General features: G+C 68.4%; 41 protein-coding genes and 3 pseudogenes (2 of these 44 only partly in view). 25 read left to right on the top strand and 19 right to left on the bottom strand.

The genetic code is table 11. The features are described 5' to 3' along the window. From ACTJLF_RS08895 to ACTJLF_RS08885, 3 genes are all read right to left on the bottom strand, one after another. A protein-coding gene (locus ACTJLF_RS08895) for a dihydroxyacetone kinase subunit DhaK (protein WP_440882909.1) crosses the window boundary here: on the bottom strand, nt 1-221 show its beginning. Its footprint begins 778 nt before the window's first position; 221 of the gene's 999 nt are visible here — the first part of the coding sequence; the start codon lies at nt 219-221; the stop codon falls past the left edge of the window. Between the two features lie 154 nt (nt 222-375). After that, nucleotides 376-1,356, bottom strand: a complete 981-nt coding sequence (locus ACTJLF_RS08890; protein ID WP_240650095.1) for a Bug family tripartite tricarboxylate transporter substrate binding protein — start codon at nt 1,354-1,356, stop codon at nt 376-378. Between the two features lie 39 nt (nt 1,357-1,395). Next, nucleotides 1,396-2,286, bottom strand: coding sequence for a dihydrodipicolinate synthase family protein (locus tag ACTJLF_RS08885; protein WP_019655277.1), 891 nt, complete (start codon nt 2,284-2,286; stop codon nt 1,396-1,398). A 156-nt stretch (nt 2,287-2,442) separates the two neighbouring features. On the opposite strand from ACTJLF_RS08885, the gene ACTJLF_RS08880 reads away from it, so the two are divergent. Beyond that, a complete protein-coding gene (locus ACTJLF_RS08880) occupies nt 2,443-3,174 on the top strand; it encodes a GntR family transcriptional regulator (protein ID WP_126185184.1) in 732 nt (243 codons plus the stop codon). 55 nt (nt 3,175-3,229) lie between these two features. Here the strand turns inward: ACTJLF_RS08880 and ACTJLF_RS08875 are convergent, their stop codons facing one another. From ACTJLF_RS08875 to ACTJLF_RS08865, 3 genes are read right to left on the bottom strand one after another with little or no spacing between them, the layout of a single operon-like run. Beyond that, entirely contained in the window at nt 3,230-3,532 is a 303-nt protein-coding gene (locus ACTJLF_RS08875; protein ID WP_020723127.1) for a hypothetical protein, read from the bottom strand. 11 nt (nt 3,533-3,543) lie between these two features. Next, nucleotides 3,544-7,866: an OmpA family protein gene (locus ACTJLF_RS08870; RefSeq protein ID WP_440882908.1), complete on the bottom strand. Its 4,323-nt coding sequence runs from the start codon at nt 7,864-7,866 to the stop codon at nt 3,544-3,546. Further along, the gene (locus ACTJLF_RS08865) at nt 7,863-15,935 is read right to left on the bottom strand and encodes an SdrD B-like domain-containing protein (protein WP_440882907.1); all 8,073 of its coding nucleotides are present in this window, start codon (nt 15,933-15,935) and stop codon (nt 7,863-7,865) included. Before ACTJLF_RS08865 ends, ACTJLF_RS08870 begins: the two co-directional genes overlap by 4 nt. A 234-nt stretch (nt 15,936-16,169) precedes the next feature. Between ACTJLF_RS08865 and ACTJLF_RS08860 the strand changes: the two genes are divergently transcribed. Both ACTJLF_RS08860 and ACTJLF_RS08855 read left to right on the top strand, forming a co-directional pair. After that, nucleotides 16,170-17,006, top strand: a complete 837-nt coding sequence (locus ACTJLF_RS08860) for a helix-turn-helix domain-containing protein (protein ID WP_440882906.1) — start codon at nt 16,170-16,172, stop codon at nt 17,004-17,006. Between the two features lie 19 nt (nt 17,007-17,025). After that, nucleotides 17,026-19,386, top strand: a complete 2,361-nt coding sequence (locus ACTJLF_RS08855; RefSeq protein WP_440882905.1) for an ATP-binding protein — start codon at nt 17,026-17,028, stop codon at nt 19,384-19,386. A 121-nt stretch (nt 19,387-19,507) separates the two neighbouring features. On the opposite strand, the gene yjjJ is transcribed toward ACTJLF_RS08855, so the two are convergent. Then, nucleotides 19,508-20,893: a type II toxin-antitoxin system HipA family toxin YjjJ gene (gene yjjJ / locus ACTJLF_RS08850; RefSeq protein WP_440882904.1), complete on the bottom strand. Its 1,386-nt coding sequence runs from the start codon at nt 20,891-20,893 to the stop codon at nt 19,508-19,510. 21 nt (nt 20,894-20,914) lie between these two features. Between yjjJ and ACTJLF_RS08845 the strand changes: the two genes are divergently transcribed. After that, nucleotides 20,915-21,697: a hypothetical protein gene (locus ACTJLF_RS08845; RefSeq protein WP_440882903.1), complete on the top strand. Its 783-nt coding sequence runs from the start codon at nt 20,915-20,917 to the stop codon at nt 21,695-21,697. 22 nt (nt 21,698-21,719) lie between these two features. Here the strand turns inward: ACTJLF_RS08845 and ACTJLF_RS08840 are convergent, their stop codons facing one another. Both ACTJLF_RS08840 and ACTJLF_RS08835 read right to left on the bottom strand, forming a co-directional pair. After that, nucleotides 21,720-22,865 carry a sigma-54 interaction domain-containing protein gene (locus ACTJLF_RS08840; protein ID WP_019655286.1) on the bottom strand — a complete coding sequence of 382 codons (1,146 nt, stop codon included), beginning with the start codon at nt 22,863-22,865 and terminating at the stop codon, nt 21,720-21,722. Next, nucleotides 22,862-23,989, bottom strand: a complete 1,128-nt coding sequence (locus ACTJLF_RS08835) for an acyl-CoA dehydrogenase family protein (RefSeq protein ID WP_207902238.1) — start codon at nt 23,987-23,989, stop codon at nt 22,862-22,864. Before ACTJLF_RS08835 ends, ACTJLF_RS08840 begins: the two co-directional genes overlap by 4 nt. Before the next feature lie 309 nt (nt 23,990-24,298). On the opposite strand from ACTJLF_RS08835, the gene ssuD reads away from it, so the two are divergent. The 10 genes from ssuD to ACTJLF_RS08785 all read left to right on the top strand — a co-directional run bounded on the left by ssuD (nt 24,299) and on the right by ACTJLF_RS08785 (nt 35,305). Then, nucleotides 24,299-25,480 carry an FMNH2-dependent alkanesulfonate monooxygenase gene (ssuD, locus tag ACTJLF_RS08830; protein WP_126185159.1) on the top strand — a complete coding sequence of 394 codons (1,182 nt, stop codon included), beginning with the start codon at nt 24,299-24,301 and terminating at the stop codon, nt 25,478-25,480. Beyond that, nucleotides 25,477-26,667, top strand: coding sequence for an acyl-CoA dehydrogenase family protein (locus ACTJLF_RS08825; RefSeq protein ID WP_132752592.1), 1,191 nt, complete (start codon nt 25,477-25,479; stop codon nt 26,665-26,667). The genes ssuD and ACTJLF_RS08825 overlap by 4 nt, the downstream gene beginning before the upstream one ends. Before the next feature lie 347 nt (nt 26,668-27,014). Then, complete coding sequence (msuE, locus tag ACTJLF_RS08820) at nt 27,015-27,638, top strand: FMN reductase (protein WP_019655290.1); 624 nt, start codon at nt 27,015-27,017, stop codon at nt 27,636-27,638. A 45-nt stretch (nt 27,639-27,683) separates the two neighbouring features. Next, a complete protein-coding gene (gene sfnG, locus ACTJLF_RS08815; RefSeq protein WP_126185156.1) occupies nt 27,684-28,823 on the top strand; it encodes a dimethylsulfone monooxygenase SfnG in 1,140 nt (379 codons plus the stop codon). 11 nt (nt 28,824-28,834) lie between these two features. Further along, a complete protein-coding gene (locus tag ACTJLF_RS08810) occupies nt 28,835-29,719 on the top strand; it encodes an ABC transporter ATP-binding protein (RefSeq protein WP_132753224.1) in 885 nt (294 codons plus the stop codon). Between the two features lie 145 nt (nt 29,720-29,864). Further along, entirely contained in the window at nt 29,865-30,761 is an 897-nt protein-coding gene (locus ACTJLF_RS08805; RefSeq protein ID WP_132752591.1) for a branched-chain amino acid ABC transporter permease, read from the top strand. Nucleotides 30,762-30,764: 3 nt separating this feature from the next. Further along, entirely contained in the window at nt 30,765-31,778 is a 1,014-nt protein-coding gene (locus ACTJLF_RS08800; protein WP_019655293.1) for a branched-chain amino acid ABC transporter permease, read from the top strand. A gap of 50 nt (nt 31,779-31,828) precedes the next feature. After that, a complete protein-coding gene (locus ACTJLF_RS08795; protein ID WP_020723128.1) occupies nt 31,829-33,151 on the top strand; it encodes an ABC transporter substrate-binding protein in 1,323 nt (440 codons plus the stop codon). Between the two features lie 125 nt (nt 33,152-33,276). Next, a complete protein-coding gene (locus ACTJLF_RS08790) occupies nt 33,277-34,536 on the top strand; it encodes an SfnB family sulfur acquisition oxidoreductase (protein WP_132752590.1) in 1,260 nt (419 codons plus the stop codon). A 4-nt stretch (nt 34,537-34,540) separates the two neighbouring features. Beyond that, a complete protein-coding gene (locus tag ACTJLF_RS08785; protein WP_019655296.1) occupies nt 34,541-35,305 on the top strand; it encodes an ABC transporter ATP-binding protein in 765 nt (254 codons plus the stop codon). Between the two features lie 510 nt (nt 35,306-35,815). Here ACTJLF_RS08785 and ACTJLF_RS08780 read toward each other — a convergent pair. Further along, nucleotides 35,816-36,862 carry a sensor domain-containing diguanylate cyclase gene (locus ACTJLF_RS08780; RefSeq protein ID WP_126185100.1) on the bottom strand — a complete coding sequence of 349 codons (1,047 nt, stop codon included), beginning with the start codon at nt 36,860-36,862 and terminating at the stop codon, nt 35,816-35,818. A 517-nt stretch (nt 36,863-37,379) separates the two neighbouring features. Between ACTJLF_RS08780 and ACTJLF_RS08775 the strand changes: the two genes are divergently transcribed. Further along, nucleotides 37,380-39,992, top strand: coding sequence for an excinuclease ABC subunit A (locus ACTJLF_RS08775; RefSeq protein WP_440882902.1), 2,613 nt, complete (start codon nt 37,380-37,382; stop codon nt 39,990-39,992). A gap of 326 nt (nt 39,993-40,318) precedes the next feature. Continuing rightward, nucleotides 40,319-40,585 carry a hypothetical protein gene (locus tag ACTJLF_RS08770; RefSeq protein ID WP_132752588.1) on the top strand — a complete coding sequence of 89 codons (267 nt, stop codon included), beginning with the start codon at nt 40,319-40,321 and terminating at the stop codon, nt 40,583-40,585. A 212-nt stretch (nt 40,586-40,797) separates the two neighbouring features. Here ACTJLF_RS08770 and ACTJLF_RS08765 read toward each other — a convergent pair whose 3' ends face one another. The 3 genes and pseudogenes from ACTJLF_RS08765 to ACTJLF_RS08755 form a co-directional block, all read right to left on the bottom strand. Then, nucleotides 40,798-40,938, bottom strand: coding sequence for a hypothetical protein (locus ACTJLF_RS08765; protein ID WP_019655300.1), 141 nt, complete (start codon nt 40,936-40,938; stop codon nt 40,798-40,800). Nucleotides 40,939-41,173: 235 nt separating this feature from the next. After that, on the bottom strand, nt 41,174-41,317 hold the full coding sequence (locus ACTJLF_RS08760) for a hypothetical protein (RefSeq protein WP_440882901.1): 144 nt from the start codon (nt 41,315-41,317) through the stop codon (nt 41,174-41,176). 256 nt (nt 41,318-41,573) lie between these two features. Continuing rightward, a pseudogene (locus ACTJLF_RS08755) lies at nt 41,574-41,764 on the bottom strand (hypothetical protein); the annotation flags it as partial. Between the two features lie 93 nt (nt 41,765-41,857). Here ACTJLF_RS08755 and ACTJLF_RS08750 point away from each other — a divergent pair. Beyond that, nucleotides 41,858-42,208, top strand: a pseudogene (locus ACTJLF_RS08750) (IS21 family transposase); the annotation flags it as partial. A 62-nt stretch (nt 42,209-42,270) separates the two neighbouring features. On the opposite strand, the gene ACTJLF_RS08745 reads toward ACTJLF_RS08750, so the two are convergent. The 4 genes and pseudogenes from ACTJLF_RS08745 to ACTJLF_RS08730 all read right to left on the bottom strand — a co-directional run bounded on the left by ACTJLF_RS08745 (nt 42,271) and on the right by ACTJLF_RS08730 (nt 46,803). Beyond that, nucleotides 42,271-43,785, bottom strand: coding sequence for an efflux transporter outer membrane subunit (locus tag ACTJLF_RS08745; protein ID WP_440882900.1), 1,515 nt, complete (start codon nt 43,783-43,785; stop codon nt 42,271-42,273). Nucleotide 43,786: 1 nt separating this feature from the next. Continuing rightward, nucleotides 43,787-44,104 (bottom strand): FtsX-like permease family protein, encoded by a 318-nt coding sequence (locus ACTJLF_RS08740; RefSeq protein ID WP_405054330.1) that lies wholly within the window; start codon nt 44,102-44,104, stop codon nt 43,787-43,789. Between the two features lie 168 nt (nt 44,105-44,272). Continuing rightward, nucleotides 44,273-45,622 (bottom strand): annotated as a pseudogene (locus ACTJLF_RS08735) (ABC transporter permease); the annotation flags it as partial. A 110-nt stretch (nt 45,623-45,732) separates the two neighbouring features. Beyond that, nucleotides 45,733-46,803, bottom strand: coding sequence for an efflux RND transporter periplasmic adaptor subunit (locus tag ACTJLF_RS08730; protein WP_440882899.1), 1,071 nt, complete (start codon nt 46,801-46,803; stop codon nt 45,733-45,735). Nucleotides 46,804-47,290: 487 nt separating this feature from the next. Here ACTJLF_RS08730 and ACTJLF_RS08725 point away from each other — a divergent pair, with 487 nt between their 5' ends. The 3 genes from ACTJLF_RS08725 to ACTJLF_RS08715 are packed head-to-tail and all read left to right on the top strand — an operon-like array spanning nt 47,291 to nt 50,986. Further along, nucleotides 47,291-48,847 (top strand): ArnT family glycosyltransferase, encoded by a 1,557-nt coding sequence (locus ACTJLF_RS08725; RefSeq protein WP_440882898.1) that lies wholly within the window; start codon nt 47,291-47,293, stop codon nt 48,845-48,847. Then, nucleotides 48,834-50,012 carry a glycosyltransferase family 2 protein gene (locus tag ACTJLF_RS08720; RefSeq protein WP_440882897.1) on the top strand — a complete coding sequence of 393 codons (1,179 nt, stop codon included), beginning with the start codon at nt 48,834-48,836 and terminating at the stop codon, nt 50,010-50,012. The genes ACTJLF_RS08725 and ACTJLF_RS08720 overlap by 14 nt, the downstream gene beginning before the upstream one ends. A gap of 5 nt (nt 50,013-50,017) precedes the next feature. Continuing rightward, nucleotides 50,018-50,986 carry a ChbG/HpnK family deacetylase gene (locus ACTJLF_RS08715; RefSeq protein WP_440882896.1) on the top strand — a complete coding sequence of 323 codons (969 nt, stop codon included), beginning with the start codon at nt 50,018-50,020 and terminating at the stop codon, nt 50,984-50,986. A 116-nt stretch (nt 50,987-51,102) separates the two neighbouring features. Here ACTJLF_RS08715 and ACTJLF_RS08710 read toward each other — a convergent pair whose 3' ends face one another. Further along, nucleotides 51,103-51,375: a hypothetical protein gene (locus ACTJLF_RS08710; protein WP_440882895.1), complete on the bottom strand. Its 273-nt coding sequence runs from the start codon at nt 51,373-51,375 to the stop codon at nt 51,103-51,105. Between the two features lie 515 nt (nt 51,376-51,890). Between ACTJLF_RS08710 and ACTJLF_RS08705 the strand changes: the two genes are divergently transcribed. From ACTJLF_RS08705 to ACTJLF_RS08685, 5 genes are all read left to right on the top strand, one after another. Next, a complete protein-coding gene (locus ACTJLF_RS08705; protein ID WP_126186248.1) occupies nt 51,891-52,586 on the top strand; it encodes a response regulator in 696 nt (231 codons plus the stop codon). Further along, nucleotides 52,583-53,773: a sensor histidine kinase gene (locus ACTJLF_RS08700; protein ID WP_019655311.1), complete on the top strand. Its 1,191-nt coding sequence runs from the start codon at nt 52,583-52,585 to the stop codon at nt 53,771-53,773. The genes ACTJLF_RS08705 and ACTJLF_RS08700 overlap by 4 nt, the downstream gene beginning before the upstream one ends. 256 nt (nt 53,774-54,029) lie before the next feature. Continuing rightward, complete coding sequence (locus tag ACTJLF_RS08695) at nt 54,030-54,350, top strand: hypothetical protein (protein ID WP_440882894.1); 321 nt, start codon at nt 54,030-54,032, stop codon at nt 54,348-54,350. A gap of 142 nt (nt 54,351-54,492) precedes the next feature. Then, nucleotides 54,493-56,181: a cyclic peptide export ABC transporter gene (locus ACTJLF_RS08690; RefSeq protein WP_440882893.1), complete on the top strand. Its 1,689-nt coding sequence runs from the start codon at nt 54,493-54,495 to the stop codon at nt 56,179-56,181. 74 nt (nt 56,182-56,255) lie between these two features. Then, nucleotides 56,256-57,632: an aspartate aminotransferase family protein gene (locus tag ACTJLF_RS08685; RefSeq protein WP_440882892.1), complete on the top strand. Its 1,377-nt coding sequence runs from the start codon at nt 56,256-56,258 to the stop codon at nt 57,630-57,632. A 34-nt stretch (nt 57,633-57,666) separates the two neighbouring features. On the opposite strand, the gene ACTJLF_RS08680 is transcribed toward ACTJLF_RS08685, so the two are convergent. Next, nucleotides 57,667-57,671, bottom strand: partial view of an IclR family transcriptional regulator gene (locus ACTJLF_RS08680; protein WP_440882891.1) — the end only. Its footprint extends 736 nt past the window's final position; only the last 5 of its 741 coding nucleotides appear in the window; its start codon lies beyond the right edge, outside the window; the stop codon is at nt 57,667-57,669.

Raw genomic sequence — 57,671 nt, 5'->3', positions numbered from 1 at the left:
GCGCAGCTGTCCAGCAGGCCTTCGCCCACGTAGCCGAGGAAGACGGGCAGGTGGCCCGAACCGCCGCCGGTGACGATGCCGACCTTACCCGCGACGGCGCCGCCGCGCCTGGCCACCACGCGGCCGCCTTCGCCGCGCCGCGCCAGCTCCGGATGCGCCAGACAAAGTCCGTCGAGCATTTCGTCGACGTAGGCCTGAGGGTCGTTGAGGATCTTCTTCACGTTGCTGTCTGCCTTGCTCTATGGAGCGCCCCCTGCGTGCGGGCGCGTCCGTGCGCCGGTGGCGGCGGGGCCGCACCGTGCGAATGGATGAATCTGCGAGAGCCTCCGGCGCATTGGCGGGCATCCGGCCCGCGATGCGCAGGAAGCGCGGTCTTCAGTCGACCTTGAGGCGGCCGTCCCGCGTGGCCTGCGTGGCCAGCGCGTATTCGGCGTCGAGGATCCGCGCGAACTCCTGCGGCGTGCTCGAGAGCGCGACGCTGCCGAGTTCGCGTGCGCTCGCCACGGTCTGCGGGTCCTTCACGGCCTGCGCGAGCGCCGCGGCCAGCTTGTCCTGGATGTCCTTCGGTGTTCCCGCCGGTGCGAGCACGCCCACGTAGGTGGTGCCGTCGATGTCGCCGAACCCGAGCTCCGCGACCGTCTGGACGCCGGGCAGGGAAGGGTCCTGCGTCGGGCCCAGGACCGCCAGCGCCTGCAGCGCGCCGCCCTTGACGTGCTGCAGCGAACTGGTGACCTGGTCGAAATGCACGTCGACCTGGCCGCCGATGACGTCCACCAGCGCGGGGCCGGAGCCCTTGTAGCTGACCGTCGTGAACTTCGCCTTCAGCAGGCTCTCGAGCTGGAGCAGCGCGAGGTGGTTGGGCGTGCCGGGCCCGGAGTGCGCCGCCGTGACCTTGCCGTCGCCGGAGCGCGCATAGGCGGCGAACTCCTTGAAGTTCTTGAAGCGGGTCTCGTTCTTGCGCGCAAGCAGCACCATGGAACTCTTGTTGACCAGCCCCAGCGGCGCGAAGCTCGCACGGCTGTAGCTGGTCTTGACCATCTCCGGCACCGTGACGATGACGCCGGCCCCGCACAGCAGCAGCGTGTAGCCGTCGGCCGGCGAGCGTGAGACCTGCATCGCGCCGATCGAGCCGCCGGCGCCGGCGCGGTTGTCCACGATCACCGATTGGCCCAGCACCTTGCCGAGGGCGACGGCGACGGTGCGCGCCACGATGTCCGTGTTGCCGCCCGGCGCGAAGGGCACGACGAGCGTGATCGGCTTGGCCGGAAAGCCCTGTGCCCACGCGGCCGGCAGCAGCGTGGTTCCCAAGGCTGCAGCGGCGCCCATGCCGAGGATCTGCCGACGCTGGATTCTCATGTTCATGTCTCCTGTCTTTCTTGTTTGCGGGGGCCTGCTTCAGGCGTCGAAGCGCAGGACGTCTTCCATCGCGGCCTCGATCTTCCTGCGCTGCTCCTCGCCGGTGGCCGGCATCGGCGCGCGCGGCAGGCCGGCCTGGCAGCCCTGCAGCGTGATCGAGGTCTTGATGTTGGCAGGCAGGTTGTCGCCGACCAGCGCGTTCCAGAATGCCAGCATCGACTTGTGCATCTCCAGCGCCTTGACGTGGTCGCCGGCCTGGACCGTGTTCCACAGGTTCACGCAGACGCCGGGCAGGGCCGCGGGCGTGGCGGCGATGGTGCCGTGGGCGCCGAGCGCGAACGAGGAGTACAGCAGGGCATCGACGGCGGAGAACACCTTGCAGCCTTCGGGAACGCCGAGCAGCAGGTCGGCCATGAGCTTGAGGTCGCCCTGGCTCTGCTTGATGCCCTGCACGCCGGGCAGCTCCTTCATCAGGCGGATCATCTGGGCCGGGTTCAGGTAGTTCCAGGGCACCACGTTGTAGATCACCACCGGGGTGTCGACCGCCTCGGTCAGGGCCTTGAAATGATTGTGGGTGGCCTGCTCGTCCGGCTTGAAGAGATAGTGCACCGGCGTGACCTGCAGCGCGGCGACCGGCAGGTGCGCGATCGCCTTGGCGCGGTTGATCGCGTCGCGGGTGCTGTTGGAGATGATGCCGGCCACGATCGGCACCTGGCCTGCCACTTCGGCGGCGGTGATTTCCATGACGCGCTTGAACTCGTCGACGGTGAAGGTGTGGCCTTCGCCGGTGCTGCCGCCGGGGCACACGCCGTGGACCTTCTTGTCGAGATTGAAGCGGATGACCTTGCGGTAGGCCGCTTCGTCGATGCTGCCGTCGGCGGTGAAAGGGGTGACGAGGGGAGGGATGACGCCGGTGAGACCGAGACCCATGGAACTGCTCCGTTCTGAATGCCTGTGGATTGAAGACACGACTGCTGCCGCGCTGGAATCGAACTATACGCCGACTAACATGTTAGATGAATGTCAGTATTAACCCTAGATCGAGGACAATGCGCTCCAAGGCACCCAGCCCCTTACGATGACCCCATGAACATTCCCGCCGCAGCCTTGTCCGAGCCCACCACGAAGCCCTCGCCCGCAGGCGGCGAGGGCGAGCCGGTGAATCAGCGCAGCCGCGCCTACCAGGGCTTCCGCCAGCAGATCATCGATGCGCGGATCCGGCCCGGGCAGTTCGTCTCCCAGCGCGAGCTGATGGAGCTGCTGGAGATGCCGCTGGCGGCCGTTCGCGAGCTGGTGCCGCGGCTGGAGGCTGCCGGTCTGATCAAGACGGTGCCCAAGCGCGGACTGCAGATCGCCTCGGTCGACATGAAGCTGATCCGCAACGCATGGCAGGTGCGGGCCATGGTCGAGCGCGAGGCGGTGATCAACTTCGCCCGCGTGGCCAGCCCCGAAACGCTGGCCCGGCTGATCGAGAGCCATGAAGCCATCCTGGAGCGCGCGCTGCAGCCCCAGCCCGACGCGACGCTGGAGCGCGACGCGCAGGCCGTCGACTGGGGCCTGCACGATCTCATGGTCGACACGATCGGCAACGAGATCCTCTCGGAGATCTACCGCGTCAACAGCCTCCACGTCCGGCTGATCCGCTACGACGCGGATTCGATGCGGCCGGTGCAGGTCGTGCCCGCGATGCGCGAGCACCTGGAGTTCCTGCATGCGCTCGCGTCGCGGGACTTCGACGCAGCGCTCACCCACATGATGTCGCACATCGAGCAGTCCAAGCACCGTGTGCTGGCCGGCATGCTGCGCGTGGGCCAGTAGACGCGCGGTCTTCAGCTACCCCGGCCCCGGTCGCGGCCGGCGAAGCGGCGCTGCCTCAGCGCACGCCGGCGGCCAGCCGCACCTCGCTGCACAGCCGCGGGCCGTAGTCCTCGCAGCGCGTCTCCAGGCCGTAGGCCGCAGCGCGGCGCAGTGCGAAGGCGGTCACGTCGCGCATGTAGGTGCGTCCGGGCCTGCGGCCCGCGGCGGCGCGGGCCTCGAAGTCGGCCTGGAAGTCGCGCGCCCATTCCTCGAAGAGCCGGTAGCGCTCCGCGTGCGCGCCGAGGAAGCCCGTGCGCGCGAGCGCCTGCGCGATGTCGATCAGCGGCATGGTGAAGGGCATCTCCCTGGGTTCGCTCATGGCTCGCTCCTTCAGAACTTGCCCAGCACGTTCAGGAACCACCCCTTGCTGCGGTAGCTCATGTCGGTGAGGTTGTCGGAGTAGTCGGTGAAGTTGTAGCCGATGCCCACCTTCAGGTTCTCGTTGACGTGGTAGTAGGCGGCGGTGACCCAGCCGCTCTTGCGGTCCTTGAGTTCCCTGGCGCGCAGGGTGCGCCATTCGAGCATCCAGTCCCAGTTGCGCACCAGCTTCCAGTCGACGCGCAGCACGGCCAGCTCGGCCGAGCTCTTGAACCACGGCGCGGAACTGTCTCGGCTCGCGCGCAGTTCGCCGCGGCGCCAGGCGTACTTGCCGCCCAGAGTCCAGCGCTCGCTCAGGTCCCAGGTGGCGTCGATGGCGAAGACGTGGCTGCGCTGCTGGTAGTCGATGCCGGTGGTCGAGACCGTGCCGAGCGTGGAATCGACGCCGCCGGAGACCACCTGGCCGGGCGACGAGAGGTCGTACAGGTAGGTGTACTTGAACAGCAGGTTGAGCCGGTCGTTCAGCGCCGGGCGCAGCGCATAGCCCAGCATCGCCTCGGTGTACTTGGCCGCGGCCAGCGTGCCGGTGGTGCTGTCGCTGTCGGCCCAGTTGAACTTGACGATCCAGCGCGAGTCGTCGTCCACCTTCCAGCTGAAGGAGTTCTTCACCAGCCAGCTGGTGCGGGTCTCGGCGGTGGTGCGGTCCTTGCGGTATTCGAGGCCGCCGCTGTACTTCAGGCGCTCGCTCGAGTAGCCGCTGGTGAAGGCCACCGCCTGGCGGCGCGTCGCGCCGAGCGTCTCGGCGCCGACCCAGCCGTTCTCGAAGTTGACGCCGAAGGTCCAGTGCGTGTCGGGCGCGTACTGCACGCCGTAGGCATGCGTGAGGCCCGGCTGCGCGCCGGTGGCCTGGCGGTGCTCGGTGAAGAGCGTGAGGCCGTCGCCCACGCGCGAGCGCACGCCGGTCACCAGGCTGCCGCCGCGGCCGATGAGGTTCTCGTCGGTGCGGCCTGTGTCCGACACGTAGGTCATGTAGACGCTGGAGCGGTCGTCGTACTGGTAGTCGACGCCGGCCTTGCCCGCGAGGCCGCCATCGCCGGTGGAGAGCTCGCCGCGCAGCGCCAGCTTGTCGTTGACGCGGTAGCGCCCGCCGAAGCCCAGCCGGTCGTTCTCCAGCCGCGTGCCGGTGCGCCGCAGCGTCTTCTGCGCGAAGCCGTAGGCGCTCCAGCGGTCGGCGCCTGTGTATTCGAGCTGCACGGCCGCGTCGGCGCGCTCGCCCGATACCGCCTGCGTGGTCGGCAGCGACGGGCTGGTGATGAGCGCGTCGCCGGTCTTGTCGTCGTAGCGCAGGCCGAGGCCGAGCTTCCACTCGGGCGACAGCGCCAGCGAGTACTGCGCGTCGAGCACGCTGCTGTTGTAGCCGTTCTGTTCGTCGCGGCGGTCCGCCTTCAGGCGCAGTTCGCCGTTCTCCGCCTTCTCGCCGAAGGGCACGGTGGCCTGCACGCCGACCTGGCGCGTCGCGTTGCTCGCGTACTGTCCCGGCGCCGAGAAGCCGGCGTCGCGCGACTGCGCATAGGCGCTCACGCGGCCGCCGCCGCGGATGTCGAAGTCGCCCAGGTCGGCCTGGCCTTCGAGGCGCCAGGCGTTGGCGCTGCCGGTGGGGCCGTTGCCCAAGCCGTTGCCCGGTCCGTTGGTCAGCGAACCGTTGCGGCCTGTGAAGCTGAAGCCGCCGTCCATCGAGTCGAGCTGGGTCGTGCCCGGCCCGCGGCTGCGCGCGAACTCGCCCTTGAGGTAGGTGTTCTCGGTCTTGCGCAGCGTGAGGTCCACGCCGGCCAGGCGCTGGTCGCCGCCGATCTGGTCCTGCCGCGAGGCGGTGACGCCCACGCCCACGTTGTCGCTGGCCCACCAAGAGACACGGCCGCCCACGGCGAGCGTGTCGAGCGAGGTGGCCAGGGGCGTGTATTCGTAGTCCACCACGAGGTAGGTCGGCATGCCGGTGAAGCCGCCCGCGCGCACCAGCGAGCCGTCGTCGGACAGGCTGGGCAGCGGCGCGGACAGCAGCACGCGGCCCTGCAGGTAGTCGATCTCGTAGTCGGTGGTGGGCACGAGCTGCGTGCGCTTGAGCACCAGGCCGGAGTCGCGGTCGCGGATCTCCAGCGTCACGCGCTCGGCGCCGCGCGTGATGTCCTGGTTGCGCAGGTAATAGAGCGAGCCGCCGGTGCCGCGGAACTCTTCTCGCGCGGCCAGCGTGCCGGGCTCGGCCGCGAAGGCGTCGACCTTCAGCCGCGCCTCGCCGAAGGAGGTCGACTCCTCGCCGAGGTAGCGGCCGTGGAAGCCGTAGAGGCCGCGGCTCACGCGGGTGAGCTCGGTGTCGCCGAAGTTGAGCTTGAAGTTGCCCCACATCGCCTGCGAGCGGCCGTCGTCCACGCGCAGGTAGAAGCGGCCCTGGGTGGGCGCGTCCTCGACGGTGGTGGAGTCGTCGCCGAAGGTGCTCCACGAGTCCTCGGGGTCGAAGCGGCGGAAGAGCGAGGTCGGGTCCTTGCGGTCGAGGTTGCGGAACAGCTCCTTCAGCGGGCGTTCTTCCGTGTCGACGCTGGCCGTGAGCGTCCAGCGGTCGTTGAGCTGGCCCTTGGCATAGCCGGCGATGCGGCCTTCGCTCCAGCCGCCGCCGCCGTAGCGGTTCTTGTCGTTGGTCATGATCGCGGCCGGACCGCTCACGCTGTTGCTGCCCACGGTGAGGTCGGCCTGGCCCACGAAGAACCAGTCGCTGGTGGGCAGGTCGAAGTCGCGCCGGTAGACGCGCGTGGCGCCCTGCGCATCGGTGACGGCGATCTCGCCGGTCTGCACGCGGCGCGGCACCAGCTGCTGGAACACGAAGCGCCCGCTCTCGTCCACCGGCACCGCGAAACCCAGCGCGCGCACGCTCTCGCCGGGGCGGATGGCCGCACCGCTGGCGGTGACGGTGCCCGCGCTCAGCGGAATGTTGGCGATGGCGATGTTGTTCTGGCCGTAGCCGCGCAGCAGCTCGCGCGCCGGGTCGGGCGGCGTGCCGGTCTCGGGCTTGTGGCGCTTCACGAGCGTGAGCGAGAGGTCGTCGGTCTCGTCGAAGCGGCCCTGGCGGTCGTAGACCCGCACGCGGTAGTAGAGCTTGCCGCTCGCGCTTTCGGGCAGGCGGTCGAGCAGGCCCTCGGGCACCTGCCACTCGCCGCGCAGGCCGGCATCCAGCGGCACGGTGGCGACCTGGCGGCGCTGCATCGCCTCGTTGGCGGTGTACACGCGCAGTTCGGCCTTCGAGGTGAAGAGCAGGTAGTTGCTGTAGCCCGCGAAGCGCACCGTGTCGCCGGCCACCACGGTGGTGGGCCAGGCGCTGGCGCTGAGTCGGCGCGGCTGCGAGAGGTTGTCGTACTGCAGCCGCAGCTGGTTGCGCTCGAGCTGAACGTCGACACAGCGCTGGCGGTCGGCGCTGGTGGTGCCGTCTGCCGAAGGCTGTTTGCCGTCGGGCGACAGCAGCTGGCCATCCACGCTCAGGCGCAGCGGCGCGTCGTCGGTGCCGAAGGCGGTGAAGGTGCGGCACACGCCGGGGTCGGCCGGCGCGGCGACCGGCGCTGCCGCAACGGGGGCGTCGCGCCAGTAGACGCGCACCTCGACGCGGCGGTTGGCGGCCCAGTTGGCCGGGTCGGTGGCGGGCGTCGCCACGGGCGCGTCGGGACCGCGCGAACTCGCGGCCGCGGCCGTATCCGGCAGGCCGAGGCGTTGCGTGAGATGGCGCGCGGCCTGCTGCGCGCGCGCCAGGCCCAGCGCGTGGTTGTCGGCGAAGCGCTCGCGCGATTTCGCACTCAGCGCCTGCGTGTCGGTGTGGCCGACGATCTCGAAGCGCAGCCCGTCGCGGCCCTTCACCTGTTCGGCGATGCGGTCGAGCTGCGCGCGGTCGGCGGGGGAGAGTGCATCGGCGCCGGAATCGAAATGCGGCGTGCTGGCGTCGCTGCGTTCGACGGGCGCGGCGACTGGCGATGCAGCCGGCGCGGCCGGCACCGCGCGCTCGTCGCCGAGCACGAAGGTGGCCTTGGGCAGCTCGCGTTCGCTGCTGCGCGGCAGGCGGCGCGCACCGTCGATCTCCACCGCGCGCGGGTCTGCCGCGGCATGGTCGAGCATGCGGCCGCGCACCGCGGTCTCCTGCGCGGCGGCCAGGCCCATGCCGAAGCAGGCGGCGGCCACGGCGCTCGCGAGGGCCATGCGCTTGGGCAGCGTCTTGCTGTTTCTTCTTCTCATGTCGGCTCGCTCGATCGGGTTCGGTGTCTGGGGGCGGGTCATGGCGGCGGTGGCTTTTGCTCGCGTCATGGCTTGGCCTCCCCTTCGGGGGCGGCGGCAGGCACCAGCTCGATCTCGACGTCCAGGTTGAAGAGCGGCGGCTCGTTGCGCGAAGCGCGCTGCTCGCCGAGCTGCTTCCAGCGCGAGAGCACCGCGGCCTTCACCGCATCGGTGCGGTCGCGGCCCAGCGATGCGGGCTCGCCCGGCGCGGCCTTGTAGGCCAGGCGCAGCACCGATGTCTTCTCGGCCAGCACGGCCACCGTGCGGTCGAGCTCGCCTGCGAAGGCGGCGCGCAGCGTGGCGGTGCCGTCGTCGAAGGCCGCGCCCTGAAGCGCGAGGCGCACCACGCGGTGAACGGTGGCGCCGAAGTTGATCTTCAGCACCTTGCCGCGCGTGGCGCGCTCGGCCGCCGGGTTCTCGCTGGTGGTGCGATAGCCCGAGGGCAGGGTGCGCTCGTCGAGCTTGAGCACCAGGTTGCTGCCGGTGCCTTCCTTCGGAATGGCGGCGCAGGCGATGTGGTAGCGGCCCTCGGCGTCGGTGGTGGTCAGCACGCCGTTGACGGTGGCGATGCGCACGTTGGCCAGGCCCGGCTCGCCGTCGTCCTGGTAGCCGTTGGCGTTCCTGTCGTCGTAGACCTTGCCGATCACGTCGGTGCAGTCGAAGAGGGCGTCGGGCACCACGCGCACGGCGGCGGTGGCCAGGTTCGACAGCGTCCGGCCGCCCACGCCCTGCGTGGCGACGACCTGGTTGACGAACTCGCCTTCGCCCACGCCGACGCCCACGCCCGCGACCATCAGGTATTCCTTGGTCTCGTTGGGCGCGAAGTTCTGGCCTGGCACCACGACCTGGCGGCCGTTGACCTGCGGGATCACGGGCAGCGCCACGCCGCCGGGCAGGGTGCGCACGCTGAGCGAGCCCTGGATGTAGCGGAAGCCCGGCGGCAGCGTGTCGACCACGGCCACGCCCGGCACCGTGGTGCTTCGCGTGTTGCGCGCCGTGATGCGGTAGGGCAGCAGCTCGCCCTTCTTCACGGTCAGCTTCGAGGTGGTCTTGCGCAGCTCGATGAGCGTGGCGTTCGACGGGTCGAGCGGGATGTTGTTGGCCACCACGTGCTGGCCGCCGCCGCCCGGCATGTTGAACACCAGGTAGTAGCCCGCGCCCGGCATCAGTGCCGCGCCGGGGCTCACCACGCAGGGGTTGGTCTGCGCGGGCGCCGGTCCGTTGGCGGGCGCCGCGCACGACTGAGTGCCCAGCGCGCCGGCCGCCGCCGGGTACATCGTCGATGGCAGGTAGGCGCCCGGCGGGGTGACGACCAGGCGGTACTCGCCGGCCGGCGCGCCCGGCAGCACGAAGAAGTCGTAGTAGCCGTTGGCGCCGGTGGTGTAGCTGTCGCGTCCGTCCAGCAGGTGCTGCGCGGGGTCGAAGCCCGGCGGGCCGACCAGCTTCACCACGGCGCCGGGCACGGGCGTGCCGCTCACGCTGTCGTACACCACGCCGCCCGGGTCGTAGGGCAGGTCCTGCTTCTGGATGTTGGCGCCCGCGGTCACGCGCACCTTGATGCTGAAGCGCGGATCGCTCGGAGCCGGCGTCGGGTAGGGGCCGTTGGCGCCGTTCTGCGCGGCATCGGTCGGCCACACGCCGCCCACGACGCGGCCGTCGGGCGCGCGGAAGCGCACGCGGTATTCGCCGGGCGTGAGGTCGCCGAAGCGGTAGCTGCCGTCGGCATTGGTGGTCACGGTGTAGAGCACGGTGGCCGCGTTCTCGGCGCAGGCGTTGCCGCCGTCGGCGCAGCGCAGCAGCTCCACCGTCCAGCCTTCGCCCTGGCCCTCGCCCGATTCGCGGCTGCGGTTGTGGTTCTGGTCGAACCACACGGTCCCGGTCAGCGATGCGGGCTGGTTGCTGTGCTCGGTGAAGTCGTAGCCGGTGCCGTTGGCCTCCAGGCCCGTGAAGCTCACGCGGATCTGGTTGGTGCCCTGCGCGGTGCCGCCCAGCGTGCCGGGGATGGCGATGCCTTCGTCGTAGCCGCTTGGCTGCGTCTCGGTGATGGTGTAGCCGCCGCTGCCCGGAAGGGGCAGGCCGGGCAGCTCGTAGCGGCCGTTGGCGTCGGTGACGGCGGTGCGCGTCACCGGCTGGCCGGCCGCGTCGGTGCCGGTGAGCGTGATGGTCACGCCGGCGATCGGCAGGTCCTGCGGCTCGCGCTTGCCGTTGCGGTTGGCGTCGTTGTAGACGGTGCCCGCCAGCGATGCGCCGCGTTCGCCGAAGTTGTAGTTGTCGCCGTTGCCGCCGCGGTAGGCGATGGCGCTGATGACGTCGTTGCCCAGCGTGCCGGTGGTCGCGCCCTCGACGGTGCCCACGGCGTCGAGGCCGTCGGCGTAGGTCACGGGCTGCGTCTCGCGGATGGTGTAGCCCGCGGCGTCGGCCGGCAGCAGGCCGGTGAAGACATAGCGGCCGCTGGCGTCGGTGACCACCGTGGCGTTCACCGCGAGGCCGCTGGCGGAGCGGCCGGTGAGCGTGAGCGTCACGCCCGGAATGCCGGCCTCGGTGGGCTGGCGCACGCCGTCGTTGTTGGTGTCGACGTACACCCAGCCCGCGATCTGGCCGCCGCGCTCGCCGAAGTTGTAGTCGATGCCCGCGTCTTCCGACACCAGCGCGAGGCCGCCGAAGCGGTCGTTGGTGCCGCCGGGGTTGGCGGTGCCGCGCGGCGCGCCGCCCACGGTGCCGAGCGACTCGGGGCCGTCGGCCACGCCGGCGGGCTGCGTCTCGTCGATCTGATAGGTGCCGGGCGTGAGTGCGTCCACCAGGTAGTGGCCGTCGGCGGCGGTCTGCACCGTGCGGTCGACCGCGTTGCCCTGGAAGTCGGTGCCGGTCACGCGGATGGTGGTGCCCGCGATGCCGGGCTCGCCGGTGTCGCGCGTGCCGTTGGAAGGCGCCACGTCGGCGTACACGTAGCCCGAGAGGCTCGCGGGCTTCACGGCCGAGAAGTTGTTTCCGGCGGAGCCTGCGCCCGCGGCGCCCAGCACGATGTTCTGGATCACGTTCGCGGTCGAGCCGTTGGGGCCGTTGGTCACGCCGCTGCCGCTGGTGGGCACCGAGCCCGGCGTGCTGCCCGCGCCGCTGACGGTGCCGGCGCGCGTGATGCCGGGCAGGTAGCCCGCGGGCCGCGCCTCGGTCACGGTGTAGCTGCCCGGTGCGAGGTTCGGGAAGCTGTAGTCGCCGCTGGCGTCGGTGGTGGTGGTACGCGACACCGCCTGGCCGTTGACGTCAGTGCCGGTGAGCGTGATGGTCACGCCCGCCAGGCCCGGCTCGGTGGCCGGTGCGCCCTGTGCGCCGTTGCCGTCGCGGTCGTAGTACACGCGGCCCGAGATGCCGCCGGGCAGCAGCTCGCCGAACCAGTACTCGCCCTGCGTCGACGGCACGTTGGTGCCCGAGACGGTCACTCCGGTGATGACGTTGCCGCCGCCCTGGGGCGTGCCGGGCTGGCCGTTGTTGTTGGCCTTGCCGGGGGCGTAGTTGGCCGGCTGCGTCTCGGTGATGGTGTAGCCGCCCGCGCCCGAGGGAGGCACGTTGCGGAACTCGTAGGCGCCCGGCGTGCCGGTGGCCACCGCGAGGATGTTCACCGGGTTGCCCGCGGCATCGGTGCCCGTCAGGCGCAGCTCGACGTTCGGGATGCCGGTGTCGCCCGCCTGCGGGATGCCGTCGTTGTTGCCGTCGACGAACACGCGCGTGGTGATGCGGGTGAGCTGCTCGCCGAAGTTGTAGCCCGTTCCGTTCACGTTGGAAGCCAGCGTGATGGCGCTCACCACGTCGTTGCCCGCCGTGCCGCCTGCAGAGCCGGCCGCGTCGGCGCCGTCGACGAAGCCGGCCGGCTGCGTCTCTGTCAGGGTGTAGTTGCCGGGCGTGAGGTTGTTGAAGGCGTAGTTGCCGGTGCCCGCCGCCGTGGTGGTGGTCAGCGACACCGGGTTGCCGTACATGTCCGTGCCGGTGAGGGTGACCGTCACGCCGGCGATGCCGGGGTCGCCCGCGCTGGAGGAGCCGTTGTAGTCGGCGTCGTGGTAGACGCGTCCGGCCAGGCTGGATGCACGCACCTCGCCGAAGTTGTTGGCGCTGGAAGCGCCGCCCGTGCCGAGCACGATGTTGTCGATGCGGTTGGCGTTGGAGCCGTTCGGGCCGTTGCCGGTGCCCGGCGGCACGGTACCGGGCGTGCTGCCTGCGCCGCTGACGGTGCCGGCACGCGTGATGCCGGGCAGGTACGCGGCGGGCTGGTCCTCCACCACGCTGTAGGTGCCGGCGGGCACGGTGAAGCTCCAGTTGCCGCCGGCATCGGTGGTGGTCGTGAGGGCGATGGGGTTGCCCGAGCTGTCGGTGCCGCTCAGGCGGATGGTCACGCCGGCGATGGCGGGCTCGCCGCCGTCGATCAGGCCGTTGCCGTTGAGGTCCTCGTACACGCGGCCCGAGAGCGCGCTGTTCTGCACGGTGACGCTGCCGTCGTTGAAGTTGTTGCCGCCGTTCGGGTCGGTGCCGCCGTTGGTGTCGCCCGAGCCGGTGGTGACGATGTGCGCGCGGTTGGTCAGCACGGTGCCGTTGGCCGGCGCCGCGCCGCTGAAGCGCACCGGAATGCGCACCGTGGCCGTGCCGTTGGCGGGCATCGAGGTGATGGCGCAGCTCACGGCGGTGCTGCCGACCGTGCCGGTGCAGGTGGGCGCGGCGGGCGTGAAGCTGCCGCCGGTCACGGTGAACACCGGCGGGCCGGCCAGCACCAGCGATGCGGGCAGGGTGTCGGTGAAGCTGGTGGTCTCGGCGCTGTCGGGGCCGTTGTTGCGCAACTGCACGAGCCAGTCGAAGGGCACGGCCGAGGACACGGTGGTCACCGGCGTGGCGGTGCCGGCCATGACGGCGGCCTTGGAGACCACCTGCACGTCGGCCTTGAAGCGGAAGGTGGTGTTCTCGGCCACCGCGTTGTTGCCCTGGACGGTGTCGAACGCATTGCGCGCGGCGTCGAAGAAATCGACCTTGGCGTTGTTCTGGAAGGTGCCGCGCGAGACGCCGCGCAGCACCACGCGGAACTGCAGCGTGTTGGGTTCGCCGGTGGCGGTGGCACCCGAGCCGCCCAGCGTCGGGATGGTGAAGACGATCTGTCCGCCGGCCGAGCCGATCGCGGCGCCGCTGGCCAGGGCGAAGGTGGTGCCGCCAGGGGCTGTCACCGACACCAGCGTGGGCGGCAGCTCGCCGTTCGGACCCGGCAGCGGCAGCGTGTCGACCATGCGCACGTCTTCCGCCGTCGAGGCGCTGTTGTTCGACACCGTGATGGTGTAGCCCACGTCGTCGCCCACGTTCACCGGGTCGACGTCGTCGCGCTTGGTGACGACGAGGTCGTACACCGGCGCGGTGATCGTCGCCGGCGCGGCGGCGTCGTTGTTGGCGGTGGTGATCTCGGGCGTGGCCGTGGAGACGCGCACGTTGTTGGTCACCGTGGAGCCGTTGAGCACGTACAGCGGCCGCACCTGCACCGTGACGGTCTGCTGCACGTTGCGGTCGAGCGAGGTCCAGGCGCACTCGAGCTGGTTGTTGGTGGTGCCGGTGCCCGTGGGCTGCGTGGTGTTCGGCTTCGTGCTGCAGCTGCCGCCGCCGGAGGGAGTGGCAGAGATGAACATCAGGTTGGCCGGCAGCGTGTCGACCACGTGCACGTCGTAGGCGCGGCTGAGGCTGCCCTGCGCGAGGCTCTGGTTGCGTGCCGTCAGCGTGTAGGTGAGCATCTGGCCCACGGGCACCGAGGCGGGGCTGGCCGACTTGGTGACCGTCACGTCGGTGCGCGCGAGCAGGTAGGCGGTGGTGCTGCCGCTGTTGTTGGCCAGGTCCGGGTCGGCCGGCGTGGTTGCCAGTGCATTGGCGGTGTTGTTGATCTGGAAGCCGTGGTCGGTGGCCGAAGCGCCATCGCCGTAGTGCTTCGTGACAACCTGGATGACCGGGCACAGCGGCAGGGCGCTGGCGGGGTCGGTGCTCGCGCGGCAGACCGGCAGGGTCGACAGCGTGCAGTTCGACAGCGACGCCTGGCCGAAGCCGCTGCCGTTGGCTGGCAGCGCGCAGGTGCCTGCGAAAGTGCCGCCGTTGGGCGTCTGCGAAACGGTGCCTGCGCCGATGACCTGCGCGAAGTTGTCGGTGACGACCACGTTCTGCGCCTCGGAGGGGCCGGCGTTGACCACCTCGATCTGCCAGGTGACGTCCTGGCCCACGATCTGGCGGTTGCCCGCACTGTCGCCGATGCCCACCACGCGCTTGAGCACCTTCACGTCGGCGGCGGTGGCGTTGTCGTTCACGCCGGTGCCCAGGCTCACGCAGTCGTTGCCGGTGTTGGCGTCGGGGTCGGCGCCCAGCGTGGGCGCGGCCGCGGGCAGCGCCACGTTCACGCACATGGTGTTGACGATCTGGCCGCCGCCCGAAGGCAGCGCCGGGATGGTGGCGTTCACGATGATGTAGCCGCCGTTGCGCGCGCTGTTGCCGCTGGACGTATCCACGCCGATGTCCGTCGAGAGCGTGCGCGTGCAGGTCACGGTGGCCGGACCGGGCACCGGCGTTGCGGGCGTCGGCGTGACGGTGGCGCCGCCCTTGGTCACCGTGCAGGTGTAGCCGTCGCGCTGCGTGACGCTGTTGATCTGCACGCCGGCCGGCAGGTCGTCCACCAGCTGGATGGTGCTGCCCGCGAGCAGGCGGGTGCTGCCGAGGTTGGTGCTGCCGACCTGGTAGTCGAAGGCCTGGCCCAGCGGCACGTTGTTCTGCGGCCAGCCGCGGCGCTTGTCGGCGCGGAAGTCGGTGGCCGAGACCGCCACGTCGGCCGGCACGCTGCCGGTGGCCGAGTTGGCGATGGGGCCGGTCGCGCTCACGGTGGCCTCGTTGACGATGCCGGTGCCGGCCGTCATGGCGATGACCGGGATCACGATGTCACCGAGCGCCACGCTCGCGCCGTTGTTGCCGCCGATGTTGCTGCGCGTGCAGCTCACCGTCTGGCCGCTGACCGAGCAGGTCCAGCCGGTGGACTGTGCGGGCAGCGCCTGGATCGCGAAGTTGGCGGGGATGGTGTCGCTCAGCGTCACGCCGGTGGGCGGGCTGCCGCTGAAGCTCGGGCTCAGCCTGAAGTTGAAGTGCTGGCCGACGAGCAGCTGGCCGCCGTCATGGCTCTTGGACATGGCGAGCACGTAGCCTGCTGTCACGGTGGTGTTGGCGGTGGCGCTGTTGTTCGTGGAAACGCCGTCGCCCACCGAGCCCACCGCGGTCACGGCCGGCTGGTGGGTGACGGTGGAACCCGCGCCCGCGGTCACCACGGCGTTGATGCTGTAGGTGCGGGTGTTGTTGCCGGCGGTGGCCGGCGTGGCGGGCACGTTGCAGCGCAGCTCGCTGCTGGTGATGGAACAGGCAGCGGGGAGGCTGCCGGCTACCACTGACAGCCCGGTGGGAATCGGGTAGGTCAGCGTCGAGCCCGTGCTGGTGTCGGGGCCGTTGTTGGTGACCGTGAAGACGATCGGCACCGTCGAGCCGCTCGGCGCATTGACCGGCGCGCTGATGGCCACTGCCATGTCCGCGCCCTGGTTCACGGTGATCGTCTTGGTCTCGCTGGAGCCGCCGCCGCTGGGCGTGGCGGTTACGCTCAGCGTGCCCTGCGAGACTGTGCGCAGCAGCACCTGGAAGTCGCGCAGCTGGTTCGCGGCCAGCGTGATGCCCGAGCAGGTCAGCGTGCCGGGGCCGGCCGTGCCCTCGGAAATGATCGCCGAGCAGCTGCCCACGGGCACCGGTCCGGTGCCCAAGTAGATCGAGTTGGCGGGGATGGTGTAGGTGAACGACGCACCCGGCGCGTCGATCGGCAGGCTGTCGCTTTCCGCGATCGTGACGGTGCTCGTCACCGTGCCGCCGGCGGGAAGAATGTCGGGCGCGTGCACGAGGCTCGACACCTGCGGCACCGCGTGCGCCGCCGTGGCGAGCAGCAGGCCTGCCAGAGGGGCGGCAAGGCGCGCCAGGCGGCGGCGCCAGGTGCCGTGCCGCAGGCGCGCGTTGGAAGACACGTCGCGGCGGCCCTGCGCCCGCGACAGATTCGATGGGGTCCTGAACATCCCGTCCCTCGTGATGGCTCTGTGGACCGGGCACCGTTTCTCTTGTGGCGCCGTGAAGGCGGCAGGTGCTCCGGAAAGGGCGGGATTCTTCGGCGCCACCCCGTTGGGCGCCTTTGCGGTTCAGGACGAAAGTTTTGCCAGTAATGACATTTGTTTACCAATGCAACATAATGTGAACTGAATGTGAACTAATTCACGCTGTTTTTTGGCGGCGCACTCCTACGCTCGACGCCCATGTCCTACTGGTCGACAACGCCGCCCCGGCGCGCGCACATCCTCGTCATCGACGACAACATCGAAGAGCTGCAGTTGCTGCTCGGTGTGTTGCGCGAGGCCGGGCATCGCATCAGCCTGGCGTTCGACGCGCTGGAGGGCTACCGCCGGGCGACCGCGCTGCAGCCCGACCTTGTGCTGCTCGACGTGCGAATGGGCGCCACCGACGGCTTCACCACCTGCAGGCTGCTTAAGGCAGACACGACGACCGCGCGCATCCCGGTGATCTTCGTGACCGCTTCCAGCTCGGTGGAAGAGCGCCTCGCCGGCCTGCGCGAAGGCGCGGTCGACTACATCCTCAAGCCCTTCGAGCCGGCCGAAGTGCTGGCGCGCGTGGCCGTGCACCTGGCGCTCGCGAGCTGCCGTGAGCAGGTGCAGGCCTGCATGGAAGAGGCCGAGAGCGCGCTGGAGCACGCCAAGAGCGAACCCGCCGCCGACCACGCCGACCGCGTGCTGGCGCGCGCGGTCGAACGGGTGGTGCGCACCGACCTCGCGAACGTGCCTGCCCTGCCTGCGCTGGCCGCGAGCGTGGGCACGCACGAGAAGCGCCTGTCGCGCGTGTTCAAGGAGCAGACCGGCCGCACGGTGTTCGAGTTCGTGCGCGAGGCGCGGCTCGCCGAGGCGCAGCGGCTGCTGGCCAGCTCCGCGCTCAGCGTCGAGGAAGTGGCCCTGGCCGTCGGCTTCTCGGGCGCGGCCAATTTCTCGACCGCGTTCCGCGAACGCTTCGGCAGCACGCCGAGCGCGTTCCGCCAGGCCAGGCTGGCACCGGTCGCGCCACCGTCAGTGCCTTCGGCCTGACGCGGCACCGGCCAAGGCGGTGACCACCCGGGCCCTTAGCGGCGCTTGCTGCAATCACGGCGCTCGCGGCGTCCGCGCGCTCCTGCTGTACGCCGTCCTCTGGCTGATCGCGCTGCCTGCCGCCTGGGCGGACGCGCTGCGCATCGACGACGAGACCCATTGGCCCATCGTGCTCGACACGCGCGTCGAAGTGTTCGAGGACCCCGGCGGGCAACTCACGTTCGACGAGGTCGACGCATTGCAGGACGGCTCGCCCGAGGGCTTCCAGCCGGGCAGCGCAGCGCGCATGCGCCCGGGCTTCTCCAGGTCCTCCTTCTGGCTGCGGCTGACCGTGGTGAACGGCAGCACCACCATCCAGCCGCTGCGGCTGGTGCTCGATGCCACCTGGCTGCAGCACGTCGATTTCCACGTCCGCCGCGAACTCGCGGGCTGGGCCAGCTGGACGCACGAGCGCACGGGTGTGTCGGTGCGCTCCAGCGCCGCCCGCGAACGTGACCGCGACCGGGTGCCCACGCTGAACCTCGACCTGCGCCCCGGCGAACAGGCGCGGGTGCTGGTGCGCGTGCGCACGGGCAGCAGCGTGAAGCTCGCGCCCAGGCTGTATTCCGCGGACGCCTGGCGCGCGTCGGAAAGCAGCCATGCGCTGATCGACGGCCTTCTCATCGGCGGGCTGCTGGTGCTGTCGGTGTACTCGCTGTCGCTGTGGGTCATCTCGCGCAACCTCGCGATGGCCTTGCAGAGCCTGGGCTTCGCGCTCGTGGCGCTCTACGAGAGCACCTACCGCGGCTACGCGCGCCTTGCGCTCTGGCCCGACAGCATCGAGTGGAGCTATCGCGCGGCCGGCGTCACCGCAGGCTGCTGCGTGCTCTCGCTGATGTGCTACCTGTACACCCTCTCGCGCCGCGGACCGGTGCGCGTGCCCGCGCTGCCGTGGCTCCTGGGGCTCGCGGCGGGGCAATGCGTGGTGGTGCTGGGCACGCTCTTCGGCTCCTACCCGCTCTTCGCGACGGCGGGCACGATCAGCGCGCCGCTGGTGGTGGTCTCGCTGACCGTGAGCGCCTTCCTCTACATGCGCCGCTCGGGGCCGGGCGGGCGGCTGGCCTTTCCGGTGATGAGCATCGTCGCCGTCGGCGTGTGCTTGCGGCTGGTCGAGTTGGTGGCGCCTGCCCACGTGGTGCGCGGATTCGACGCCTATGCGCTGGGCTTTCCGGGCCTGCTGCTCGGCCTGGTGGCATTGGCGGTCTGGGCGCACCACCTGTCGTGGCAACGCCATTCCGCCCAGCGCGCGCTGGCGCACTGGCAGGCGCAGGAGCAGCAGCGGCTGCGCGAAGAGGTGGAGCGCAAGACGCGCGCGCTGAACGCGGCGCTGGAACAGGCCGAGCAGCAGTCGCGCGAGCAGACCCAGCTGCTCGCCTACATCAGCCACGACCTGCGCGCGCCGCTGTCGACCATCATCGGCAACGTGCGCCGGCTCGGCGAGGAGGGCAGTGCGCCGCCCGAACGGCTGCAGGCCATCGAGCGCAGCGCCGCCTACCAGTTCGCGCTCATCGACGACCTGCTGGACTACGCCAGGAGCGAGCTGCTGCCTTTCTCGTTCGAGGCGAAGCCGGTGCACCTGCGCGCGCTGATCGACGACATCGCGCAGTACGCCGACACGCTCGCGCAGCGCCAGCACAACCGCTTCGAACTCGACGTGCTGGGCGCGCTGCCCACGGCCGTGTACCTCGACAGCAAGCGCTTCCAGCAGCTGCTGCTGAACCTGCTGTCGAACTCGGCGAAGTTCACGCGCGACGGCACGATGGGCCTGCGCGTGCAGGCGCGCCCGCGCGAGGATTCATGGCGGCTCGAATTCGACGTCTGGGACAACGGCATCGGCATCGAGAAGGAAGACCAGGCTCGCATCATGCGGGCCTTCGAGCAGGGTGCGCCCGGCTCCAGCGGCCACGGACTCGGCCTGGCGATCGCGCGGCGCATCGTGCAGCACATGGGCGGCCGGCTGCAGCTGGAAAGCCGGCGCAACCTGGGCACGCGCGTGCGCTTCTCGGTGATCGTGAAGGAGGCGCCGAAGGAACTGGTGCCCCCCATCGCGAAGCCGCTGCAGAGCTCCGCGCTGCCGCTCCTGCCCGCGGCCGCACACATCCAGCCGCGTCGAATGCCGGTGCCCGCCATCGCGCCGCTGCCTGCGACGGTGCGCGACGAGCTCGAGGCGCTCGCGCGCGACGGCCGCTGGAGCGACCTTCACGACTGGGCCGACAGGCTCGCAGCCGATGCCCGCCATGCCGCGCTGGTCGAAGCGGTGCGGCACGCGCTGAACCAGCTCGACTTCGAACACATCCGCCTGCTGGCGCGCGCCACGCCCGCGGCGGGCACGGTTGCATGACGGGTTCATCGGCGTGAGTCGTTGAACCGCAGGGGCTCGTGCCGCTGCGCAGTCCCGGCGACCGGGAGCTCCGTTGGTGCCGGCTTGATCCGCCAGCGCCCGTGGCCGTCTGCCGTGTGTATCAGACACGGCTGCTCCTTTCGAGGATTCGCGAGTTCTGAGCGCATTTCTCCCGGAATTCGGCGCTGATTCGTTCGTCGGCTTCCGCGCTCTCCCAGAATGCGAGGGCGGCGCGTGCCGCCAGTTGCCAAAGGCTCTTCTCGGAAGGCAGAGGCAGTTGCGGGGCGTAGGTTCTCGCAGGCAGTTCCACGCCGCGAACGGGGGCGTAGGTCATGGGCAGCATGTCGTAGATCGGGGCGAGCTGCAGCGTGGCCTGGCCGTCGACACGAACGGGTTGGAAGGAGAGATTGCCGTCATGCATGTCGGTGTTGCCGATGAGCTGACCGAAATGCCCGACAAGATCGATACGGCGCAGATCTTCCCGCGTGATCCAGCCCCGTTCGACCAGGGGCCGGACGCCCTCTGCCCACCGGCGTCCGCCGGCGCCGACGAAGGTGGAGTTGAGCGTGCTCCACGAGACGACGGGCGAGCGGCCGAGGGCGCCATGCCTGTCGAACCGGTCGACCTCCAGGAACGTGCGGCCTCCGAAAAGATGGACTCTGGATTCGGCCACGTCGATTTCGGCGTGAGAGGCCAACGCGCGGGCGGCGAGGTGCTCGCACACTAGCAGGTCCGACCAGCGCCGGGTGCCCGGCGAATCGTCGGAGCCAGAGAATTTCACGATCACATGCCTGACCTCTCCGGCGACGTGCCGCATGGCGGTGAACTTTGGAAACTCTCCGCCTGCGGACGAGCCGGCCACGCCGAGCTCCAGCATGTCCGCGGCGATCCGTGGATACGATTTCTGCAGCTGGGCGTTGCTCAGCCCATGAGTTCCGACCTCGTCTCCGAGCGCCTGGGCCTGTGCAAGCCACTTCCTGGCCGCGGGCTCGCCAACCAGCAGATCGCCGGGGACATCGGTGCCGAGCAGGGAGAGCACATGCAGCACGTCGTCGTCCGACCATCTCGTCGGGTCGTCGCTCACCTTCAGCAAGCCCGCATGGTGTCGCGCGAAGTTGCGCCCGAGGAAGCCTTGGGGGCGCATGTCCTGCAACATGTAGGGCAGGCCTTCGAACCAACCCTGTTTCATTTCGTCGTCCAACGGCCAGTCGAAGTCCTCGGAGAACTCCATCGCCGTGCCCTGGGGATATACGAGGTCGAGCAGGGCGATCTGGTGCTGAACGCCATCGCGATCGATGCGGAAAAGCGGCAGCGGGGCTTCGTCCCCTCTCAATGCGCGCCGCGCCGCGTAGCTGGTGCGCCTGGCCTTGCCGCGCACGATGACCGTCGTGCCAGCCGCACGAATGGCCCGGCTCAGGGTGGGACGGCTCACACCCGCAGCGGCGGCAAGGGCGCCCGCCTGAAGAGGGCCCTTGGCGCGCAGGATCGTGAGAGGGTCGGCCGTCATATGAAACGATACTTTTGACGATTGGCAGAAAAAAACACCAGGAGAAGATCGATTCTCTACTCCTCGCTTGAAACAATCAATAAAACGATTTCTTGTCGTTCATCTGAATGCTGTTCGCCAATTGATCTTTGGGATCGCGCCGCGCCGGCGCATCGCGGGACGAACAAGTGGCTGCTGGTCACGCGACTGCTTGATGCGCGCCGGCCCTGGAATGCGCCGAAACAGGATGACCCCGCCTGCGGCTTAGTCGCGGCGGGCACGGAGCTCGATGGTGCCGTCGGATCGGATTCCGCCGGCAGGCACACAGCTTGGCTATGCCGAATGGCGAACAGCCTGGCGATGGGATGCCGCGTGCCCGTCCCCCGAAAGCGGGCCACCGGGAAAGCTCGGAATCGCTGCGGCGAGCGCGGCGGTGTAGGGGTGGCGCGGCCGGTCGAACAGTTCGTGCGAGGGGCCTTCGTCGACGATGCGTCCTTCGCGCATCACCAGCACGCGATCGCATCGGAGGCGGTGCGGCGCGAATCGAGGCTGTCGTGCGGGTCCTGGAACACCATCTGCACCCGACTTCGCCAGGGCGCGCACGCCGCACCGCATCGCATCGCACCACACCACACCACACCACACCACACCGTGATGCGATGCCGCCCAAAGAACAAAAACGGATCAGCGTATGCGGATTCCGCGCTTCGCTTTTCGGGGCCGCGCCTGAACAATGCGGTGTCTTGCCTTCGAGGTGAGTGTCTCCTCGTCGTATCCGAAGCGACGTTCAACGGGCCCTGCGGGGCCCGCTTTTTTTTGCGGTGATGAGCGCCGGGGGTGTTCCCGGCTACTTCAGCGCGGAGATGTCCCGGCTCCTGATGAGCCGCGAGCGCAGCACGTTGCGGCTGATGCCCAGCAGCTTGGCTGCCTGCACCTGGTTGCGGTGGCAGAACTCGAAGGCGGTGCGCATCACGGTCTCCTCGATCTGCTCGAACAGCTGCTCGTTCGGCTCGTTGAAGAGGTCTCGCAGCACCGCCTCCAGCGCCTGCTGCGGCGTGGCGCTGGCCGCGGGCTCGTCTTCGGTCGAGCGCCGCTGGATGTTCAGCGAAGACAGATGCAGATGCTCCGCGCCCAGCACGCCGTTCTGGCAGATCAGCAGCGCGTGGTGGATCACGTTCTCGAGCTCGCGGATGTTGCCGGGCCAGCCGTGCTCGCCCAGCTTCTGCTCGGCGCTCGCGTCGAGGCGCACCGGGCCGTAGCCCAGGCGCTGGCGGTATTCCTCGATGAAGTGCCGCGCCAGCGGCAGGATGTCGCCGGGCCGCTCGCGCAGCGTCGGCAGCGCGAGATGCACCACGTGCAGCCGGTAGAACAGGTCTTCGCGGAAGTTGCCTGCGGCCACCGCGTCCTGCAGCCGCACGTTGGTGGCGGCCACCACGCGGACGTCGATGGGCACGCTCCTGCGCGAGCCCAGCCGCACAACCTCGCGCTCCTGCAGCACGCGCAGCAGCTTGACCTGGATCGACAGCGGAAGGTCGCCGATCTCGTCGAGGAAGAGCGTGCCGCCGTTGGCGGCCTCGAACCATCCCGCCTTGGCCGAGAAGGCGCCGGTGAACGCGCCCTTCTCGTGGCCGAAGAGCTCGCTCTCGACCAGGCTTTCGGAGAAGGCGCCGCAGTTCACGGCCACGAAGGGCTTGCCGCTGCGCCGGCTGAGGTCGTGCACGTGCCGCGCGATCAGTTCCTTGCCGGTACCGGTCTCTCCGATGATGAGCACGTTGGCGTCGCTGGGCGCCACCATGCGGATGCGCTCGAGGAGCGCAGCCGAACGCGGGTCCTGGAACACCTGCGCGGTGGCGCGGATCGAGGTGGTGAGCTTGCGCGGGTTGGGCAGCGTGAGCAGCGTGGACGGAGCGGACGGCGCGGTGGCATCCCAGTCCTCGCCCGGGGATGCGTCGGCCGGCGGCAGAACTGCGAGAGGGCGGGTGTAGGCGGTCATGAGTAGAAGGTCGGTACGGGGTATTGCTGCTTGAGGGCCCATTCGCCGAGCTCTCGCAGCTTGTAGGCCACGGGGTCGTGCAGGGACTGGGTGCGCAGGTTGCGCCAGTGGCGGTCCAGCCGCAGGCCGCCGTGCGTGGCGCGCGCGCCGGCCACGTCGAACATGCGCGTACAGATGTCCAGGCCCGTGTTCGTCGCCGCGACCTTGGCGGTGGCCACGGCCACCGCGACTTCGCCGCGCTCGGGTTCGGTCAGCGCGGGGCCGCGACGCCAGGCCGCATCGAGCCGGTCGGCCGCGCGGTCGGCCAGCGCGCGCACGCTCTCCAGGCCGACCCAGAAGTCGCCGTAGTGGCCGAGCACGTACGGGTCCTCGTGCATCTGCGCGACCTTGGCCGCGTGCCAGGGGCGCGATTCGTGCAGCGTGTAGTGCTTCGCATCGTCGAAGGCCCCTTCCGCGATGCCGAGGTAGATGTTGGCCAGCACGAGCTGCGACACCAGCGGCCGCAGGCAGGCGAAGGGCGTCGAGAGCGGGCCCGGATCGGCCAGCACCTCGTGCTGCTCGACGCGCACCTTCTCGAAGGTCACGCTGCCGCTGTCGGTCTGCCGCTGTCCGATGTTGTTCCAGTCGGGTGCCACGAAGATGCCCGAGCGGCCGGTGGGCACCGCCGCGACGATGAAGGCGCCGCTGCCTTCCTCGCGCGCCGAGGCGATCAACATCTCCGAGTCGAGTGCGCCCGAGCAGAAGCTCTTCTGCCCGGTGAATTCGCGCCAGCCCTCGCGCGCGCTCGACACCGTGCGGTCGTCCAGCGGATTGAGCGCATTGCCCCAGAACCACCGCCGGCGCGCGGTCTGCTCGAACCACGGCTGCCATTGCACGGGCCGCGCGAAGAGCCGCACCGTGGCGAGCATCAGGTGATGGAAGCCGAACACGTGCGCGAGAGAGCTGTCGGCCTGCGCGAGCAGACGCACGACGTCGAGCGTCTCCCGCCAGTCCGCGCCGCCGCCGCCGAATTCGCGCGGAATGCTCAGAGCCAGCAGGCCGCTCTCGCGCAGCGCATCTCGCTCGGCCTTCGGCGTGCCGCCGCGCTCGTCGCGTTCGACCGCGGTCGCCGCGAAGCGCTGCATCAGGTCGCGGGCAATGTCGCGAGGCGATTCGGAAGCCGTAATGGAAAGAACTGAACTCACGCAGACCCTCGGTGATGTGCAGGCAGCAGGGTTGCTGCGCCAGCAGCATGTTCGCGGCGACGACGCGCGCCGCCAACGATGCGATCCGTATATCGATCCTTGTTTTGCTTCCATGGCAGCAGCATGGGTGTGCCGATGCGCCGGGTGCAGCAGGTCTGGTGCTCGGCTGCTGCTGGAGCAGCAGAAATCAAGTACTTCGGCGTGTTTTCGCAGGCAGGGCGACTGGCACGCTAACTGCTGAATCGCCTCATGCAACTTTTCTGGTTTCTCCCCACGCACGGCGACAGCCGCTACCTCGGCACCTCGCGCGGCGCGCGCACAGTGAGCCACCGATACCTGCGGCAGGTGGCGCAGGCCGCCGACGAACTCGGCTACGAAGGCGTGCTGATCCCGACGGGGCGCTCCTGCGAGGACTCGTGGGTGGTCGCATCGTCGCTCGCGGCGCAGACCGAGCGGCTCAAGTTCCTGGTCGCGATCCGCCCCGGCATCATCTCGCCCACGGTCTCCGCGCGGCAAGCCGCGACGCTCGACCGTTTCTCCGACGGCAGGCTGCTCATCAACGTGGTGACCGGCGGCGACCCCGACGAGCAGCATGGCGACGGCAGCTTCCTCACGCACGCCGAGCGCTATGAAGTCACTGACGAATTCCTGCGCATCTGGCGCGGCGTGGCGGCCGGCGAGACCGTGAACTTCTCGGGCAGGCACCTGCGCGTGGAGAACGCGAAGACGCTCTACCCACCGGTGCAGAAGCCCTATCCGCCGCTGTGGTTCGGCGGTTCGTCGGATGCCGCGATCGCACTCGCGGGCGAGCAGGTCGACGTGTACCTCACCTGGGGTGAGCCGCCGGCCGACGTGGCCGACAAGATCGCGAAGGCGCGCGCAGCTGCGGCGAAGCATGGCCGCACACTGCGCTTCGGCATCCGGCTGCATGTGATCGTGCGAGAGACCAGCGAGGCGGCGTGGCGCGCCGCCGACGAACTCATTTCCTACGTGACCGACGACACCATCGCGGCCGCGCAGAAAGCCTTCTCGCGCTTCGACTCGGTGGGCCAGCAGCGCATGGCCGCGCTCCATGGCGGGCGGCGCGACAGGCTGGAGGTATCGCCCAACCTGTGGGCGGGCGTGGGCCTCGTGCGCGGGGGTGCGGGCACGGCGCTCGTGGGCAGTCCCGAGGAGGTGGCGGCGCGCATCAAGGAGTACGCGGCACTCGGCGTGGAGACCTTCATCTTCTCGGGCTACCCGCATCTGGAGGAGGCGTACCGCGTGGCAGAGCTGCTGTTCCCGCTGCTGCCGCTCGACCACGTACGCCCTGCAGGGCACGCCAACATCACTGGGCCGTTCGGCGAAGTCATCGCCAACGACATCGTGCCGCCTTCCTCGCAGGCCGTGCAGGTTGCGCCGGGGGCAGCGCGCGAGAAGGCGGCCGCATGAAGCATTTCTCCGCGGAGGCCGGCGACGAGGTCGTGCCGTGGCATGCGAGCGCGCAGCGCGTCGCGCAGGCACTGGCCCAGACCGCGGTGGAGCGCGACCAGCGCGGCGGCACGCCGAAGGCCGAGCGCGACCTGCTGCGCGACAGCGGCCTGTTGATGCTCAGCGTGCCCGCCGAGCTCGGCGGCCTGGGCGCGAGCTGGCGGCAGACACTCGACGTGGTGCGCGGTTTCGCGCGCGTCGACAGCTCGGTGGCGCACCTCTTCGCCTTCCACCATCTGCTGCTCGCGACCACGCAGCTCTTCGCGCAGCGCGCGCAGTGGCAGCCCTGGATCGAGCAGACCGGCGCGCATCGCTGGTTCTGGGGCAATGCGCTGAACCCGCTCGACAAGTCCACGCGCGCCGAAGCGGTCGACGGCGGGTATGTGTTCTCGGGGCGAAAGAGCTTCTGCTCGGGTGCCAGCGACTCCGACATGCTGGTCGCATCGGCCCTCGACGCGAACGACCGCCTGCTGATCGGCGTCGTGCCCACGCGGCGCGCGGGCATCACGGTGCTCGGCGACTGGGACAACATGGGGCAGCGCCAGACCGACAGCGGCAGCGTGCTGTTCGACGGCGTGCGCGTCGGGGCGAACGAGCTGCTGCTCGATCCCGGCCCGCTGTCGACGCCGTTCGCCTGCCTGCGCCCGCTGCTGGCGCAGCTGATCCTTGCGAACATCTACCTGGGCCTGGGCGAGGGCGCGCTCGAGGAGACGAAGGCCTTCACGCTGCAGCAGGGCCGACCCTGGCTCTTCTCGACGGCTTCGGCCGCGAACGAAGACCCGTACGTGCTCACGCACTACGGCGATTTCTGGCTCGCGCTGCAAGGCGCGCGACTGCTGCTCGACCAGGCGGCCGCGGCCTTCGACCAGGCATGGTTGCGCGGCACTTCGCTCGACGAGCAGGAGCGCGGCGAGGTGGCCATCGCCGTCGCCGCGGCCAAGGTGGCGAGCACGCGCGCGAGCCTCGAGGTGGCGCACCGCATGTTCGAAGTGACGGGGGCGCGAGCTACCACCGCCGCGCTGCGCCTCGACCGCTACTGGCGCAACCTGCGCGTGCACACGCTGCACGATCCGGTGGACTACAAGGTTCGCGAACTCGGCCACTGGGCGCTCAATGCGCGGCTGCCCCAACCCAGCTTCTATTCCTGAAGCTGCCATCGCCATGCAACGGGCCTGCGGCTTCACGTCGCAGGCCCGTTGTGCTTTTCAGCGCTGCTCCCGCCGCTCGCGCTGCTGCCTGGGAAGCAGTTTCCTCCTGCATTTGCTGCCTGGCGTTCATTCGGTGCCCGCATACCGATCTGCTGCAAACGACTATGGCTGCGCAGCTGCTGGCTGATCAGCAACCCACCCGCAGCCTGCTTCGGATTCAGCATGCATGCGCATAGCCATTTCGCTCTAACTCCTTGATTCATAAGGAAAAAGGAAGTGGCACGCCATTCGCATATATCAAGCGTGCCGCGAATCGATCGTGGCTTCCAAACAGAGGTCATATCAACATGAGTCGAAAACTGAAAGTCGTCGCCGTCTCCGGCAGCCTGCAACGTCCGTCGCGCACGCTGGTGCTGGTCGATCAACTCCTGGCCGCGCTCGGCGAGCAGATCGCCATCGAGTCGCGCGTGATCTCGCTGGGCGACATCGGCCCGCAGTTCGCCGGCGTGCTCTACCGCAACCAGCTGCCCGCCGCCGTCGAAGAGAGCATCGCGGCCATCGAGTCGGCCGACCTGCTGCTGGTGGCGAGCCCGGTCTATCGCGGCTCCTACACCGGCCTCTTCAAGCATCTCTTCGACTTCGTGCATCACGAGGCGCTGACCGACAAGCCCGTGCTGCTCGCGGCCACCGGTGGCAGCGACCGCCATGCGCTGGTCATCGACCACCAGCTGCGTCCGCTCTTCAGTTTCTTCCAGGCGCTCACGCTGCCGATCGGCGTCTATGCCGTGGAGAAGGACTTCGAAGGCTACGAGATCGCCAGCCCCGCACTTCGCGATCGCATCGCGCTGGCCGTGGCGCGTGCCGTGCCCCAGTTGCGCGATGCCTTGCCGGCCGCCGCGTCGACCCCGCAGCCCACGCCGGCCAACGCGCCCGCCGTCCGCAAGCCCGCGCCCGTCGCGCTGGCAGCCTGAGAAGCCTTCTTCCCGATCGATCGTCCACCCAGAGAGAACCCTGCCATGAGCCAACCGTCGTCCTCCACAGCCGCCCCCGTCAAGTTCGCCTACTGGGTGCCCAACGTCAGCGGCGGCCTGGTGGTCAGCACCATCGAGCAGCGCACCGACTGGAGCCTGGAATACAACCAGCGCCTCGCGGTCGCGGCCGAGAAGGCCGGCTTCGAGTACGCGCTGAGCCAGATCCGCTTCACGGCCGGCTACGGCGCCGAGTACCAGCACGAGTCGGTGTCCTTCAGCCAGGCGCTGCTGCACGCCACCACCAAGCTCAAGGTGCTCGCAGCCATCCTGCCCGGGCCATGGAATCCCGCGGTGGTCGCCAAGCAGATCGCCACCATCGACCACATCTCCAACGGTCGCATCGCCATCAACGTGGTCAGCGGCTGGTTCAAGGGCGAGTTCCAGGCCATCGGCGAGCCCTGGCTCGAGCACGACGAGCGCTATCGCCGCTCCAACGAGTTCATCCGCGCGCTCAAGGGCATCTGGACGCAGGACAACTTCACCTTCAAGGGCGACTTCTACCGCTTCAGCGACTACACGCTGAGCCCGAAGCCGGTGCAGAAACCGCACCCGGAGATCTTCCAGGGCGGCAGCTCGCGCGCCGCGCGCGACAACGCGGCCAGTGTGTCGGACTGGTACTTCACCAACGGCAACACGCCCGAGGGCCTGAAGGCGCAGATCGACGACATCCAGGCCAAGGCGGCGCAGAACGGCCACACGGTGCGCATCGGCGTGAACGCCTTCGTCATCGCGCGCGACACGGAGGAAGAAGCCAGGGCCGTGCTGGAGGACATCATCAGGCACGCGCACGTCGAGGCGGTGCATGCCTTCGGCGACGCGGTCAAGCAGGCCGGCAAGGCATCGCCCGAAGGCGAGGGCAACTGGGCCAAGTCGACCTTCGAGGACTTGGTGCAATACAACGACGGCTTCCGCACCAACCTCATCGGCACGCCGCAGCAGATCGCCGAGCGCATCGTGGCGCTCAAGGCCATCGGCGTGGACCTGATCCTCACGGGCTTCCTGCACTTCATCGAGGAGGTCGAGTACTTCGGGCAGAAGGTGCTGCCGCTGGTGCGCGAGCTCGAGGCGCAACAGGCCGCGCGCGCAGGTCAGCCCGCCCGGGCGGCGCTGGAAGCCGTGGCGTGAGCCTCGCCGTGATGCCCGATCTCTTCTTCGAGGCCGCACCGGTGCCGCTGGGCGTCGACCCACTGGCCTTCGTTCCCGCGGGCCGCACGGTGCCGGCCAGGGAGGACGCCGCGACTTCGGCGGTGTTGCGGCTGGAGGGTATCGACCTGTCCTTCGGCGGCGTCACCGCGCTGTCGGGCGTGGACCTGTCGATCGCCAAGGGAGAGATCCGAGCCGTCATCGGCCCCAATGGGGCGGGCAAGAGCTCGCTGGTCAACGTCATCAGCGGGCTGTACCGGCCTGACCGCGGGCGCGTGTGGATCGGCGGGCGCAACTTCGCTCATGTGCCGACAGCGCGGCTGGCACGGCTGGGCGTCGCGCGCACCTTCCAGAACCTGGCGCTCTTCAAGGGCCTGAGCGTGCGCGACAACATCGTGCTCGGCCGCGTCGATGCGGCACGCTCCACATTCGTTGAGCAGCTCGTCGGGCTGGGCCGCGCGCGCCGCGAACGCGAGGAGGCACGGGCGCGGGCCGACGCGATCGTCGGTTTTCTCGGGCTGGGTGCTGTCAGCGAGCGGCTCGCGGGCACGCTGGCCTACGGCCTGCAGAAGCGTGTCGAGCTGGCGCGTGCGCTGGTGGCATCGCCGCAACTGCTGCTGCTCGACGAGCCGATGGCCGGCATGACGGTCACCGAGAAGAGCGAGCTCGCGCATTTCGTGCGCGCCGCCCGCGACGAGTTCGGCACCACCATCCTGCTGATCGAGCACGACATCGGCGTGGTGCTGGGCCTGTCGGACCGCGTGGCGGTGTTCGACCACGGCCGCAAGATCGCCGACGGCACGCCCGCCGAGGTGCGCAGCGACCCGGCGGTGATCGACGCGTACCTGGGCGTCGATCACGAGGGAGAGGGCGCATGAGCGCGGCCGGTGGTATTTCTCCTTCCCCCTCTGGGGGAAGGTCGGGATGGGAGCAGGCGGAGCGCCCGATGCAGGCGCCGCCTGCCCCCACCCCAGCCCTCCCGCAGAGGGGGAGGGGGCAACAGCCGATGGCGGAGGCCGCCCGATGACCGCCGCCGACTTCAGCTTCTTCGCCGAGGTTCTCCTCGGTGGCCTGCTCTCGGGCGTGATGTATTCGCTGGTGGCCATCGGCTTCGTGCTGATCTACAAGACATCGGGCGTGCTCAACTTCGCGCAGGGCGCGCAGCTTCTGTTCGCTGCGCTCACCTTCGTGAGCCTGGTCGAGCGCGGCGTGCCCTTCGCGCTGGCCCTGGTGCTGACCTTCGCGCTCATGGTGGCGCTGGGGCTGGTCATCGAGCGCACGGTGCTGCGTCCGCTGGTGAACCAGCCGCCGATCACGCTGTTCATGGCGACGCTGGGCCTGTCGTACGTGATCGAAGGCGTTGCGCAGCTGGTGTGGGGCACGCAGGTGCACGCGCTGGAGCTGGGCATCGCCGACGAGCCGCTGCAGTTCCTGGGCATCATGGTCTCGACCTTCGACCTGTTCGCCGCCGCCACGGCCGCCGTGATGGTCGCGCTGCTCTCTGCCTTCTTCCGCTACACCCGCGTGGGCCTGGCATTCCGCGCGGTGGCGGACGACACCTACGCGGCCATCGCGGTCGGCCTGCGGCTGCCGCGCATCTGGGCCACGGTGTGGGCGGCGGCCGGCGTCATCGCGCTGGTGGCCGGCCTGCTCTGGGGCGCGCGGCTTGGCGTGCAGTTCTCGCTCTCGCTCGTGGTGCTCAAGGCGCTGCCGGTGCTGGTGCTCGGCGGCTTCGACTCGATCCTCGGTGCGATCGTCGGCGGGCTGGTGATCGGCGCGCTCGAGAAGCTGGCCGAGGTGTACATCGGGCCCTTCGTGGGCGGCGGCATCGAGACCTGGTTCGCGTATGTCGCGGCGCTGGCCTTCCTGCTGATCCGGCCCAGTGGGCTGTTCGGCCAGAAACTCGTGGAGCGTGCCTGAGCAATGCGCAATGTTTCCGCACCTTCGTGGGCCTGGCCGGCGGCCGTGCTCGCCGTCGCCTTCGGCATCGTGCCTTTCGTCGCGTCCGGCTATGTGTTCGACGCACTGCTGATCCCCTTCCTCGCGCTGTCGCTGGCCGCGGTGGGGCTGAATCTGCTGACCGGCTATGCGGGCCAGCTTTCGTTGGGCACGGCCGCCTTCATGGCAGTCGGTGCCTTCGCCGCCTACAACTTCAACCTGCGGGTCGAAGGGCTGCCGCTGCTCGCGAGCATCGGGCTCGCGGGCCTTGCCGCCACCGTCGTCGGGCTGGTGTTCGGCCTGCCGAGCCTGCGGCTGCGCGGCTTCTACCTGGCGGTGTCGACGCTGGCCGCGCAGTTCTTCGTGCAATGGGCGCTCACCAAGTTCGGCTGGTTCAGCAACGACAACCCTTCGGGCGTGATCGATGCGCCGGTGCTCGAGGTGGCGGGGATCGTGTTCGACACGCCTGTGCGACGCTACATCTTCTCGCTGGCCGTGGTGACGGTGCTGACCCTGCTGGCATGGCGACTGGTGCGCACCCAGACGGGCCACCACTTCATCGCCGTGCGCGACAACGAGCTGGCCGCGCGCGTGATCGGCGTGCCGGTGCTGCGCACCAAGCTGCTGGCGTTCGCGGTGTCGTCGTTCATCGTCGGCGTGGCGGGCGTGCTCTGGGGCTTCGTCTACCTGCGCACGGTGGAGCCCGCAGGCTTCAACCTCGACCGTTCGTTCCAGATTCTCTTCATCGTGATCATCGGCGGGCTCGCGACGATCCGCGGCGCCTTCCTCGGCGCGGCGCTGATCGTGGTGTTTCCGCTGCTGCTGTCGCGCGTGGGCAGCTTCCTGTTCGGCGGCTGGTTCGATTCGGGCGTGCTCGACATGAGCCAGCGCATCGTGCTGGGCGCCTTGATCATCTTCTTCCTCGTCGTGGAGCCGCAGGGACTGGCCGCCCTGTGGGACCGCACGCGCCGGCGGCTGGCGGGCCCTTCCGCAGCCTGAGCGCACCGCGCCTTCTTCCTTTTCCTTCGCATCCCAAGAGCCTTCATCACATGTCCTTCATCAAGCACCTGAAAACCGCGGCCGTGGCCGTCACCCTGGCCGCGAGCGGCCTGCAGCTCGCGCATGCCGACGCGAACGAGCAGTTCTTCCCTCTGCAGAGCTATCGCGTCGGCCCCTATGCGGCGGGGGGCACGGGCTTCTTCGGCGGCTTCATCGACTACCTGAACCTGGTGAACACGCGCGACGGCGGCGTGGGCGGCGTGAAGCTGACCTGGGAGGAGGGCGAGACGCAATACGAGGTGGAGCGCGGCGTGGAGGTGTACGAGCGCCTCAAGCAGCGCCCCGGCATCGCGACCTGGAACCCGCTGTCGGTCGGCATCGCCTACGCGCTGATCGACCGCGTCACCGCCGACAAGGTGCCGCTGCTCACCATCAACCACGGCCGCACCGACACCACCGACGGTCGCGTGTTCAAGTACATCTTCCCGCTGCTGCTGAACCCGTACAGCGAGACCTCCGGCATCGTGAACTACATCGCGGGCAAGGAAGGCGGCGCCGACAAGCTCAAGGGCAAGAAGATCGTGGTGCTGTATCACGGCTCGCCCTACGGCAAGGAGACCATTCCGATCTACGAACTACTGGCGAAGAAGTACGGCTTCGCGCTGCAGCAGATCGAGGTGCCGCACCCCGGCAACGAGCAGCAGTCGCAGTGGCTCGCCATCCGCCGCGCCAAGCCCGACTACGTGGTGCTGCGCGGCTGGGGCGTGATGAATCCAGTGGCGCTGAAGACCGCGCAGAAGACGGGCTTTCCGGTCGACCACATCGTGGGCAACGTCTGGTCCAACTCCGAGGAGGACGTGATCCCCGCGGGCGACGCCGCCAAGGGCTACGTGGCGATCACCACCGTGGCCGCGGGCGCCCAGTACCCGGTGCTGCAGGAGATCACCAAGACCGTCTACGGCGCCGGCAAAGGCAACCTGCAGGACCCCAAGCGCATCGGCAGCGTCTATCACAACCTCGGCGTCCTCAACGGCATCCTGAACGTGGAGGCCATCCGCATCGCGCAGGCCAAATTCGGCAAGCGCACGCTCACCGGCGACGAGGTCCGCTGGGGCCTGGAGAACCTGAAGATCGACGAGGCGCGCGCGGCCGCGCTCGGTGCCAAGGGCCTGTTCCATTCGATCAACGTGACCTGGGACAACCACGAAGGCGACGGCCGCGTGGCCTTCCAGCAGTGGGACGGCAGCAAGTGGAACGTGGTGTCCGACTGGATCGCGCCCGACTGGAAGCTGCTGCGGCCGATCATCGAGAAGTCTTCGCTGGCCTATGCCAAGGAGAAGAACGTGAAGGTGCGCAAGAGCATCGACGACTAGAACCCGGCACGCACTCCATGTCTTCGCCAACCCCCTGCCGGGGGCAACACCAGCGGCCCGGCAAATCCGGTTCCGCGGTGTTCCTGGCTTGATACCCCACTGACCAAGATTTGAAAGCAACGTCCATGTCCGCAGTTCCTCAACCGCCCGTATCCATCCAGCCGGCCGCCAACGACCCCGTGCCCGGCCTGCCGCTGTCCGACACGCCTGCGCACGTGATCCGCGACGATGCCGAGGCCATTGCCGTGGCGCATGCGCTGGCCGCGCAACTGATCGTCGGCGCCTCCGAGCGCGACCGCCTGCGCCGCTGGCCGGTCGAGGAGATCGACGCCTACTCGCAGAGCGGCCTCTGGGCCATCAACGTGCCGAAGGCCTTCGGCGGCGCGGAAGTGTCCTATGCCACGCTGGCCGAGGTGATCGCGATCATCTCGGCGGCCGACCCCTCGCTCGGCCAGATCACGCAGAACCACCTGGGCTTCGTCGCCGCAGTGCGCACGGTGTCCGATGCGGCGCAGCAGAAGCTCTTCTTCGCCGACTTCCTGCGCGGCGTGCGCTGGGGCAATGCGTTCTCGGAGTCGGGCTCCAAGCGTGCGGCCGACTTCGAGACGCGCTTCACCGACGCGGGCGACCACGTGGTGGTGACCGGCAAGAAGTTCTATTCGACCGGCGCGCTGCTGGCGCACTACGTGCCCATCGTGGCCAACGACGAGCAGGGCAGGACCTGGTACGTGGTGGCCGAGCGCAATGCACCGGGCCTCACGGTGATCGACGACTGGTCGGCCTTCGGCCAGCGCACGACGCTCAGCGGCACGGTGATCATCGACCGCGTGAAGGTGCCCAAGACCCACCTGATTCCGGCCTACAAGGGCTACGACGCGCCCTCTGCCGACGGCGCGATCTTCCAGATCATCCAGGCGGCGGTCGACGTGGGCATCGCGCGCGGCACCATCGCGGAGACGGTCGACTTCATCCGCACCAAGACGCGCCCCTGGATCGACAGCCAGCGCGACCATGCGTGGGAAGACCCATACTCGATCCAGGCAGTGGGTGACCTGCAGATCCGCCTGCATGCGAGCGAGGCGCTGCTGGAGCGTGCCGGCCGCGCCATCGACCGCGCGGTGGCCGCGCCCGATGCCGACAGCGTGGCCGCGGCGCAGATCGCGACGGCGGAAGCCAAGGTGCTCTCCACCGAGATCGCGATCCTCGCGACCAACAAGCTCTTCGAGCTGGCGGGCACGCGCTCGACGCTGGGCCAGTACAACCTCGACCGGCACTGGCGCAATGCACGCACGCACACGCTGCACGACCCGGTGCGCTGGAAGTACGCCATCGTGGGCAACTACTTCCTCAACGGCGTCAAGCCGCCGTTCCACGCCTGGAGCTGAAGCGATGACGGCACCCTTGCTGCGCGTCGAGGCGGTCGAGGTGGCGTACCAGGGCTCCATCGTCGCGCTGCACGGCGTGAGCCTGGAAGTGCGAACGGGCGAGATCCATGCGCTGCTCGGCGCCAACGGCGCAGGCAAGTCGACGACGCTCAAGGCGGTGTCGAACCTGCTGCCGGCCGAGCGCGGACAGGTGACGGCCGGGCGCATCGTCTTCGACGGGCACGACACGGGCCGCACCAGCCCGGCCGATCTCGTCCGCCTGGGCCTGGTGCAGGTGCTGGAGGGTCGTCACTGCTTTCGCGCGCTCACCGTGGAGGAGAACCTGCTGACCGGCGCACTCGGCCGCGGTGCACGGCGCGCCGAGATCGCCGGGGACCTCGAGCGGGTCTATGCGATCTTCCCGAAGCTCGAGGCCAGGCGGCGCACGCTCGCCGGCCTTTGCTCCGGCGGCGAGCAGCAGATGGCGGCCATCGGCCGCGCGCTGATGTCGCGCCCGCGCCTGCTGGTGCTCGACGAACCCTCGATGGGGCTGGCGCCGCTGGTGGTGCGCGACATCTTCGAGCAGCTGCGCCGGCTCAACCGCGAGCAGGGCCTGGCGATCCTGGTGGCCGAGCAGAACTCGACCGTGGCGCTGCAGTACGCCGACCGCGCCACCGTGCTCGACGTAGGGACCACCGTGCTCGGCGACGATGCCAGCGCGCTGCGCCGGCGTGCCGATATCCAGTCGCTCTATTTCGGCGAAGGTGCTCGCATCGGCATGACGGCATGACGGCATGACGGCCTGGCGGCCTGGCGGCCTGGCGGCCTGGCGAGGGCGGCCACGCAGCAGATTCCGCATGTGGTCAGGGGGACTTCTTCGTTCTGCATGCGAACCTTCGCTCCTCGACTCGATGGCTCCCTTGTCGAGCGGTTCCCTCGCTCCTCGAAGCCGTGTGGAATCGCTTGTCATTCCTTCTTTCCGCGTCACCCGCTTGTCCCGCCAATCCCCTCGATGAAGACTTCGGCGGCCTCACACCGGGCGTCTTGGCCCTTGCCGACTCGCTCGCCGCCACCGCCCCCGCGCGCGACACGCGGCTCACCGCCACGCACACGGAGTAGGGCCTCGAGATCGACGGCATCAAGGGCTTCTGCTCGACGCATCGGTCTAGAGCTACGACTCCGCGACCTAGGTCACCAAGGGGTGTACAAGGAGCGCAGCCCTGACACGGGCTGCGGAGAGTGCTCGGGGGCTCCGGGGGGGGCGACCCGGGCAATCCGGGATGACGATGCCGCGTTGCCTTCAGGCCCAGCTGTCGAAAACCGTCACGCGGTTCCGGCCCTGGTGCTTGGAAACGTAAAGCGCCCGGTCCGCCTGCGCCATCAGCACGTTCGCCATCCCCGATGCGTTGGGCACGCAGCTGGCCACGCCGAAGCTGGCCGTGATTGCGCGGCGCGGCCATGCCGCGGTCTCCAGGGCGCGGCGGATGACCTCGGCGTTCTCGCTTGCGCGCGTCGCGTCGCAGCCGGGCAGCACCACGCAGAACTCCTCGCCGCCCGAGCGTGAAGCCACGCCTGCGACGTCGACATGGTCGCGGATCACCCGCGCGGCCTGGGCCAGAACCTCGTCGCCGGCCGCATGGCCGAAGCTGTCGTTGATGACCTTGAAATGATCGAGATCGATCATCATCACGGCCAGGGCTTTCTGGCGCGCGATGCAGTCGTCCCACGCGGATTTCAGCTGGCTGTCGAGCCCGCGCCGGTTGGGCAGCGAGGTCAATGCGTCCGTCATGCTCTGGCGCTCGAGGCCGGCCACGGTGCGCCGCAATTCGAGTTGCGCCACGACCTGGCGCGCCAGCGACTGCAGCGCCTTGCGCTCGACGTCCATGAGCGTGCGCGGCTCGCGGTCGATCACGCAGATGGTTCCCAGGGGCATGCCTTCGAGGGACACCAGCGGCGCGCCTGCATAGAAGCGGATGTGAGGGTCGCCGGTCACGAGCGCGTTCTCCGAGAAGCGGGTGTCGAGCAGCGTGTCCGGTACCTCCAGCACGTGATCCGGCTGCAGGATCGCATGCGAACAGAAGGCAAGCTCGCGCGGCGTTTCCGCCACCGGCAGGCCCACACGCGACTTGAACCATTGTCGGCCGCTGTCGACCAGGGAAATCAGCGCGATCGGTGTCCGGCATATCGCGGCAGCCAGCGAGGTTAGGTCGTCATAGGCCTGTTCGTTGGCCGTGTCCAGCACCTGATAGCTCTCCAGCGCCTCGAGGCGGCGGGCTTCATTGAAAGTTGCGGGAGCCGCGCGGTTCATGGTTCCTGCAGCGGAAGTAGAGGAAGGATGCGTGTTCATGGCAGATCGCGCGGCTGTGAACGAAGACCGGTGCCCCGGGGGCGCGCATACCGGGCATCACGGGGCAATCGTAACGTTGGAGGCTGGGGTGAGGCGAGAAGTGCGTTGCCGAGATCGCTTGATTTCGGCCGCGGGGCTCGAAAGCAATCAGATCGCCTCTTGATGTATTTTACATAACACACATTGCATAATAGAACCGGCGATCATTTTCGCTTGGTCGAGCATGCTTGATGTGTTCGGGACCGTCCTGTGGGAACAATACGTTGATGACTGTTGGCTCGTGCCAAGTGCGTGGTCGACAGCCGCGAGCTTGTCGTCCAAGCCAAATCCACTTCTCATGGATCGCGTCAGGCATGGTCGATGCCCGCGGATCATGAGGAGCCTTGGTGCGCGGTGTCCGACAGTCTCGGTGGACCGACTCTCACGCCTGGGGCGGCGCGCCAGCATAGGCTCGACTCGGCTTGCATTTTCAGGTCTGATGCATCTTCGCCCACGGCGTACAACAGAAAGAAAAAACATGACGCGCGCTACCGCCCGTGGCACCGACCACTTCGTGCGTGTTCGCGGTGCGCGCGAACACAACCTTCGCAATGTCGATGTCGACATTCCGCGCGACGCGCTGGTGGTGTTCAGCGGAATCTCCGGTTCCGGCAAATCGTCGCTGGCTTTCGGCACGCTCTACGCCGAGGCCCAGCGGCGATATTTCGAATCGGTCTCGCCCTATGCGCGCCGGCTGATCGACCAGGTGGGCGTGCCCGCGGTCGATTCCATCGACGGTCTGCCGCCTGCGGTGGCCCTGCAGCAGCAGCGCGGCACGCCGAGCACGCGCTCGTCGGTGGGCAGCGTCACCACGCTGTCGAGCCTGTTGCGCATGCTCTACTCGCGGGCCGGCGACTATCCCGCGCGCCAGCCGATGCTCTATGCGGAAGACTTTTCGCCCAACACACCGCAGGGCGCCTGCCCGGTCTGCCACGGACTGGGACGCATCTTCGAGGTGACCGAACGCTCGATGGTGCCGGACGACACGCTCAGCATCCGCGAGCGCGCCATTGCCTCCTGGCCACCCGCCTGGCACGGTCAGAACCTGCGCGACATCCTCGTCACCATGGGCATCGACGTCGACAAGCCCTGGCGCGATCTGCCGAAGAAAACGCGCGACTGGATTCTTTTCACCGAGGAGCAGCCGACGGTTCCGGTGTACGCCGGCTTCACGCCGGCCGAGACGCGCGCAGCGCTGCGCAGCAAGCTGGAGCCCAGCTACCAGGGCACCTTCATCGGCGCGCGCAAGTACGTGCTGCACACCTTCGCGACCACGCAGAGCGCGCTGATGAAGAACCGCGTGGCGCGCTTCATGGTGGGCGGGGACTGTCCGGCCTGCAAGGGCAAGCGGCTCAAGCCGGAGGCCCTGTCGGTGCGCTTTGCGGGGTACGACATCGGCGAGATCTCGCGCATGCCGCTGGCGCAGTTCGCGCAGGTGCTGCATGCCACGGCGGGAGGCGATGCGCCGGACGCGACCGGTAGCGACGCCCGCCCGAGCGCGCTGCGCAAGAAGGGAGGTGCGCACGCGGCGGCCCCCGACGTGCGCCGGACGCCCAACCAGTCGGCGGAGAAGCGCATCGCAGCGCAGCGCATTGCGCACGACCTGCTGGCGCGGATCACCGTGCTGACCGATCTCGGCCTTGGCTACCTCTCGCTCGACCGCAGCACGCCGACGCTGTCCCCGGGCGAGCTCCAGCGCCTGCGGCTGGCCACGCAGATCCGCTCGAACCTGTTCGGCGTGGTCTATGTGCTCGACGAACCGTCGGCGGGGCTGCATCCCGCCGACAGCGAGGCGCTGGTGGTGGCTCTCGATACGCTCAAGCGCTCGGGCAATTCGCTGTTCGTGGTCGAACACGATCTGGACCTGATGCGGCGTGCCGACTGGCTGGTCGACGTCGGCCCCGGTGCCGGGGAGGAAGGCGGCTTCGTTCTCTACAGCGGCCCGCCCGATGGGCTGCGCCATGTGGAGAGTTCGCACACCGCGCGCTATCTTTTTGCGCCGCGCACCTCATCGCAGCCGTCGTTGCGCGAACCTGCCGGATGGCTGGCCCTGGAAAACATCACGCGCAACAACCTGCAGGGCCTGTCGGTGGCGTTTCCGCTCGGCGTGCTGACTGCGGTGACCGGGGTCTCCGGATCGGGCAAATCCAGCCTCGTGAGCCAGGCGCTGGTAGAACTGGTGGCCGCGCACCTGGGCCACGAAGCGCCGCCCGTGGACGAGGAGCCGGACGCCGAACCCGGTGCCGCAAGCAGCCCTGGCGGCCGCACCGGCGGGCGCATCGCCGGCGGCATGGAGCGCATTCGCCGGCTGGTGCGCGTGGACCAGAAGCCCATCGGGCGCACGCCGCGCTCCAACCTGGCCACGTATACAGGCCTCTTCGACCATGTGCGCAAGCTGTTCGCCGACTCCAAGGCTGCCCGCGCCCGCCACTTCGATGCCGGCCGCTTCTCGTTCAACGTCGCCAAGGGCCGATGTGCCACCTGCGAGGGCGAAGGGTTCGTCAGCGTCGAGCTGCTCTTCATGCCCAGCGTGTATGCGCCCTGCCCCACCTGCCACGGCTCGCGCTTCAATGAGCTGACGCTCAAGGTGAAGCTGCGCGACCGCACCATTGCCGACGTGCTGGCCATGACGGTGGACGAGGCGCACGCCTTCTTCGAGAACGATGGCGCCATCGAACGGCCGCTGCGACTGCTCAAGGCCATCGGCCTGGGCTACCTGCGGCTGGGGCAGCCGGCCACCGAGCTGTCGGGCGGGGAAGCGCAGCGCATCAAGCTGGCGACGGAACTGCAGCGCGCGCAGCGCGGCGACGCGCTGTACGTGCTGGACGAGCCGACCACCGGCCTGCACCCGTCCGACGTGGACAAGCTCATGGATCAACTGGGCGGTCTGGTCGACGCCGGCAACACCGTCATCGTCGTCGAGCACGAACTGCGGCTGGTTTCGGCCTGTGACTGGGTGATCGACATGGGGCCGGGTGCAGGCGCGCAAGGCGGGCGCATCGTCGCGAGCGGCCGGCCGCAGGAAGTGGCCACGGCAACGGGCAGCCGGACGGCGCCTTACCTGGCGCGCTGGATCTTGCCGGACAAGTGAGCGGGTGAGCCCGGGCGCCGAGTCAGGCTTTCTCGCGCTTTGGGTTCGGTACTCGGTTGCTCGCGGCCGGTGCGTCCGCGCACATTGCGGTTGTCCTCTCCCCCCGGCGTTACGAAGCATCGGCGTCAGCTGTACGTTGAGCCGCAGGTGGTCGATTGAGAGCGGTCTTCGAGGCCGATGGACCAAAAGCCTGACGGGTGTCTAAAAACCCTCAAGCCGAAATTCCTTACAGACACGGTCGGGAGAAGCACATATGGTGGACATGCTTGCTGCTTGCGCCAATCATCAATCCCGGTGCCACGCCTGTGCCGAGTACGGAGATGCGCATGGATGGCGTGATGCACATCCACACCGGCAAGGCCGGCGTGTGGACTATTTCTATCCTTCAAGCGAAGGCCGCCGACGGCGGCTATTCAGCATCGGCAGAAATTGGCCTCAAGGGGCGATGTCGATGCAAGCTGGTCCTGACAGCTCCCGAGTTGTCGGCGCAAGCCGGCCACGAGAAGCTGAAGCAGAAGTGCATCGACTGGATCAACGAAGAAGAGACAAAGGGCAACGACCTGAGTCGCTCCGCTGAAGCTGAGGAAGCCTAGAGCACAGTAGCCTGGCGCCAGCGGCAAGAGCGGGCGATGAAGAGCCGCGCCAAGCCGAAGAGGCGAGTTCGAGCAAGCTCGCCCCAGTGTCGAGAAGCTCTCGAACTGGCTCGCGATCGGGTCACCAAATGCAGACTCGGGCCTGCCGTCTTGCGGCTTGGCATGTCAGCCGCCCTGGGGTCACTCCGGACCGATTGCTGTCGGCCCTGAAATCAGGCGCCGTCCGACTTTCTGGCCGATGGATGGCTCGCCAGCGGCACAAAGGTTTCGTAGTCGCTCTTAGCGAGTGCGGCAATCTCCGCGGCACTCAGTACGCCCGCATAGATGCGGAAGTCCTGCAGGCGGCCGTTCAACGCCCGATGCGGCGTTCAGTTGCGCCCCAGGAAGGCCACCCGGGCGCCCACCTGGCACTGCGGCAGGGTCGTGCAGTTCGCATTCGCCCCTTCGATGTCATCGAGATAGAGCCGCCCCTTAGCTCCCGAACTGCAGCGCGCCACCGCCGCCCTGGAGCGTGATGTGGAGACTGGACAAGTTATCGGTACCGGCGAACAGGATGCAGGTGTCACAGCGATACCCGTTGGCGTAGGCTCAGACGGACACCGTGAAGTCGTCCAGGTTGCTGAACAGCCGCGGCGGCAATTGGATGCCCGATGACTTGCCATCGAACATGGGCGCCTGGTCCTTGTTGCGCCCTTCGCCCCAGGTCACGCCGTCTACCAGCTTGCTCTCCACGACCGCCGTGGTGCGATCCGGGCGCAGCAGCGTGCCGGTGGAGACCGGGCCGCTCGCCCCGTCCCGCGGAATCCGAAAGCGCAGTTCGCCGGGGACTGCGACCAGGATGATGTTTGAACTGGTCCCCGGTGCCCCGGGGCCCTGTGCAATGACCTGGTAGAACCCTGGCTCACCTGTGTCCAGAAGCTGGAGTGCGGCTGGGTTGGGTTGTGCTCAGGCACGTACGGCATGGCGTAGAGCTTGCCGTTCTCGTCCTGCAGGTTGGTGCGCGCCACGTACTCGGCGCGCCGAGAGGAAGCGGTTGTTGCAAAGCCCGTAGAGGTCGTCGCCCTGGTTTCCGGCCATTTCCATCACGTCGCCGCCGAGCGAAATGCCCGGCGTCGAGTGCCCCTGGTCGCGCCCGCTCTCCTCCCATTGCCCGAAGTGGCCGGGGTGCATGTAGTACACGCGCGTGCTGGGCCGCGCCGTTACGTTGGCGGCCCTCTTTTTGTACCTACGCTGTGAGCTCGCTAAGGAGGACAGCGCCATGCGCAGCAAGGCAGGGTACGCCGCGGCAAGGAGCAAGGCATCAACGCGCGCTTTAGCGCCATGACTAGCCACTACTCGTTCGAGGCCGAGTCTGCAACCCGGCCTACGACTGGGAGGATGCCAGGTGCAGAAAACGTGCGCGATGCGCGGCACCGGCTGTGCCAGCCCGTGCCGACGTCGCGCAACGACTGGCTGGAGGATCGCTGTAAGGTGCTGTGGGGCGAGATGGCCCACGGCAAGCTGCCAGACAGCATCGCCGAAGTCTGAGCACAGGAGAGTGCGCTGCTGATGCCAGTGCCCAGGCCGTTCGATGGCTTCATCGAGCACACCACGCGTGTCTCGCTCACCTGTCTGTTGCACTTCTAGCGCAACCGCTACAGCGTGCCGGACTCTTTGGTCACGATCCATTCTTGCGCAGTCCACTACTAACCTGGATCGACCGCGTGCCCACGACTCTGGCGCCCGTTCATGCCGAAGTCCTCGGCGTCGCGCCGCCCCAGATGCCCTGGGTAGACGAGGCCGTAGCGGCTTGTCATCCAGCCGCCGCCCAACACCTGAGAAAGCTGGATCTGGTTCTGCACCTGGGCCAGTCGTATCAAGGCGAGGGCGACCTCTGCCGTGCGCAGACGCTCCTGCGCATCGAGCCAGCTTCTCAGCGGCAGCAGCCCGACCAGGAAGCGCGCCTCGTAGACCCGTGCCGCTTCCGCCGCCTGGATTCGGGCCTGGCGCAATGCGGCCTCCTGTTCCGTGAGCCGGATGCGGGCGGAGAGAGCCTGGTCCACTTCGCCGAGCGCCGTGTACAGCGCCTTGCGGAAACGCACGGCGGCCTCTTCGTAGCGGCTGCGGGCGATGTCCGTCTCGATGCGCAGGGTACGTGCCTGAAGGAAGGGCAGCGTCATACCGAAGCCCAAAGTGGCAACCGGATTGGCGAGCACCTCGAGCAGGGCCTTGCTGGAAGTGCCAAGGGCGCCGGTGAGAGCGATGCGAGGGTAGTAGGCGGCGACCGCGGCGTCGGTGCGGGCGCCCGCGGCCTGGAGCCGCCACTGCGCGGCGCGCAGGTCAGGCCGGCGGCCCAGCAACTCGGCAGGCAAGCCCGGCTGCACCGGCGGCAACGCGATCTCGAGCAGCGTCTGCGGCTCGGGCTCCGGCACGGATGCGCCATCCAGCAACACGCGCACGCGCTCGCGCAGCACCGTGGCGGCCATGCGCTGGGATGCGAGTTCGGCAGCGCGTTCTTGGCGCACTTGGAGCGCCTCATGGAACGCCAGCCGGCCTTCCGCCCCCGCCTGGAAGCGGGCCTCGACCAGGGCGACGATACGCTCGGCGTCGCGTTCCCCGGCTTCGGCCATCGCCACGCGATCGTTGGAGTGGGCGAGCTGGAAGTACAGCTCGGTGACGCTGGCGACCAGCGCCAGCCGCACGGCCTGCCTGTCCTGTTCGCTCGCCTGCGCCTCGAAGCTGGCGGCATCCTGCAGCGCCCCGAGGCGCCCGAAGAGATCTAGTTCCCAGCTCACCGCGGCCTGGCCGGTGCTGCCTGACCCAGCGTCCGCCTGTCCGCTGCCCAAAGCTCGGGCGGCGCGGGTGTTCCATTCGCCCGACACCGTCGGTGCCGACGGCGTGCCCGCGAGGCGGGCCTCGAGCATCGCCCGGCGCAACCGGACGCCTGCGATGGCAAGGTCTGCATTGCGTGCAAGGGCGGTGCTCACCCAGGCGTCAAGCACGGGCAGCTCGCCCGCGCGCCACCAGGCCAAGCCCTTGTCGTTTGCCGGGGCCGCCGGCGCGGTCGCGGCGTGCGCATACGCAGCCGGCACCACGAGCATCGGACTGGGGTGCTCGGGCGCGGCGCATCCGGCGATGGCGCAGGCCAGCAGTGCGGGGAGCGACGCGCGGACGAACGATGCGCGCAGATCAGGAAGAACGGAATGTATGAAGCGCCTCATGTCAATCTCGCGCAAGGGCCTGCACGGGCTCGAGCCGTGCGGCGTTTCTTGCAGGCAGGTAACCGAAAGCCAAGCCCACCAGGCAGGAGCTGAGCACCGCCAGCACCACCGAGAGCGCAGAAAAGGACATCGGCAGCTGCGGCATCAGCAAGGCGATGAGCGCTCCGAGGCCGAAGGCCAGCAACACGCCAGTGGCGCCGCCGATCAGGCAGATCAGCACGGCTTCCATGAGGAACTGCCCGACGATGTCGGCGCGCCGCGCGCCCACGGCTATCCGCACGCCAATTTCTCGCGTGCGCTCGGTCACCGACACCAGCATGATGTTCATCACGCCGATCCCTCCCACCATCAACGACAGGGTCGCCACGCCGGAGATCAGCAGTGCCAGGGTGCGGCTCGTACGCGTGGCGGCCTGCCGGACCTGGTCCGAATTCATGATGAAGAAGTCCTGGCTGCCGTGGCGGTCGCGCAGCACCGAGGTCACGGCGCCCTGCGCGGCACGGCTGGAGACTTCGTCCTTGATGCGCAAGGTGATGCTCTCCAGATATTGCCGTCCCGCGAGGCGGGTCGCCACCGTCGTGTAGGGAACGAAGAAGCCCGGTGTGCTCGACGCGAAACTGCTCTGCATCGGGCGCAGCACGCCGACGACCTGTACCGGCATTTCGCCGAGAAGCACGGTTTGCCCCAGCGGCGATGCGTTACCGAAGAGCGCCGTGGCCGCGCGTTGGTCGATCACGGCCACCTGCGAACGCGCCTCCTGCTCGCGGGCGTCGAAGAAACGGCCTGCAGCCAGCGACAGGCCGCGTACGCGGAACAGTCCCGCGCCCACGCCGTTGACCTGGGCCGATGCCGACGCAGCATCGCGCAGCGCCGTCACCGACACCGAGATGTTGGGCGAGGCGCTGTCCACGTAGAACTGCTGCGCCAGCGCCTCGGCATCGGCCACCGAGAGGTTCTCGATCGCGCTCGCCCTCAGGTCGCCGAAGTCACGGCCGGGGAATATCTCGAGCGTGTTGGTGCCCAGTTCGCGGATCTGGGCCATGACCTGATCCTGCGCGCCGCGCCCCAGCGCGACCACGCACACGAGCGCCGCGATGCCGATCACGATGCCCAGCATCGTCAGCAGTGCGCGCAGCCGGTGGGCATGCAGCGCGCAAAGCGCCATGCGCAGCGTCTGCGCCATGCGTGCAGACACCGCCGCGCCTTCGCGCCCGCCCTCGCCTCGCGGCAGTACCGTCGTGTGCAGCGCCGTCGCGGCTTCGCTGCGCCGATCGGAGACGATGCGGCCGTCGCTGATTTCGATCACACGCGACGCGCGGCGGGCCACCTGGGCATCGTGCGTGACGATGATCACCGTGTGCCCCTGCGCATTCAGCTCGGCGAGCAGGCGAAGCACCTCCTCGCCGCTGGATGTGTCCAGGGCGCCCGTCGGCTCGTCGGCCAGTATCACGCCGCCGCCGTTCATGAGCGCCCGCGCGATCGAGACGCGCTGCTGCTGTCCGCCCGAGAGCTGGTTGGGCCGGTGGTCCGCGCGCGCTCCCAGCCCCAGCCGCTCCAGCAGCTGCCGTGCGCGGGCTTCGCGCTGCTGCGCGTTCCAGCCGGCGTAGATGGCGGGCAGGGCCACGTTGTCGAGCGCGGTCAATTCGCCCAGCAGCTGGTATCGCTGGAACACGAAGCCGAAGTGCTCGCGCCGCAGCTTCGCCAGGCCGTCCGCGTCCAGATCCGCGACCTCCTGGCCGGCAACGCGGTAGCTGCCGGAAGTGGGGCGATCCAGTGCGCCGAGGATGTTCATGAGCGTCGACTTGCCGGAGCCCGAAGCGCCCACGATGGCCACCATCTCCCCCGCCTTGAACCGCAGGTCGATGCCGTCCAGCACGGTGAGCGTGCCCTCCCCGGCCACGAACTCGCGGCGCAGGCCGCGCGTCTCCAGCAATGCCATGGGCGTGCCTACCATAGCGCCGGACCCTGCGGCACGGTGGCATCGGCCGCGACCGGTTCACCGGCCACCACGCGCTCGCCGACCGACAGGCCGCCGAGTATCTGCACCTGCAGGGGTGTGCGCAGGCCGGTCTGCACTTGGCGCTCGACCACGTCCCCGTCCGCTTGAAGCACGCGCACCGTTGCGTACCCGGCCTGCGCGGCCGGACGCACCGCCACGGCGGGAACGAGCAAGGCATTCTCGACCTTCCTCACATGCACGGAGACCTGGACCGTCATCGATGGACGCAGGATTCCGTGGTCGTTGGGCACGTCGAACAGGGCGTTGTAGTAGACAGCCTTGCTCGTGGTTGTTGCGGACGTTGCGCTTCCGGCCGCCACGGCCTCGTTGGCGATCGAATCGGGAGCCGGCTCGATCAGGGCGATGCGCGCCTGATGGCGATCAGAGCGGCCGCCCGGCACCAAGAAGCTCGCCGACATGCCCGCCGCCACGAGGTTCACGTCGGCCTCGGAGATCTCGGCGCGCACGGTCATCACATCCAGCTTCGCCAGCATGACGATGGTGGGCGTGCTCTGGAAGGCGTTCAGTGTCTGGCCCTGCCTGGTGATCACTGCCACCACGGTGCCGTCCATCGGCGCGACGATGCGTGTGTAGTCGAGCTGCGTGCGAGCCGTGTCGACCTGCGTGCGCGCCTGGACGACCTGGGCCTGCAGCGAGTCGATCTCGGCTCGCAGCGTATCCACCGCCGCCTGGGCCGCCTCCAGGTCGGCCTGCGCGGTCGCCTCGGCCACGGCCAGCGTTTGCTGCCGGCGCAGCGACGCCTGGGCCTGCGCCATCGCAACGCGCCGTGCGTTGAGCTGCGCGCGCAGCGCGTCGGCGGCAGCCTCGGCGCTGCGCAACGCGATCTGCTGCGGCTGTGCATCCACCTCGGCGATCAGCTGGCCCTTGGCCACGCGCTGCCCCAGACCCACGTGCAGGCGCTCCACGCGGCCGGACACCTGTGCGCCGACGGCGACCAGTTCCTTTGGGCGCACGCGGCCCACCGCCTGTACGTCCTGGGCCAGGTTGCCGCGTTCCACCACCGCTGTGGCCAGATCGGATCGCGGACCCGCATTCGTTTCCACAAGCACGACCGCGGCCAAGGCGGCAAGCACGACGGCGCCGAGCGCGAGTGCCCATTTCCGAGCTGTCTTCAATGCATCGCTTTCAAGTTGGGTTTCATGGCCCCGTGCCAGGTGGCCTGGAGCGGCCATCCGTCTGGCAACGAGGGAGCCGTCCCATCGAAGGGACCGGAAGGAATTCTTCTGAAAGCGCATCGAGAAAGGGCCGACGCACGATCCAGATCCGATCGAGCGCCGCTGCAACCGGCCGCGCCCTGCAAGCGGCTTCATGCGAATTGATCGAACGTTGATCAAACCCCCAGTGCTTCTGCATCGTGCGAAGAGAGCATTTCGTCACAGTCAATCCTGGAGCCCATCTGGGCTCGCACGCCGCCGAATGCACTCACCGCTTGCAGATTCCAATCCCGTCCCATCCTTGCCGGCTGTGGCTCGCTCCTCAGAGGTCGTGCTCAGCGGCCCCGCACCCCGGCCCGATCGTGCCGGGCCGGCACTGCGGTCAGCAGGGTCGCGCCGTGCATCGCTGCTCCAGCCCAGCGGAGCCTGGGTCGTCGCGCTGCTCGCTGTGTTCGCCGCCGTCTGGCTGCCGCATCTTGTGCAGTCCAGCCTCGTGCCGCCCACGGACAACATCGAGCAGCTCACCTGGGTGCGCAGTCTCGAGTGGGGCTACTACAAGCATCCTCCGCTGCCCACGTGGGTGCTCTGGCTTCCCGTGCAGCTGATGGGTCTGTCGGGGGCGGTCACCTATGTGCTCGGCGCGAGCTTCGTGCTGGCCGCGATGGGGCTCTTCTGGCGATTCCTCTCGGCGCTCCGCGGCGCCGTGTATGCAACGGTGGCGCTGCTCGCGGCCCTGTGCATCACCTACTACAACGGCCGTCTCTACTACTACAACCACGAAGTGGTGCTGATCCCTTTCGCGGTGGCGAGCGCCGTCCTCACCTGGAAGGCATTCGCGTCGAGGCAGCTGCGCTGGTGGCTGTGGCTGGGGGTGTGCCTCGGCGTCGGGGGACTCGCCAAATATCACATCGCCGTGATGGCCTTGGCCGTGGCGGTGTTCTGGACTTGGCAGCGAGGCTGGCAGGATTCGCATCATCGACAGGGCCTTGCACTGGCCGCGGCCGTTTCTTTGGCGGTAATGGCTCCGCATCTGTACTGGCTCTGGACGCACGACCTCGGGCCGATCCACTATGCGATGGAGTCCTCGCTGGGCCTCGATCTCCATGGGATGCGAAGGCTCGGCGTTTGCGTGCGCTGGCTGGTCGATCAGCTGCTGAACCGGGCGCTGCCCGCGTGGCTCCTTCTTCTGTCGGTGCTCTGGCTCGTGGGGCGCGGACGTGCGGACGGCCCTGCGTCGTCGCGTGCGACGCTGTCCGTTGATGTGGAAACGAGCCGAAGGCTCCTGCTGTGCTTCGGGCTCACGCCGCTGGTTTTCAACTTCGTGCTGGGCCTGGTGGTGGGCGCGGACCTGCAGTTGCATTGGGGTGCCCCGTTCCTGCTGCTGGCCGTACCGGCCATCATGGAGCTGGGGCCCTGGAAAGCAGCGTGGGCTCGTGTCTCGTTGAAATCGGCCCTCAAAAGCTTCTGTCTCATTCAACTGGTGCTGCTTGCCTGGGGGCAGATGGTTTCTGCCACCGGCGAGTTTCGGCTTCAGCGCCATCACTGGCGGAATTTCGATGCCAAGGCCCTGGCCGACGCGGTGGCCCCGGCTGCACGCGCTCGTCTTGGAGGTCCGGTCCGCGTGATTGCGGGGCCTCCCGCCGAAGCGGGCGCACTGGCGCTTGAGCTCGGTGAGCGGCCGCTCGTCCTGATCGACGGCCGTTTCGACATCAGCCCCTGGGTGAGCATGGAGCTGGTCAATGAGTGCGGCATGCTGGAACTGAGCAAGTCCGCATCGTCTCCGGGATACCGCCCGGTAGGCGAAAGCTTCCCCGGCTTGTATTGGCGAACGGTCGCCGCTCGCCCGATGCCCATCCACTGCACAGGGAGGACGCATGCAGCCAATTGATTCGCTGACCCGCAAGGCTCTTCTGGACGCCCACATGCGCCTGCACCTCGACGACTTCACACCGGCCGAGCGGGCTTCGCACCATGCACCTTCGGCGCCGGCGCAAGCGAGACAACCTGCGCAACGAGATCACCGCGCCTCCATCAGCTGCGTCATTCCCTGTCGAAACGAAGCCAGAAACCTCGATCTGCTGTTGCCTCGCCTGATCACGGTACTGCGCACATTGGGGCGGGATTGGGAAGTCATCGTCGTCGACGACGGAAGCACCGACGCCACCTGCGAATCGGCGCTGCGCTGGCAGGACCAGGGCGTGCGGCTCGTGGAGCTCTCTCGCAACTTCGGCAAGGAGGCCGCGCTCAGTGCGGGCCTGGATGCGGCGCGCGGCGATTTCGTGCTCCTGATGGACGGCGACGGGCAGCATCCGCCCGAACTGATCCCCGGAATGATCACCCGCTGGACGCAGGGTGCCGACATGGTCTGCGCAACGCGCTCGAATCGCGATTCGGAAGGCTGGATCAAGCGCGTTGGAACGCGGGTCTTCTACAGGCTTCTCGACTGCGACCGGCGCTACCGGGTGCCCGCCGACGCGGGCGACTTCCGGCTGCTGGACCGTTCGGTGGTCGATGCGCTGCGCGCGCTGCCGGAACGCAGCCGATTCATGAAGGGGCTGTTCGCCTGGGTCGGCTTCCGCGTGGAGCAGATGGCCTACGTGCCACCCGCGAGGCCTCACGGCCGCAGCCACTACAGCCTGCAGGCACTGTGCAGCCTGTCGCTCACCGGGATCACCATGTTCACGAGCTGGCCCCTTCGCGCGGCCAGCGTGCTCGGGGGGCTGCTCGCGATTGCCGCGTTCGGCTATGGCGGCACGCTGTGCCTGTCGTACATGCTCTGGGGCAATGAAGTGTCGGGCTGGACCACGATCGTCGTCGCCATGTTCCTGCTGGCGGGGGTGCAGCTGGTGTCGCTCGGGGTGATCGGAGAGTACCTGGCGCGGGTCTTCGATGAAGTGAAGGGGCGCCCGTTGTACCTGGTACGCAGATCCCTGGGCACCGTGCTGAGGGGCCGCGGTCTTGATGATGGCGCCGATTCGGCGCGAGATGCCACATGGGACGCTCCGCGTTCAGATCGACGTGGGGCAGCCAGACACCCGGACGTCGAGGATTGAAGCCGATGAACAGGCAATCCACATGCTTCACTGCGGAAGTTCGCAGCATCCAGCCAGGCGCCGCGAACCCGGCAGCCGGATCGGAACCATGCGCCAGGCAGATCGGTGAGCGCAGCGATGAGCTGCCCTCGTGCCCCGAGCGCACCATCGCCGTGTGCGTGGATGATTTCGGCCTGAATACCGGTGTCAATGCAGCCGCGCTGCACCTGGCGGAGATGCGCCGCGTGAGTGCGCTCAGCGCGATGACCCAGGCACCGGAGTGGGAAGACGGCGCGGCGCGTGCACGGCGCCTTGACAGCCGGCGGATCGACGTCGGCCTGCATTTCAACCTCACGCAGTCGTTCGGTGGAGCGCCTGCGTTGGGGTCGGTGCAGGCCTTGATCGCGGCCACGCGTCTTCGGCTGCTGCCGAAGCGTCTTGTGCGCGAAGCCCTGCTGCGCCAGCTCGACGCGTTCGAGGAAGAGATGTTCAGGGCACCGACCCACGTGGACAGCCACGAACATGTGCATCACCTGCCGGTGATAAGCGAGGTCGTGCTGGATGTGCTGCTCAAGCGATACGGCAGCGCGCTGCCATGGGTGCGCGTGAGCGCCGCGCCGGCCACGTCGCTGGCCGGATCTTTGCGAAGTGCCGATGAGCGCAAGGGCTGGCTCATCGACCGCGTGGTGGGCGCCGAGCCTTTCCGCCGTCGTGCGCGCTCGCTGGGATTCGGCGCCAACCGGCGCCTGCTGGGCGTATACGGATTCGATGCGACCGAGAGCGGGTATGGCTCCCTATTGCGGCGATGGCTGAGGCAGGCCCACAGCGGCGATCTCCTGATGTGCCACCCAGGCAGCGCGGCAGCAGGCGACGTCATCAGCCGTGGGCGATGCGTCGAGTTCGCCGTGTGGTCCGACCATCATCTTCCCGACCTTCTGGGTGAACTGGGCGTTCGCATCGCGCCGATGTCGGTGCTGCGGACCGCTACAGCGTGAAGATCGTGGAGCGGGACACGGTCTTCGGCGGGAGCTTCATCGGCGCGCTGGATGTGGACCCCAGCGGCTTCGAGTTGGGTGTACTGCCAGCCGCCGCCTCACGCGAGCGCAGCAGCTCACGGACCGAACCAGAAGAACAACCACGCTGCCACCGCGCCGAGCACGACCACCAGGAGCAATTCGTCGGCCCGGGCAGAAACCCACGCTGAAATGGTTAAGCCATCCCGTGTGCGCGCCTCCGGGACGTCCGAAGTGGAGAACGCGTTGTGCCATCTCGGATGCCGGAGCCGACGCATCGGCCAGGTTGCGAATTCGGTTGTCCGTACTTCTTCGATGACCGGTTGCTGCTGGAAGGTGCGAGAAGATGACGGCTCGAACTGAAAATCCATGGCTTGCTCTTGATGACGACGCGAGCCGATGCTCTCGTTGCGCGATGGATTTGCGATCGAGCGTTCATGTGGTTTCGTTCAAGAGACTGTCCTCGCCGGGGATTCGGATGTAATTCGCTCCGGCAAAGTCTTCGCAGCCATGGCGAACGCGCATGACGCCTGCGGCCGAATCCACCGGCTCGGCGAGGGCGGTTCTTGATCAGATCTTGACAAATGGTGGTTCGACGGTTGATAGACGCAACTGACAATCGACTTCAACCCTGGTCGCTGTGAACGGTGACCGCGTTGACGTTCCACTCATGCGCATTTGGATCTCATCGATGCCTGGATTCATGGGCAAACACGTTGCGCGTTGACGACTGGCCGAGCCACCTCCTGGAGCACCTCGGACGCAGGTGTCGCGTACCCGCGCGGCTGGGCGCTCAGGAGCGCGTCTGATAATGCCGGGGCTGCCCGCGTGTGAACCCCATCGCGAGCCAGAGTGATGCCCGCTTCAGAACAGAAACACGATTCCCATGGCAAACGAGCGCATCCTGATTGTCGAAGACGATTCCCAGATCGCCGAGGTGCTGGCTGCCTATCTGCAGCGAGACGGCTACCTCACATCCATATGCCGCGATGGCGGCGAAGCCATGCAGATGTTCCGCCAATGGGAGCCGGACCTCGTGCTTCTCGACTACATGCTGCCGCAGGTCAGTGGCAACGAGATCCTTGCAGCCATCCGCCGGGCCGGCGATGTACCCGTCATCATGGTGACGGCCGTCGATGGAGAAGTGGAGAAGTTGGGCGCGCTTCGCTACGGTGCGGACGACTATGTCGTGAAGCCCTTCAACCCCAAGGAAGTGGTCGCGCGTGTGCAGGTCATCTTGAAGCGGGTGCGCAACAGCTTTCTACAGAGCGCCCAGTCGCACCTGGCGTGGGGTCCGCTGGAGCTCGATCTCGATGCAGTGATGGCGCGTGTCGCGGACAAGGCCGAGCCTCTGGATCTGACGATCACCGAGTTCAAGCTCCTGGCGACGCTGATGCGCCATCCGCGAAAGGCGTTCAGCCGCCTCGAATTGCTGGAGGCGTGCCTGCCCGAGAGCGATGCGCTCGAGCGCGTGGTCGACACGCATGTCCACAACCTGCGTCGCAAGCTCGAAGACCAGGGCGTCAGCGGCATCCTTACGGCGGTGCGGGGCGTCGGCTACCGGCTTGGCGACTCGCGATGAAGCCATCGCGCCGGTCGCTGTGGTCCTGGCTCACCTGGCGGATGATCGCGCTGGCGATTGCCGCGACGGCGGCCGTGCAGGCGGGCATGTGGGTCCGCTACAGCTACTGGGAATCGAAGATCGATGCTCAACTGCCGCCGGGCGTCGCCGATGAACTCCGTCGGCTCGAGAACGGGCCCAAGAGCGCGGAAGTCTCGAAGCGCCTGAGCGAGCTCTACACCCAGTACGGCGACCGCTTCGTCACCCCGTCGGATTCGGAAGACCTGCTCGTCCAGATGCTGCTGAGCCTTTCGATCACCCCGTTCGTGGCGCTGTTCGGGCTGCTCCTGGCGCGCCGCATCGTCGAGCCCGTCTCGGATGTCGCGACGGCGGCAGAATCGGTCTCGATGGGACGTTTCTCCGCCCGTGCGCCGGTGCTCCACTCCGCCCCGGCCGAACTCCAGCGCTTGGCCAATCACTTCAACTCGATGGCCGAGCGCCTGGAGGCCTACGACCGGGAATTGCAGGACTCCAGCGCTGCGATCGCCCATGAGCTTCGCACGCCGCTCACTGCCGCAATGGGGCGGCTGCAGGGCATCGTAGACGAGGTGTTCCCGCTCGACGAGAAGCAGATCCGGACCGTGCTCGATCAACTGGGGCAGATCAACCGCATCATCGGCGACCTCCAGGTCCTGTCATTGGCCCAGGGCGGCCGCTTGCAGCTGGAGATGACGGAGTTCGACCTGCACGGGTTCGTCGATGAGCGCCTCTCATGGGCGCTTCCCTCCCTTCAGGAGCGCGGCATGACGGCGGCCAACCATGTGAGCAGGAGGGAGACGGTGCGCGCCGACCGGGGCAGGCTGGGCCAGGTTGTTTCGGCACTGATCGACAACGCAGTGCGCTATGCGAGCGACGGCGGCGTCGTGGAGATCGACTGCCGCGCCGATGCTTCCACCCTCGAACTGATTGTGCGGGACCGTGGCAAGAGCGCTTCGGTGGACGACGTATCGCGCTTCTTCGAACGCTTCTGGCGCAGCGAGCGGTCTCGCTCCCGCTATGCGGGCGGAACCGGCCTGGGGCTCTCGGTCGTGCAGGCCATCTGCCAGGCACATGGCGGCGAGGCCAAGGCTGCCGCGCGGCCTGGAGGCGGCTTGGAGATCCGGATCTGCCTGCCGCGCGACCAGGGGCTGCGCAGAGCGATCGGCTGAGAAGCGTTCGCTCCCGGAATGGGGAGCGTGCGGTTCTCCGGCTTGTGGCGCAACGCCGCACTGCAGGTTTTCGAAAGAAAGCCGCTTGACCAATCCTTGATGCGCTACCGACCGATCTTCGATGAAGCATCGGCACCATGAGGGCATGAATCATTTCCAGGGCCCCAAGAAACGCATGCCGGCGCTGCCGCCGCAGGCGCGGGCGCAGGCCCCATCCTCCCGGAACACCTCAAGGACATCAATGCAAGGACTTTTCATGAAGAACCCGCAGCATCAGAAACCATGGTCATCCGTACTGGCCGCGCTCATGCTGCTGGCAGCGGGGTCCGCAAGCGCGGGCGTGAGCTGGTCCATCGGCATCGGTTCGCCGAATGTGGTCGTGGTGCCTCGGCCACCGGCCGTGGTGTATGAAGCCGCACCGAGCTACCTGATGCCGGCGCCCGTGTATCCGGTTCCGCCCCGTGTCGTGGTTGCTCCGCCGGTCATCTATCAGCCGCCCCCGGTCGCGCTGCGGATCGACCAAGACTACGACCCGTATCGCCACCACATGCACGATGACGACTGCGACGACGACTGACGCTCGCAGATGAGCGGCGCGGCGTGCATCCCCGCGCGGCGCACGCCTGCACTGGCGCCACGGTCTGGCGAAAGGGCCGTCGCTCGCGCCTCGCGGCCCATCATGTCTTCTGCCTCTGCGGCAGCTGAATCCCATTGTTCCGATGAATGCCTCGCCTCCGGGCTCTTCCCTTTTTTTTGCCACTGACATGTGGCGTCTTCTGAAACCCTTCGCCGGTGTCGCCGTGGTCGCGACGCTCATCGGCAGCGCGGGTGGCCTGGCCACGGCTGCGCTGTTGGAGCAGATCAACACGGCCTTGCATGGCGCTCCTGCCCTCTCGGTTGCGGCGTTGTCCGGGCTCGCGGTCCTGGCCGTGCTCGCCGTCGGTGCGCATGCGGCGGCTGGCGTCCTCAACAGTGTGACGGGACAGCGGGTGGTTGCGGCCCTTCGCAAGGATGTGTCCCTGCGAATCGTGCGCGCGCCGATCTCCGCAGTGGAGCGCATGAAGAGCCACCGGCTGCAGGCGATACTCAATGAGGACATCGACACCATCGGCGATTTCACGGCGGAGTTCGCCGGCCACGCTTCGGCTTTTGCCGTCACCGCGGGCTGCGCGATCTACCTGTTCAGGCTCTCGCCCGTTCTCTTCCTGGTCAGCGCGCTCGCGCTGGTCGTCGGCATCCGGATCAATTTCGCTGCGGCGAAGGCCTGGAGCCGCAACTTTGAGCAGGCCCGAGCCGGCGAAGACGAATTGCAGAAGCAATACCGCAGCGTCGTGGAAGGCGCCAAGGAACTCCGGCTCAACCGGAATCGCCGTGCCCAGGTCCATGGCGTGCGCCTGTCAGGCGCAGCCGATCTGGTCGCGCGCCTCAAGGCCCGCGCGCTGGGCCTGTTCTGGGCCGCCGAAGGTACGAACTCGGCGATCTTCTTTCTGGTCGTGGTCTGGATCCTGGCTTCGCGCCCGTCGTTGGGAATCGATGCGCAGGTCGTCAGCGGCTTCATCATCGTGCTGCTGTTCGTCAAGGGACCGATCGAGGAGTTGGCCGCCCTGCTGCCGTTCCTGAGCCAGGCGCAGGTGGCGTTCCGGCGTATCGCGCGCCTGTCGGCGGAGTTCAGGGAGGAGCCGCAGGGCGCCGGCTGCGCCGAGCCTGCGCTTCTCGCGAGCCACATCGAACTGCGTCAGGCCCGCTACCGTTTCGAGGCCCGGCAGGAAGGCGCCAAGCCCTTCGACGTGGGTCCTATCGACCTGCAGCTTCGACGCGGTGAGACGCTGTTCATCGTCGGCGGCAACGGCAGCGGGAAGACAACGCTCGTCAAGCTGCTGCTTGGCCTCTACCGGCCGAGCGAAGGACAGCTTCTGCTCGACGAAGTGCCAGTGGACGACAGCAGCCGCGAAGCCTATCGAGGGCTCTTCTCCGCCATCTTTTCCGACTACCACCTGTTCGACGAACTGGTCGCGCAGGATGCGGAGCACGTTCGGGCCGCCGGCGAACTGATGCGACGGCTGGATGTCGCGGACAAGGTCCGGCTCGTCGACGGCATGTTTTCAACCACGGACGTCTCGACGGGCCAGCGCAAGCGCCTCGCGCTCGTGCACGCCTGGCTGGAAGACCGTCCGGTGGTCATGTTCGACGAATGGGCTGCGGACCAGGACCCGGAGTTCCGCAACGTCTTCTATCGCGAGCTGCTGCCCGAACTCAAGCGCGAGGGCAGGACCCTGATCGTGGTATCGCACGACGATCGCTACTTCGATGTCGCGGACCGCGTGGTCCGGATGAGCGATGGCCGGATCGTCGAGGACGCCAGGCCACCGCGCGCGCACTTGCCGATTCGGGCTAACAAAGTCCGGTGATCGATGGAACCATGGCTGCAGCGGGCGCACGGCGCGCCTGTTCCACATCACCCAGAGACTCAACGAGGCATGTTGTGAACGACATCGAATCCATTCTCGAAACCCTGCACTTCCCCGACGCGCCGAAGATGGCTGCGGGCTCCTATCCCGGACCGCGCGCGGCCGAAGCCCTGGCGCTGTCGGCTCGCACTGAATCCATGGCGCGCGGCGGCGGCCGCATGCCGGTCGTGATGGACCGCGCCTTCGGCGCCACCTTCAAGGACCCGGACGGCAGCACCTTCATCGACCTGTCGGCCGGCGTCGGCGTGAGCAGCGTGGGCCGCTGCCATCCGAAGGTGCAGAAGGCGATTGTCGAGCAGTCGCAGCAGCTGATGCATGCGATGGAGGTCAACAGCACCCGTCGCACCGAGCTGGCCGCGCGACTGGCGGCCCTGATGCCCGAAGGCCTGCGCAACGATTGCATCACCTTCTTCGCGCAGAGCGGAAGCGACGCGCTCGAAGCGGCGGTGAAGTTCGCGCGACGCGTGACGGGCCGCCACCAGATCATCGCCTTCCACGGCGGCTATCACGGTGTGTGGCATGCGTCGAATGCGCTGACCACGGGCACGGCCTACCGCAAGGGCTATGGGCCTTTCATGGGAGGCGTGATTCATGCACCCTACCCGTACGCCTATCGCTTCCCCTTCGATACCACTCACAAGTCGGCCGAGCAGATCGCAGGCGAATACGTGGACTATCTGCTGAACACGCCCTACACGGCCGCCGATGACGTGGCCGCCGTGATCGTGGAGCCGGTGCAGGGCGAAGGCGGGTATGTGCCGCCCTCACCCGAGTTCCTGCAGCTGCTGCGCAAGGCCTGCGACCGAAGCGGCACGCTGCTGATCGTGGACGAGGTGCAGTGCGGCGCCGGCCGCACGGGCCGCATGTGGGCAGTGGAGCACACGGGCGTGAAGCCCGACATGCTGACCTTCGGCAAGGGCATCGGCGGTGATGTGCCTATGGCCGGCATCGCCATGCGCAGCGAACTGGCCGCACGCATTCCCGATGGCTCTGTCCCCAACACCTTCGCGGCGAACTCGCTGTCTGCCGCGGTGGCGCTCACCAACCTCGAGATCCTGCACGACCCCGAGATGGGGCTGATTCCGCGCGCGGAGCTGCTGGGCCAGGAAGTGCAGGAACGGGTGCGCGGCTTCCAGAGCCCCTACGTGGGCGAAGTGCGCGGCAAGGGCCTGATGATTGGCATCGAGCTCGTCGAGGATAAGGCCACCAAGGAGCCGCTGGCGCCGCAGAAGGTCGGCCGGATCATGGAATACGTGCTCGGCCACGGCGTGCTGATGGTGCCCTGCGGACGCTATGGCAACGTGATGCGCGTGATGCCTTCGCTGACCATTTCGAAGCGGCTGCTGCACCGTGCGCTGGATGTCTTCGGCGAGGCGCTGGCGTCGCTCTGAACCGGCAGCGCCGCGCGCCGTGCGCCCCCGTCGCCTACT

It is taken from the genome of Variovorax sp. 22077 (genome assembly GCF_052044195.1).
Classification (GTDB): domain Bacteria; phylum Pseudomonadota; class Gammaproteobacteria; order Burkholderiales; family Burkholderiaceae_C; genus Variovorax; species Variovorax atrisoli.
The sequence above is the reverse complement of the archived record's forward strand: the minus strand, read 5'-3'. Positions and strand labels throughout refer to the sequence as shown.

Bases quoted from the DNA above. Each gene is read 5' to 3' on its own strand.
- ACTJLF_RS08890 (WP_240650095.1), bottom strand. From the start codon at position 1,356: ATGAGAATCCAGCGTCGGCAGATCCTCGGCATGGGCGCCGCTGCAGCC.
- ACTJLF_RS08885 (WP_019655277.1), bottom strand. From the start codon at position 2,286: ATGGGTCTCGGTCTCACCGGCGTCATCCCTCCCCTCGTCACCCCTTTC.
- ACTJLF_RS08880 (WP_126185184.1), top strand. From the start codon at position 2,443: ATGAACATTCCCGCCGCAGCCTTGTCCGAGCCCACCACGAAGCCCTCG.
- ACTJLF_RS08875 (WP_020723127.1), bottom strand. From the start codon at position 3,532: ATGAGCGAACCCAGGGAGATGCCCTTCACCATGCCGCTGATCGACATC.
- ACTJLF_RS08870 (WP_440882908.1), bottom strand. From the start codon at position 7,866: ATGACGCGAGCAAAAGCCACCGCCGCCATGACCCGCCCCCAGACACCG.
- ACTJLF_RS08865 (WP_440882907.1), bottom strand. From the start codon at position 15,935: ATGTTCAGGACCCCATCGAATCTGTCGCGGGCGCAGGGCCGCCGCGAC.
- ACTJLF_RS08860 (WP_440882906.1), top strand. From the start codon at position 16,170: ATGTCCTACTGGTCGACAACGCCGCCCCGGCGCGCGCACATCCTCGTC.
- yjjJ (WP_440882904.1), bottom strand. From the start codon at position 20,893: ATGACGGCCGACCCTCTCACGATCCTGCGCGCCAAGGGCCCTCTTCAG.
- ACTJLF_RS08840 (WP_019655286.1), bottom strand. From the start codon at position 22,865: ATGACCGCCTACACCCGCCCTCTCGCAGTTCTGCCGCCGGCCGACGCA.
- ACTJLF_RS08835 (WP_207902238.1), bottom strand. From the start codon at position 23,989: ATGCAGCGCTTCGCGGCGACCGCGGTCGAACGCGACGAGCGCGGCGGC.
- ssuD (WP_126185159.1), top strand. From the start codon at position 24,299: ATGCAACTTTTCTGGTTTCTCCCCACGCACGGCGACAGCCGCTACCTC.
- ACTJLF_RS08825 (WP_132752592.1), top strand. From the start codon at position 25,477: ATGAAGCATTTCTCCGCGGAGGCCGGCGACGAGGTCGTGCCGTGGCAT.
- msuE (WP_019655290.1), top strand. From the start codon at position 27,015: ATGAGTCGAAAACTGAAAGTCGTCGCCGTCTCCGGCAGCCTGCAACGT.
- sfnG (WP_126185156.1), top strand. From the start codon at position 27,684: ATGAGCCAACCGTCGTCCTCCACAGCCGCCCCCGTCAAGTTCGCCTAC.
- ACTJLF_RS08810 (WP_132753224.1), top strand. From the start codon at position 28,835: ATGCCCGATCTCTTCTTCGAGGCCGCACCGGTGCCGCTGGGCGTCGAC.
- ACTJLF_RS08805 (WP_132752591.1), top strand. From the start codon at position 29,865: ATGACCGCCGCCGACTTCAGCTTCTTCGCCGAGGTTCTCCTCGGTGGC.
- ACTJLF_RS08800 (WP_019655293.1), top strand. From the start codon at position 30,765: ATGCGCAATGTTTCCGCACCTTCGTGGGCCTGGCCGGCGGCCGTGCTC.
- ACTJLF_RS08795 (WP_020723128.1), top strand. From the start codon at position 31,829: ATGTCCTTCATCAAGCACCTGAAAACCGCGGCCGTGGCCGTCACCCTG.
- ACTJLF_RS08790 (WP_132752590.1), top strand. From the start codon at position 33,277: ATGTCCGCAGTTCCTCAACCGCCCGTATCCATCCAGCCGGCCGCCAAC.
- ACTJLF_RS08785 (WP_019655296.1), top strand. From the start codon at position 34,541: ATGACGGCACCCTTGCTGCGCGTCGAGGCGGTCGAGGTGGCGTACCAG.
- ACTJLF_RS08780 (WP_126185100.1), bottom strand. From the start codon at position 36,862: ATGAACACGCATCCTTCCTCTACTTCCGCTGCAGGAACCATGAACCGC.
- ACTJLF_RS08775 (WP_440882902.1), top strand. From the start codon at position 37,380: ATGACGCGCGCTACCGCCCGTGGCACCGACCACTTCGTGCGTGTTCGC.
- ACTJLF_RS08770 (WP_132752588.1), top strand. From the start codon at position 40,319: ATGGATGGCGTGATGCACATCCACACCGGCAAGGCCGGCGTGTGGACT.
- ACTJLF_RS08745 (WP_440882900.1), bottom strand. From the start codon at position 43,785: ATGAGGCGCTTCATACATTCCGTTCTTCCTGATCTGCGCGCATCGTTC.
- ACTJLF_RS08740 (WP_405054330.1), bottom strand. From the start codon at position 44,104: ATGCTGGTGTCGGTGACCGAGCGCACGCGAGAAATTGGCGTGCGGATA.
- ACTJLF_RS08720 (WP_440882897.1), top strand. From the start codon at position 48,834: ATGCAGCCAATTGATTCGCTGACCCGCAAGGCTCTTCTGGACGCCCAC.
- ACTJLF_RS08715 (WP_440882896.1), top strand. From the start codon at position 50,018: ATGAACAGGCAATCCACATGCTTCACTGCGGAAGTTCGCAGCATCCAG.
- ACTJLF_RS08710 (WP_440882895.1), bottom strand. From the start codon at position 51,375: ATGGATTTTCAGTTCGAGCCGTCATCTTCTCGCACCTTCCAGCAGCAA.
- ACTJLF_RS08705 (WP_126186248.1), top strand. From the start codon at position 51,891: ATGGCAAACGAGCGCATCCTGATTGTCGAAGACGATTCCCAGATCGCC.
- ACTJLF_RS08700 (WP_019655311.1), top strand. From the start codon at position 52,583: ATGAAGCCATCGCGCCGGTCGCTGTGGTCCTGGCTCACCTGGCGGATG.
- ACTJLF_RS08695 (WP_440882894.1), top strand. From the start codon at position 54,030: ATGAAGAACCCGCAGCATCAGAAACCATGGTCATCCGTACTGGCCGCG.
- ACTJLF_RS08690 (WP_440882893.1), top strand. From the start codon at position 54,493: ATGAATGCCTCGCCTCCGGGCTCTTCCCTTTTTTTTGCCACTGACATG.